The organism is Streptomyces sp. NPDC002935, from assembly GCF_040611295.1.
Taxonomy (GTDB): Bacteria; Actinomycetota; Actinomycetes; order Streptomycetales; family Streptomycetaceae; genus Streptomyces.
Map to the genome: position 1 here is coordinate 1 of NZ_JBEXNW010000049.1, position 57,671 is coordinate 57,671.

The window sequence follows — 57,671 nt, forward strand, 5'->3', positions numbered from 1 at the left end:
CGCCCCCACCCCACCACAACAACCCCCACCCACCAACACCCCACAAAACACCAACCCAGACACCCGACCGACCCCCAACCAACCCAGACCCCACCACCCAGACCCCACCCCACCCCACCCCACCCCACCCCACCCCACCAACGACCCAACAGGCCGACTTCACCGAGCCGAAACCTCACCGGCCAGCCCCTCCCGATCTGATCGACGACGGTGCCGGGGGCGAGACTGCGGTCGCGGACGGCCGCTTCCGTTGGCTGGATCGTGGCTGGAGCCGCGCCGGATTCTCGGTGTTAACGCAGGTCGAAGATCTGGTTCGGATGCTCCGCTTCAACATGCGATTGATGCCGCCCCCTGATTCCGGACGGCCCCCGAGCCCTCGCGGAGAGCCACCCGTACCGGTCCGGTGACCCACCTCACAGCCGGCTCCTGTCAGGAATCACTGCGCTGTCCCGCTCAAGGGGCAAGCGATTCAGACAGGAGCCACACCATGAAGCACCGCATCCTCGTCCTCGGCGCCGGTTACGCCGGGGCCTTCGCCGCCGGGAGTCTGGCCCGCCGCCTCTCACCCGCCGACACCGAGATCACCGTCGTCAACGCCGAGCCGGTCTTCGTCGAGCGGATGCGCATGCACCAGCTCGCGGCGGGCCGGGAACTGGCGACCCGGCGGCTCGCCGACGTGTTCGCGGGCACCGGGACACGTCTGCGCGTGGCGCGCGTCACCGCGGTGGACCCGGAGCGCAGGACCATCGCCGTGACCGGCGAGGACGGTGACGACGAGCTCAGGTACGACACACTGCTGTACACGCTCGGCAGCCGGGTCGCCCACCACAGTGTCCCTGGTGTGGCCGAGCACGCCTTCGACGTCGCGGGACGGCCGTCAGCGCTGCGGCTGCGCCAACGCCTGGACAGTCTGGGCGAAGTCGGCACCGTCCTGGTCGTCGGCGAGGGCCTGACCGGCATCGAGACCGCCACCGAGATCGCCGAGTCGCGTCCCTGTCTTTCCGTGGCGCTCGCCGCCCGTGGTGAGCTGGGAGCCTGGCTCTCCCCGGGGGCCCGGCTCCACCTGCGGGCGGCCTTCGACCGGCTGGGCATCACCGTCCACGAGCACACCGGCATCGAAGCCGTCGGGGCGACGTACGCGGTCGGTGCGGACGGCACCTCCTTCCCGGCCGACGCGACCGTGTGGACGGCCGGGTTCGCCGTCGAACCCATCGCGGCCGCCGCCGGTCTCGAGGTCACCGAGGACGGCCGGATCGTCGTCGACGACACCATGCGATCGGTCTCGCACCCGGACGTCTACGCCGCGGGCGACAGCGCGTACGCGATCGGCGCGAACGGACGGCCACTGCCGATGTCCTGCGCCTCCGCGGGACATACCAACATGCAGGCGACCGACGCGATCGTGGGACGGCTGACGGGACGCCGGGTTCCGAGCGTCAAGAAGTCCTACATCGGCAACCACATCAGCCTCGGGCGTTACGACGCGATCTTTCAGAACGTCGATGGCGACGTACGGGCGAAGTCCTGGTTCGTGGGCGGCCGGAAGGCCGCCCGGTTGAAGGCGGGCGTCCTCAGGGGCAGCCTGTGGGGCGTCTCGCACCCGACCTTCGGCATGCCGAAGCGCAAGCGCCGCCTGACCGCCACCGCGACAGCCGCAGGCACCACGGCAGTTGCCACCGCACCCGAGAATGCTGCCGCATAAGGTCGTCACCATGGAGAGCACCGTCGCCGATCGCTTCGAGGCCGGCCGGGCTCGGCTGGCCTCGCTCGCGTACCGCCTGCTCGGCTCGGCAGTCGACGCCGAGGACATCGTGCAGGACGCGTACCTACGCTGGCACGCCGCCGACCGGGAGCGGATCGAGGTGCCGGAGGCATGGCTGACCAAAGTCGTCACCAACCTGTGCCTGGACCGGCTCCGCTCGGCACCGGTGCGCCGCGAACGCGCGGCCGGTGCCTGGATGCCCGAGCCGCTTCTCGACGGCGACCCGATGCTCGGCCCGGCCGACACCTTCGAGCAGCGCGAATCGGTGTCGCTCGCCGTCCTGACCCTGATGGAGCGCCTCTCATCGGTCGAACGGGCCGTCTACGTCCTGCGCGAGGCATTCTCCTACCCCCACTCCGAGATCGCCGGGATCCTCGACATCTCGGAATCCGCGAGCCAGCAGCACATCCACCGGGCCCGGCGCCGGGTCGCAGCCGCGCGCCGCAGCGGCGGTGAGGTCGACCCGGCATCCGCACGCAAGGTCCTCGAGGAGTTCCTCGCCGCCGCGTCCTCGGGTCGCACCGAACGTCTGGTGGCGCTCCTCACCGACGACGCGACGGCGATCTCCGACGGCGCGGGCCTCTCCAGGACGCTGCGACGCTACGAGACCCCCGAGCGCGTCGCCACCATGATGCGGATCGCCTTCAAACCGACTCCCGCGAAGCGGCGCCTGGTTGGCGGCTCGCCCACGATTCACATCGGGCAGGTCAACGGCTGGCCCGCCGTGCTCCTCGTGCTCGAGGACCGGATCGTGGGCGCCGCGGCGTTCGAGATCAGCGACGGCAAGGTGGCGGCGCTGCACGGCTTCGCGGCCGCGGAACGCCTCGCCCGCCTCACCGGGATGTGGCGGAAGCACGAACCCGACGCGCCGGCGATCGGCCAGTGGTGACCGGCGTCTCCGCCGCACAACGCGCAGTTCTCGCGGATGCGTAGACCGATCTCTCCCGAGGCCGATCTGCTCGGTGACCGATCTGTACGGAGGCCTTCCCGCCGTGGTCGGTTCCGGCGTGGTCGATGATCCGGCCGGGCGCAGCCGGACCGGGATCGATACTCGGCGATGACGCCTGCTTCCTGAGCCGCAAACACGACCAATTGCCAGCCATCACTGGAGTGGAACGCCACCTGACACAGCCACTCACGGTACGGAGAGACACCGCTCCCCACATCAGGCGAACATGTTCGAACGAAGGGTCGGTGCGTCGGGAGTTGCTCGCCCCGCCTCCGCAGCCCTCAATCGCTATTCGCACCGGGTGGCCGAGGGCTAGGGTTCGGGCGCAGCGAGTGCCCCATGAGGTGCTGAGAGATGGTCGGTTTTCCGAGCGCGCGTTGACGTTGTATGCCGTGACGGCCTGTCATCGCGTGCTGCCTTTGATGTTGCGGCATAGCGAGCCTTCCCCTGCCTGAACCGTCGGTACACCTTTCGTGTGCTCGGTGGCGGGCTTCGTTGTCGGCAACACAAGGGATTTCCGTGCCGTCCGCTTCCTCTGCTGTTTCTGATTCCGGTCAACCTGTTCCGTCAAGCCTGTGGCGGGACGCCGACTTCCGCAGACTCTGGCTGGGTCACACAGCCTCCCAACTCGGCGAACACGCAAGTTTGGTGGTTCTGCCGCTCTTCGCCGTCCTGACGCTCCACGCCGGTGCCGGCTAGCTGGGTGTCCTCCGCGCGGTGGGGCAGGCGCCGATCCTGTTGCTCTCGCTCTTCGTCGGCGCGTGGGTGGACAGGTGGCGGACCCGCACGACGATGGTGCTCACGGACGTCGGTCGGGCCTGTGCCCTGGGCGCCGCCGCCGTGGCCGGCCTTTTCGGCTGGCTCGGCCTGCCCGCGCTGCTTGCGCTTGCCTTCGCCGTCGGGGCCCTTTCCGTGTACTTCGACGTGGCATACCAGGCGTCTCTCGTACGGCTGGTGAAACGTGATCAGCTGGTGTGGTGCAACAGCGCACTTGAGGGCAGCCGGGCCGCGGCGCAGATCGGCGGCCCCGCTCTCGGCGGTGCGTTGGTGTCCCTGCTGTCGGGAACAATCGCTGCGACCTGCTGCGCCTTGTTTTCACTCTGTCGTTTCTGTCGATCCGGCGGATCCGCCGGATCCTTGAGGAGACTCCGCCGGGACGGGCGGTTTCTACCGACCCGGTCAACCCGGGACCGAGCAGTCCAGGATCCGCCCGTCCACCGTCCCCACGAGCAGCCGCTGTTGCTCCGCCCGATACGCGACGGACACAGGCGTGACCGGGTGGCCGTGCGCGCGCAGGGTGTGCCGGGCTCGCACCTCGCCCGTCGCCGTGTCCAGGGTCTCCACCTCACCGGTGAGATAGACGACGTACACCCTTCGCTCGTCGCCGTCGAGATCGGCGAGCGGCTTGTCGGTGCCGTACACCCAGCGTGCCTCTCCGTCCGGCAGCCGACGGCTCACAACGTACGTGCCCTCGCGGGCTTCCACGTAGGTGGCGCCCGGTTCGTACGACCGGCCCGCGTGGACGAGGGTGTGTGTCAGCTCGAAGGCGGGGCCGTACCAGGGCTGGAGTGCGGACGCCGGGTCCCAGCGCAAGGGGAAGAGGGCGCGCAGAGTGGCGGGGCCGTGGGCGCCTGGAGGATCGATCGCGTGGATCCACGGCGCGTCGTCGGCCGAGCCGGGACCGCCCACATACAGCAGACGGGCGCTGTGTCTGACGCGTAGCGCCGGGGAGTTGGAGCGGCTGGGGACGAGGCCGAGGCGTGCCGCTTCCTGGTGCGTGGGGGCGAGCAGCAGCGCGGCGTGTGCCTCGCGCCCTTGCGGGCGCAGGGCGAGCCAGCCTTCGTCCGCGGCGCACAGTGCGGGGACCGACGGCACGTCCACGCAGTCCAGCGCACCGCCGTCCGCCGTCGATATCCGGCGAACAGTGGTCGCTCGGTCAACCGGGCGACCCGTCGCCTCGTCGCGCCGGTAGCCGCGGTACGTCACCCACGCCGACTCGTCGTCAGGGGCCGCCTCGACCCGGACGCTCCCCTCCCCGTCCGCAGGAAGAGACCACGTCAGCGCGCCCGACGGATCCCAGCATTCGAGATCCGTGTGCCGGCCGGTGGCGAGCACCCGGCCGTCGGCCAGCACCGCCAGGTCCCGCACCTCCGCCCGCCGCCGCCACCGGCCCTCCGTCAGGCGCGCGAGGGTGTCCTCCACACGCGGGTCGTAAAGGAGCCCGCTCTCGACCATCGGATGGCGTGTGTCGTCGGGGTCGACCAGACCGGCCGGAGCAGACAGCCAGTCGTCCACCGCGACGGCCAGCTCGAAGCCCTTGCGGAAGCCGCCGTCCTTGTCCTCGGGGGAGATCAGCATCGCGAGCCTGCCGTCCTCCAGCCAGCGTAGATGGCGCACCTGGCGGCTCTTGCTCAGCAGGTTCGTCACGCGCCCGGTCTCCAGGTGCAGCAGGAGCAACTGTCCCTGAAAGTCCCACGAGCCGTCGTAGCGGCCGGTGCCGACGGCGACGAGCGGCAACTCGGGGTGAGGCTCGATGGCACATACGGAGTAGCGGGAGGCAACGACGTGGCGCGGACGGAGGGTGCCGGCCTCGTACACGCCGATCCGGTGGCCGAGCCAGTGGCCCGTACCGCGCCACATGACGTGCCCGAGGTCACCGGCGACGATGACACAGCCATGACGCGCGTCGGTCACCGCCCACACGGGCCGGCCAATCTCGGCGAACGGCTGGTCCCCGAGTATCCGGCGGACGGTCAGCTCATCCGGCACAACAATCTCCTCCCTGGTGGCGCACAGTCTGCCAAGCCCGGCGCTTTCCTGCGGTCTTCCGAGGGAATCGACTCATCCGTGTACGTGATCGGGAACGGATCTACGAGGCACGCGTGCCGAGGCGAGCCGGGTCGCAGACTCACCTTGTCGTCGGCAGCCAGCCACGGCCGCGTGCGGCTGACCACGGGGATGGCCATGGCTTTCGCTGCCGCGACCAGCGGACTTCGGCAGATGCGGCTCAAGCCGCACCCACTCGCCACTGGTCGGATCTCCCGACAATGGCCAGAACGACGATCCCATCTCCGGACGCTCACATGATCCGCCGGGCGACCCCTAACCCCGTCACGACGTACGGCGCCCGGGCAGGCTCAGATGCTCTCCGGCGCACAGCGTCTCTTCCGGGCGGGCTTGATTCGCAGCGCTTTCTTTGACGATCTGGTTCGCGGCGAGGATGCAGAGGAGTAGGTCGGCGGCTTGATGAGTCATCGGGTGTGACCGGCGGCCACCGCTGATCCTTTGGCGTCCTCGGATCCTTCCGGGATCACCGGTGGCCGCAGCCCAGGTGCTAGCCGGCCATATCCGTGGCCTCGACCGTGATAGTGGCCTTGTGCTGAGGGATCGCGCCCGCCGGCGGTGCCTGTCGCACGGCCCGGTTGGCTGTGGTGAGGACAGCCAGGGTGAGCAGCCATGCTCCGCAGAGCCAGACCAGAGCTTGGGCGCCCAGGGCGGTGATCAGCACACCCCCTGTCAGCGTGCCGACGGACAAAGCTCCCGTGGTGAGCGTCGAGGCCGCGCTCGTCGTCCGGCCTCGCAATTCATCGGGGGTGATGGCCAGTTGGTGCGTGGTCATGGCCACCGTGTACACCGGGGCGACGAGCGACTCAGCGGCCGCGATCGCGGCCAGTACCAGCGAGTTCGGCGCCAGCGCGTACAGCGGGAACATCAACGCCTCCAACCACAGCATGACGACGGCGATCCGTCCGAGCGGGAAGCGACGCGTGGCCATGTTCGACACCAGTGCCCCCACCATCGCGCCGACCGCCGCGCCGCTGAAGATGACGCCGATCCACAGCGGGGAGGCGCCGAGCCGGCGGGCGAGGGTGATGATCAGCAGGTACCCAGCTCCGTACCGCACCTTGTCAGCGGCCGATACCAGAGTGAGGAAGCGGATGACTGGCTGGTGCCAGAGCCAGTCGAGCCCCTCGCGGATCTCGGTGGTGAGCCGGGCCTTCGTCCGCGCTGCTTGTCCGTCCGTCTGGAACCGGGCGCGCATCAGGCGCAGTGACGCCGCGGACACCGCGAAGGAGACCGCGTTGACGGCGAACGGCACGGTCCGTCCGACGGCGTAGAGCGCACCGGCAAGTGGAGCCCCGATGATGCCCACCGCGCCTGCCGCGGACTGCGTGTAGCCGAGCGCAGCGGACAGATGCTGCGCAGCGACCACGTTGGGCAGTGCCGCGGTATTCGCCACCTGGAAGAGAGTGGCCAGGATTCCGGTGAGCACGGTTGTCACGTACAGCTGGGGCATGGTGAGCCTGTTCAGCCACAGCGCGACGGCGACGCCGACGGTGAGCAGGGTCCGGCCGAGCTCACACCAGATCATGGTGGTCCTACGGTCCCACCGATCGACGAGAGCGCCGGCGATCAGGCCGAACGCCAAGAAGGAAAGGGTGCCGAGGCCGAGTACGAGTCCGGCTTGGGTAGCCGAGCCGGTAAGGGCCAGCACGATCAGCGGTAGGGCCATGAAGTGAGCCTGGTCGCCGATGGCGGAGACCAACTGACCGCTCAGCAGCAGGGAGAAGTCCCGGTTCCGGAACAGGCCGGGACCGCGAAGAGAATTCATTGGAGTTACGCTCCGTAACAGCTCAAGACACATGGGTGACGTCGAAGCTGGTGTCCGAGCTAAGAAACACGGGGCGTAGCGGCCATGCGCGGACCGTACCGAGAGCGTGAACCAGACTGCAATCGGTTTTGTCGAGACAGCCGCACAACACCTGCGGCTTCACCCGAGTTCAGACACAGGCCAGGATTGCCCGCCGCGAGCACCGGCGCCGCCTCCGCGACATCAACGACAAACTCGCCTACGACGCTCCGCCCATTGCCAGCGCGGTTCGCGCCAGGCCGCGCAGCCAGGCGTGGGCGTGGTCGGTGTCGTAGCGCTGATGCCACGACAGGTATATCGGTGCCGACGGCAGTTCGAGCGGGAGGGGGAGCACGACCAGGCCGAGGTCAGCGACCGCGGACCGCGTGGTGGCTTCGGGGACGCTGATCAGGAGATCGGATCCGCGCGCGAACTCCAACGCGGCCGCTTCCGTGGGCGCGGTCGCCACCACGCGGCGGGTGAGGTTGAGCTGCGCGAGGGCGTCGTCGAGGGCATTGCTGAGGTTTCCACGTCGCGAGACGGTGACGTGCTCAGCGGCGGCGTACCGCTTTGCGGTGACGGTCCTGACGCGGGTGAGGGGGTGCCCCTGCCTCACGACGATAACGAGGCGGGTCTCGCCCACGTTCTCGGCACGGACGTCCGGTGCGCTCGGGCGGTTGGCGTTCGCCTCGAGGTCGACCTCGCCGCGCCGCAACTCGGGTGTGTCGATGCTTGATTCCGCGACGAAGCGCAATCGCACGCCGGGCGCCTGTCCGCGCACGGCCGCGAGCAGTGCGGGGCCGCTCAAGGCGATCAGGGAGTCGTGCCAGCGGAGTGTGAAAGTGCGTTCCAACGTTGCCAGGTCGAGTTCGCGGCTCGGTGCCAACACCCCCTGGACCTGGTGCAGCAGCTCGTGCACCTGTTCCCGGATGGCGATCGCATACGGCGTCGGGGTCATCGTGCGGCCTGTGCGCACCAGGATCTGATCCCCGGTCGTGCGCCGGATTCGGCCCAGACTCCGGCTCATCGCGGGGGCGGTGACGTGCAGGCGCGCGGCCGCCCCGGCCACACTTCCCTCCTCCAGCAGCGCGTCGAGCGCGGTGAGCAGGTTCAAATCCAATTGCATGTGAGTAATCCTAGCCGTGCTTGACATGCATTTGAAGTTAATGAAGGGGCTCTATACCTTCGAGACGAGAGAGCAAGACGGAACGCACAGCCTGGCCCGACCAGCCCAATCACCCCTCCTCATACGGGAGTTCCACCATGTCCGAAACGCTTCAGACCACTGACGTCGCCGCCTCCGACGCCGACCTGCTCGACCAGACGGCGATCGCCGTGCGTGAGGCGGGTTCGGCGCTACAAGAGCGTTTCGGCGAGGTGGTCCGCTACCAGACCCGCGAAGAACTGATGCACGCCCTCGCCGCCAACGACGACACGGCCCTTGACATCCTGCGCCCCCGCCTCACTCGCCTGCGCCCGGACGCCGGCTGGGTGGAGGACGAGCTGGACGGCGGGGCGCTGCCGCCCGGCGAATGGTGGGTCGTGGATCCGGCCGAAGGCAACGTCAATCACCTGCACGCCCTGCCGGAGTGGGCGGTGACCGCCACCCTCGTGCGCGAGAACCAGCCGGTGCTCACCGCGGTCCACCTGCCGCTGACCGGCGAGACCTACACCGCGCTCACCGGCGCGGGCGCCCACCTCGACGGCCGGCCGCTGCACATCTCCCAGACCGCGGACCTCGGCCTGAGCATCGTGGCCACCAGCCAGGCCCGGCCGGACGAGGACGAGAAGGTCGTGCGGCGCGTCGGCTCCTCGATCACCGCGATGCTCTTCGACGCGCTCGTCGTCCGCACCGCCGTGCCCGCGACCCTGCACCTGCTGAACGTTGCCGCCGGCCGGATCGACGCCTTCTGGCAGTTCGCCGGCGCCCGCGCGGACCTGCTGCCTGGGGCGCTGCTCGTCACCGAGGCCGGCGGACAGATCTCCGACGCCGCGGGGCGCCCCTGGTCCCCGCAGAGCGAGAGCTTCCTGGCCGCCGCGCCCGGCGTCCACGCCGAGGCCGTCGCCACGCTCTCACGCTGACCACGCACGACAATCTGCACGCACGGAAGGACCAGATCATCATGACCACGATCGCAGTTCTCGGAAACGGCCGCGTCGGCGGCAACCTGGCCACAGCCCTCACCCGGGCAGGGCATGAGGTGACCGTGGCGGACCGCGCTCCGGGCGCCGCCGCAGGCACTGCCCGGACAGCCCAGATCGTCATCAACGCCACCCCGGGCGCCGGTTCGCTGGACCGGCTCGTCGCCCTGCGCGAGGAACTGCGCGGCAAGATCCTCATCGACGTCTCCAACGCCACCGTCGACGGACCGGACGGACTGCCCGCCGACCTGATCTACCCCGGCTCAAGCCTCGCCGAGCAACTCCAGGAAGCGCTCCCCGAAACGCGCGTCGTCAAGACACTCAACACCATGCTCTTCCCGGTGATGACCGCGCCGGCCACGCTCAACCAGGCGCCCGACGCCTTCCTCTCGGGCGAGGACCCGCAGGCCAAGCAGACCGTCCGCGAACTGCTCATCAGCCTCGGTTGGCGCAAGGAGTGGATCACAGATCTCGGCGGCATCCAGACCGCCCGCGCCACGGAGGCCGCGATCCTCTTCGTCCCGCACGTCATCCGGTCCACCGGATTCGCACCCTTCGCGATCTCGATCGCCCGCTGACCCGCACACAGTGCACCGCCCCCGGCGGACCCGCATCCAGAACGGAAACGACAGCGCAGTCCGGGCCGGCGATTCAGCGCCGGACGGCAAACCCGGCGGACGCCCTGAAACCTCGGGTCTGATCCATCACAGCGACCGCGGCTCGCAGTACGTGTCAATTCGCTACGGTGAGCGGCTGATCGAGGCCGGCGCGACCGCCTCGGTCGGCTCCGTCGCCGACAGCTACGACAACGCGATGGCCGAGGCCCTCAACGGCTCCTTCAAGGCCGAGCTGATCGAGCACCAAGGTCCCTGGCGGGACGCTGACCAGGTCGAACACGCCGTCGTCCAATGGGTCGGCTGGTACAACACCGAGCGCCTGCACTCAGCACTCGACTACCTCCCACCCGAGGAATTCGAGACCCAGCACTACCGATCCGAGGCAGCCCTCACCCTCGCCTGAAACCATGAAAACCGGCCGCTACGAAACTCGGGGCAGCTCAATCCGCCGACAGCGGTGCAACCGCCCCACCAGGGCAGTTGCACCGCTGTCGGATCGGCAGGCCTTCGGCCCGGGTGCCGCAAGCACCGGCCTGTGCGCTGCGGGGCCGACCGGTCCGGGGGCTCGTACGACGGCGGGGCCGTGCCGTCCTCCGGACTATTCGTGGGCCGGCCTCCGGCGGGGGATGTCCGACGGAGGCCGTCACCCGCCCGGCGAACTTTCTTTCCAACAGCCCGTGCGCGCAGCCGACATCCAACGGGTCGCGACACCCCTCGGCGCTGGTAAAGCCCTGTCGGGGCCACCGCCCGCCGCCGGGGCACCGCACCGACCGCCGGAGTGTCCACAGCACTGGGGTCGCCTCGCTTTCGAGCCGGGCCTCGGTACTCCGGGCGGTCGTGCGGCGGTTCTCGCGGCGCGCTATTCGTGTGCCGAGGCCTGCTCCTGGAGGAGGGCGGTGATCTGGTTGACGTCGTTGAAGATGCTGATGAAACTGTCGAGGTTCGCGGTGGCGGCGCCGTTGACGCCGACGAAGAAGGTCAGCAGACGGCCGTCGTCGGTCCGCAGATAGCCCGCCTCGTTCTGCGCTGTGGCCGCGAGCTGCTGGTTCAGCTCGTCGTCACCGATGATCGTGCCGGGCTTGGCGAAGACCTTGCCCTTGGCCGGACAGTTGGTGGTGCAGGAGATCCCGTTCGAACCGTCGACGCCGAGGATCGGGAGCAACTTACGGAAGGCCTTGGCGTCCGGGGTGTGCAGCCAGTAGGTGAGGAGCTCGACGAGACCGTTCGGGGTGACCCGCTCGCCCGGCACGCCGCCACGCCCGTCGGCGAGCTGGAACTGTTTCGGGTCGATCTGCGCGACGTCGGTGAGGAAGTCGTGCTCGATCGGGAACGCGTCGAAGCAGTTCTTGCTGCCGCGTGCGACGGCCATGTTGCACAGGGCCAGGTTGGCGCCGAGGTTGTGGCTGACCTTGAGAATCAGCTTGGCGTACTGGCTGTACGGCGGGGAGACGTACGCGGCGACGCGGGGGTTGTTGCGGTAGGAGGCGGGCAGCTGGTTCTGCGGGTTGGGGCCGGTGGGCGGCGCGGTGACGGTGACACCGGCGCGGGCGAGGGCCTCGATCAGCGCGGTACGTCCGAAGGCGTTCGGGTCCTTGATGTTGGAGACCCGCAGCAGCGGCTGTGAACCGGCGGCGATGGTGCCGGAGAGGTGGATCTGGGTGCCGTCGGGCGAGGCGGTCACGTTGACGGAGGTGGCCTGGCCGCTGGAGACCGTCTTGACGGTGGAGGTGACGTGGTACGGCGAGACCTGCGGGCGCCAGAACAGCTTTGCCGGCCGTCCGGGTGTGGTCGGGGTCGTCAGCAGGTCGATCAGGTTGTCGTTGAGGATCAGCGGAGTGGGCTGCGGGTTCAGCGCCGGAGGGGTGAACAGGCGGGGGTCGATGATGACGTTGCCGTCGACCCTGGTGATGCCGGCCTTGCGGATCTGCCGGGCGATCTGGTCGATGCCGGCGAGCGGGTTCTCGGGCGTGAGGGTCGCGCCGGGGAGTTCGGCCTCGGTGTGGTCGATGTCGGTGTAGTCCACGGAGCCGTCGGGCTTGGTGCGCCCGCCCATGGTCAGGTCGCCCTGAGCGACCAGCGCCAGGTTCCCGTGCAGCGTCGACCCGGTGCGGGTGCCGGTCGCCATCACGGGAGTGGTGAAGCGGTGGTTCGGGCCGAGGGTGTGCCAGGCGGTCGAGATGGTGACCAGCTTGACCGTCGAGCCGGGGACGAAGAACTGGTTCGCGAACCGGGAGTGGATCACCCGGCCGCTCTCCGGGTCCGTCTCCAGCACGGCCCACTGCGCGTGCTTGTATTCGGGCTTGTGCATGATCGCCTCGATGGCGGGCCCGAGGCCGTCGTCGTGCGCCGCCGCCGGGGGGCCGGCGGCTGCCGCCCCCGCCAGAACCACAAGTGTCGCACCAGCAGCGGACCAGGTCCGGAGCCGGCCACCACAGATCATCGGTCTCATGCATTCCGCCATTTCTGGAGTTGAAGAAGCCGAGTCGAAGAAGCCCGCATCGCACGGGACCGACTCGCACGGGCCCTACTCGCCGGGCGCTCCTGGCGGCATCGTAAGAACACGAACCGCGCACGTTCCGCTGCTAGGCGCCGTGCCGACAGCGCGTGGGACAACTTCATCCGGTCGGCCGATCTCCGAAGCCGAGGACGCCGGGAGTCCGCACAAAGTGAGCCACTTGTGCAACAGACCCGAAGGGTTGCAGAAGGCTGCGGGCGGGCGCGGCGCTGCGTGGTTGCCGCCGGTGCTGGTCACCGCGCCTCGTCCAGGTTCTTCACCCGGTCAGTGCGAGTCGTTGCCTGGATGTCACGGGCCGTACTCGGCAGCGTCCGCCCACACAATCAGGTCGACTTCCCGGCCGTGGGCGGCGATCAGGTACGCCGTGGTCATCACCGAGCCGCCGTTCTCGTCTCGCCTTGGGACAGCGGCGTCAACGCCACGAAAGGCGGTACTGGGTCATGGAGCACTTCGCCAGGGCCGCGTGCACCGCGGGTGCGGCCCGGTCCCGTAGGAGATCGGGCCGAACCTGTAGCCTGCAGGATGCGCTCACACAGCACCCTGATCGTCTCAACTCCGTCGGCCGTACGTAGTGACTGAAGCAGCCGCATCAGGTCAGACTGGGACAAGGCCATCGTGCGCTCCTCTGGTTGAACTGCCCGTTCACCCGGGAGACTTGCGCGATGGCCTGCCCTTGTTTCAGGGAGCACTCATCGACGGCACTGCGGTTGCGACGTCCGTACCAGCGACGTGTGAGGCGCTGCCAGCAGGCTCCCCATGAGGGCCTGGTACCGCCTGAGATTCTCGGCCGCGTCGCGGTATCAGCCGGACCAGTTACCGCCTTGTCGCCGCCTTGTCGCCGCCTGCCAGGATCACGGCTCGGCGATCGGGCGCGAAGGCGAACAGCAACCGCACTTCCGTGGCCCCGGCCGAGCCGGGGCGGAGTTCCTTGAGGTAGGACAGCGTCGAGCCCTTGATGGCGTCGACCAGAGGCCGGCCCAGCGGGTTCAGTCTCACCAAGGCCGCGGAGGCCATCGGCTTGCGGTGCCCCAGTGACCGACGCTGCCGTGTAGACCTCCGCACGGTCGCGGCTGACGACCTCCCTCCCCACCTAGGACTTGCCCGGCTTCAGATCACCGATCACCCCGATCCTGATGCCCAGCCACGGATAGGTGTGGTTGTAGAACACGTTGTCCTGCGGCTGCAGCCCAACAGCGGAGGGCCACATCTGGAAGGCCGGTGCGTTGGAGATTCCGCCGTGGAGCCGCCGCCACACCCGCAGGGAACTCCGTCCGGAGGGGGGTGCCGTGATCGTGTCGGTCCACTCGACCGCGTTGCCACCCTGGTCGAGAGTGCCCCACGGCGAGGTGGTCCTCGCGCCTCCGACCGTGCTGAGGCTGCCCTGGTAGAGATCGGCATAGGTGCTGGGGTCGAGTCCGATTGGGTTGACGGTGGAGCAGGCCTCGGGCTGCAGCTGTCCCGGGCACCAGCTCGGTGCCGGCTTTCCGCTCGCGTGGTAGGAGGCCAGTGGCTGGGTCGCCGCGTTGGTGACATCACCGGTGGTCGGGTTGAGGACGGTGGGGTTGGGGGCGGTCGCGTCTCCGTCGCCGAAGACTCCCGGGTTGGTCGGGTACTTCCAGTAGGAGTAGGTGCCGCCGCCGCGCGGGTCGTAGTAGGCCGCCTTGATCCATTCGTCCTGGCTCGGCAGGACGAAGCCCGAGCGATGGGCTCGGGTCGTATTCGGCCGGGCCAAGTCGTACATCCCGCGCTCGGTCCGCGCCGACAGCCTGACCTGATAAGTGAAATAGTTGAAGCGGCCGCTGCTGCTGGACTGCTTGGAGATCAGTCGGCCGTTATAGAGCGAGTTGACGAAGCGTGCCGCCCTCAGGAAGTTTGCGAAGCCGTACGGCTTGTCCGCCCACTCCGGAAAGGCCACCGAGTAGTGGCTGCCGCTGTCGGCGCTTCGGGAGAAGTTGATTTGGCCGTACCTCGGCCACGGCGACGAGCTCTCGGTCTCGTCATAGAGACCGAGGCGGTTACGTCCATCGGGATCGGCCGTATTCAGGAACGCCACCCACTGCTTCACAGTGACTTCGAGCTCCCCGATCTCGTAGCGATGGCGCACGCCGCCGACTCTCAGACAAGTGCTCGGGGACGGAGCTTCGGCGCACGAGCGGTACAGGGCGTCCTTGAACGGGAGAATGCCCACCGAAGGATTACCAGGCGCGCCGACCTTGGCGGTCCTGAGTGTGACGACCGCGCCCCCGTGGGAGGGGCTGTCCCCGGAGGGATGCGGCTCGGCGGCAGCAGCACCGGAGCCGGCCGTCACGGAGGCGGCGAGCAACGCCGACAGCCCGCACGCCGCTACGACGGCCCGGCTGAGGCGAGTACCGCGGGAAACGAAGTGCATGAGCATTCTCTTTCGGCCATGGCAGCCCTCTCCGCGGCAACGGCCAGCGCGGATTGGACCGACGATCACTCAACGGTTGACGCCACGCTAACCTCATTCGCTACTCTCCGCTTTCGATCGCTGGCTGGTCGTAGCGGCGCAGGGTGAGCGGCCGGCCCGGACGGGCGCTCTGGATGCGTTGGTTGTGCTCGGTGATCTGCAGGCGCCCGGCCAGGCCCGGCTGAGCCGTACCGAAGCCGAGCAGGCCTGCAGTCCACGTCGTGAATGCGGTAGTGGATCGACTCGTTGTCAGTGGCGACGCGCTTTTGAGAACGGCTCGTCGTTCCAGGCGTCCGTCCTGGCCGTCTCCCTCTGCCAGGCGCCGGGCGGCACCGTGATGTTCAGGGCTTGCGCCGTTTCGGCTCTGTCAATCGACTGGTCAGCTGATCGCCGAGCGTGTGAAGACGACCGTGGCGCCGAAGGCGGCCCCGCCGGCGAGCACGGCGGTGGCCAGCGGGTTGCCGGCAGCGTGGGTGAGGATGCCGGCACCTGCGACGGCCTACAGACCGATCAGGAAGACCACCGCGGAGTGCAGGACAGCCTGCGGAGGGTTGGGGCCCCGGAGCAGGTCACCGCCCTAGCCGCACTACTCCCAGCCGTGGGGCGTTTCGACCGATTCCTCGAGTTCGGCGACAACCGTAAGCGGTTCCGGCTCGGACATGAGCCCAACGGGAACGCCGCTGCCGCAGCAGACCACCCTGGCCCGTCAGCTTGATCCCGTCGGCCTTGGCCCGGTCCACCAGCTGACTGATCAGCTGATCGTCCAGAACGTCCGGCACCAACCCGGACGGCTGAACGCGGTCAGCGCGATCCCGACGGCTGGGCGAGGCGGCGAACGGGCAAAGTGGCGGTGGGCATCGGGAGGCTGTCGGGAGCGGCGCGGCGTAGGTGTCGCACGTACTGCTCTCGCGGTACGAGAATGCCGCCCAGGCTGCGGACGTGCGGGCTGTCCCGCTGCGCGTCGAGCAGCACGCCGCCGGCCTGTGCGAAGCGCGCCGCGAGGTCGGTCACCGCGACCTTCGAGGCACCGGGACGGTGGAAGAACATCGAGTCCATGCTGAAGACCGATCCGACCTGGACGCCGAAGACGCCGCCGACCAGATTGCCGTCCTCCCACACCTCAACGCTGTGGGCATGACCCAGATCGTGCAGGCGGACCAAGCTTGCGATCAGCTCTTCGGTGAGCCACGGGGGGGTGCGGCCGGCGCGGCATTCGCGGACGACCCGCTCGAACCGGCGGTCCAGGCTGGTCGACCACGGCAGCCGGTTGCGCAGCCGCCGAGCGAGGCTCCGGCTGAGGTGCGGGCCCGAGACGGACAGCACCGGCCTGGGGTCGGGCGACCACCAGGAGACGGCGTAGGGATCGGCCGATTCCTCCCCCACGAGCCGAATGTGACCCTCCTGGACCTGATCGGCGAAGACCACCTCGTTGAGGGCGCGGGTGTACTCGTCGGATGCCGGGAACGGATAGACGCCGGCACGGTATGCCGCCAGCAGGCCGGCGGGACTGAGGTCGGCGCAGAAGGCCACCGGACCGTCTGGCGCTGTTTCCAGCACGTCCAGCGCCTCCCATCCAGGACATCGCCTCACCACTGCGCCGCTCCCTGCTCTCGGCTCTTCACCGGCCGGACATTGTCGGCCTGTTGGAGGAAGTCGATGTGACGGTCAATCATCTTCGCGTCCACCGGCGGAATGTCGATCCCGGCGTCCATCAGCGCCCGTTCAGCGTTGCCGCGGGTGAACTCCGGGAAAACGCCCTGGAAGTACATCTCGCTCACCGTGATGTCGGCGCGGGCGCATCGGTCGACGAAGAGCGGGACGAACGGGGTGATCGGGTCGGTGGGGTGCCCGGCCGCGTACTTCACCAGAGCGGCGGTCCACTCGGCGTACGGGATCTCCTGGATCGGGTAACCCCGCTGGCGTAGGCGCTCGCCGAGTGAATCCAGCAGCGTGGGACGGGGGTTGGCGAGGTGGTAGACCTCTCCGCGAGCGGGATGGCGAGTGGAGATGTGTCCGATGGCGCGGGCGAGGTGGTCGGCCGACAGGAAGTCCAGCGGCAGCGGGACGTCGGGACACAGCCCGGTCCGAGCGATGAAATTGATGAGGGCGGCCATCTCACTGCTGGGGTTCATCACCCCGGTTCCGCTGCTGCCCGTGATGTCCATCAGGCGGTAGACGGCGACCGGCAGGCCAGCGTCGGACGCCTTCTTCAGCAGCGCCTCGGCGACCCATTTGGTCTCCACGTATCCCACCGACAGATACTCGGGGAAGCGCAGCGGAGTGTTCTCCGTCACCTCGCGCACCCCGGCCGACCCGAATCCGGCGAGAACCGCCATGCTGGAGGTGAAGTGGACAGGGACGGCCCGGCCGGCGGCGAGGCGGATAATCTCGTATGTTCCGTCGACGTTTGCCGCACGCAACTCGTGGTACGGGTAGATGAAGTTGACCTGGCCGCCGAAGTGGTAGACGGCGTCGATAGTCGATCCCAGCTCCTCGAACCGGCTTGGGGACAGCCCCAGTCCGGGCTTGCCCAGGTTGCCGACGACCGGCTGGACGCGCTCGCTGGACAGATCGCTGAGGACGTACCGCTGGTGGCTCGCACGAATCCGCTCCATGCCGTGCTGGTCCTCGGAGGCTCTGACCAGGCAGAGGATCCGTCCCGTCGTCCTGCGCAGCAGCTCGTCGATCATGTGCGCGCCGCAGAACCCCGTCGCCCCGGTCAGGAGGACGTCGCCGGGGCGACGGGGGTCCGGAGCGGGTGCGCCACGGCCCACGGCCGGAACGCGCCGATCGGCCTCGGCGGCGAAGTCGACGCTCCCGCCGTCCGGGTGGGCCAGTGTGCCGGCACGTGCCTGGCGCACGGACTCGGCGAACGCGGCGAGCGTCGGATTCCGCAGCAGTGAACGGGTCAGGTCGCGGATCTGTGTGATGCCGATGCCGAAGATGACGCGGGTCCGGGCGAGCATCTCCATGGCCAGCAACGAGTTGCCGCCCAGCTCGAAGAAGTCGTCGTACGGACGGACGTAGTCCACATCCAGGATCTGGCCCCACAACTGGGCCATCCCCTGCGGCACCGGATGATCGTCGCCGCCGGTCGTCGGCACCGCGGTCACGGTTTCCGGTACGGCCCTGCGGTCGATCTTTCCGCCGGGCGTGAGGGGCAGCCGCTCCACCGCATGGAAGGCTACCGGGATCATGTAGCCCGGCAGGGCCTCGGCGAGTGCCGACCGCAGCCGTGCGCGCAGCACCGCCTCGCCGCCGGCAAGCGTCGAGGCCGGCGTGAAGTACGCGATGAGGTCCCGGCCGCCGGCGCGCGTCCGGGCCACCACCATCGCCTGGCCGATCTCCGGGTGGGAGACGAGCGCGGCCTCGACCTCGGCCGGGTCGACCCGGAACCCGCGGATCTTCATCTGGTCGTCGACCCGGCCCAGGACTTCCAGGCTGCCGTCCGACCGCAGGCGGCCCAGATCCCCGGTGCGATACATCCTGTCCCCCGGTGCCAAGCCGTGCGGGTCGGGCAGGAATTGCTGTGCAGTCAGGGCGGGTTGCCGCCAGATGCCGCGCGCCAGCCCCGTGCCGCCGATGTAGATCTCGCCGCGCTCGCCCGGCGGCACCGGGCGTAGTTCGGCGTCGAGCACGTAAACGTGATTCCCCTCCAGGGGCCTGCCGATCGGGGCGACGGCGGTGTCGGGCGCGGCGAGCACTTCCTCGTTCAGGTCGCAGAGCGTGGAGGTGATCGTGGTCTCGGTGAGCCCGTAGGCGTTGACGAGCCGCGCGCCGGGGACCCGGTGCAGAATGGCGCGGCAGTCCTTCGCGGTGACCATCTCGCCGCCGACGATGACGAGCCTCAGCGACGCGAGGTTCTCGTCGCGGTCCGGAACGGAGACGATCCGATGCCAGTAGGCGGGGGTCAGGTCGGCGACGGTGATCCCGTGCTCCGGGAGGCGGTGCAGTAGGTCGGTGGGCGCCCACGTATGTGTTCCCGCGAGGATGAGTGTCGCGCCGCTGATCAGCGTGGCGAAGATCTGCTCCAGTGACGTGTCGAAGCCGAGCGCCGCGGCGTGCAACACCCGGTCGCCGGGCCTCAGTTCGTATGCCCGGGCCACCGCGGAGAGGGAGTGTGCCAGCGACCGGTGGGTGATCATCACTCCCTTGGGGGGTCCGGTGGATCCGGAGGTGTAGATCACGTAGGCGAGGTCGTCCAGCCGGGGGCCGGGAGCCGGCCGCGGTCCCTCCGCCGGCGCCTGCGCGGCCGGTTCGTCGGCGTGGATGATACGGGCCTCGCACCCGGCGAACATCGGGGCGTGCTCGCGGCTCGAGACTATGATGCGTGAACCGATCTCCCCGACCAGTCCGGCCATCCGTTGCCGCGGAGTCGCGGGGTCGAGGGGCAGGAACGCGCCGCCGGAGCTCAGCACCGCCAGCAGCGCGACCACCAGCTCGGGCACGCGGTCAAGGCACACGGTGACTACGGACTCCGCGCCGACGCCCGCCTCCTGCAGCTCGTAAGCAAGCCGGTCGGCGCGGCCGGTCAGCTCGGCGTAGCTGAGCCGACCCTCGTCCGAGAGCACCGCGAGAGTGGACGGCTCACGCCGGGCCCGCTCCCGGACCAGCCCGGGCACGGTGCTCGGCCCGGATCCCGGGGGCCGCCGCTCGGCGCGGGCGCTTGCGGGCCGCAGGTCGGTCCACAGGCGGTCGACCAGGCTCCCGCACGACGCGGCGGACGCCGGTCTGCCGATCCGACGCCACCCGGCCGGAATCCGGTGATCGGCGGGCCAGATCGCGTACTGCTCCTCGTCGTTGCTCAGCACGACGCTCAGCGCAGCCGACTCTACCGACGGATGTTCACGTTCCGTCACCTTGGGTCTCCTGCCTCGCGTGGCGTCCTGCGGAGCATGGCCTGCACCCGTCGCGGGAGAGGGCCGCCGCCATCACCGCTTCCTTTCCGCGGCCGCCGCAGGCATACCGGCCGGGCGGCCGAGCGGCGGCGCGAGGACGAGGTGCGCCGTCTCCTCGGCGCTGACCGGCTCGGCGAAGAGGTACCCCTGGCCGAACCGGCAGCCCATGGAGATCAGCAGCTCCTGCTGCCGCACGTTCTCCACTCCTTCGGCGATCACCGTGAGGCCGAGGGTGTCCGCGAGATGGGTGATGCCCTCGACCAGGGCGTACTGTTCAGGCGAGCGCCCGAGTTCGTCGACGAACGACTTGTCGATCTTGAGTATCGAGATCGGGAACTCACGCAGATAACTCAGCGAGGAGTAGCCCGTTCCGAAATCGTCGATCGCGAAGCGGATCCCGAGGTCGGTGAGCGAACTCATCTCAGTCAGGATGCGTTCGTCGTTGTACATCAGCACGCTTTCGGTCAGTTCCAATACGAGAGACGACGGTTCTATGCCGGAGAGATCCAAGGCGCGCCGGACCACGTTGTAGAACTCCTCGTCCCGGAACTGACGAGGTGACACATTCACGCTGACGTAAGGTGCGTTGCGGTCCGCCGTCCCGTCGCGTGGCACGGAGCCCTGCCACCGGACAGCCTCGGCCGCGGCCTGATCAAGTACCCAGGCGCCGAGCGGGACGATCTGCCCGCTCTCCTCGGCCAGTGTGATGAACCGCTCCGGCAGCACCATGCCGCGCGAGGAGTGGGGCCAGCGAACGAGCGCCTCGAAGCCGTTGATCTGACCGCTGGCCAGTTCCACGATGGGCTGGTAAAGCACCAAGAACGAAGTCTCGATCGACGAACTGTCCAGGCCTTCCTGCAACTTGGCACGCTCCTCCATGCCGCTCTGCAGTTCCGGGTGGTAGCGGCGCCACTGGCGCTTACCCGCCGTCTTCGCCGCGTACAGCGCAAGATCGGCGTGTGTCAGTAGTTCGACCGAGTCGATGCTGTCCTCCGTTGTCGCGACGCCGACGCTGGCGTACGTGCTCACCGGTCCCACACGGAGCCGGAACGGCTCGGCGAACACGGTCATCACGTGTTCGGTGAACCGCTCCACGCCCTCCGGCGTGGCGGCGCCCTCCACCAGGAGTGCGAACTCGTCGCCGCCGATGCGCGCCGCGGTGTCGGAGGCACGAACAGTGGTCTGCAGCCGGAGTGACAGCGCGACCAGGAGTTCGTCGCCCACACCGTGGCCGTGTATGTCGTTGACGACCTTGAAGTCGTCCACGTCGAGGAAGAGCACACCGACCACCGTGCCGTCGCGCTGAGCCTGCACCAGGGCGTGGTTGACCCGGTCCTGGAAGAGCACGCGGTTGGCCAGGCCGGTGAGCGAGTCATGGAACGCCTGGTGGGTGAGTTCACGTTCGAGCTTGCGCTGTTCGGTCACGTCCCGCAGGGTGAGCACCAGCCCACCGACGGTCGCCTCCTGGCGCAGGTCGCTCCACCTCACCTCGACCTCGATGGACGACCGGTCGCCCCGGATCATGCGCCAGTGCTCGCGCCTGGTCTGGTACTCGTGGCTCCTTATCCGGCCGAGCGTCTCGACCACTCCGCGGCTGTCCTGCGGCGGCACCAGATCGATGAGGTGGGTGCCCTCAAGGTCCGGAACGCCGAGCACCTGGTCGGCGGAGGGGCTGGCGTAGCGGACCCGGTCCTCGTCGTCGAGGATCAGGATGACGTCGGAGGCGTTCTGCACCAGTGTGCGGAAGTACATCTCACTGTTGCGCCGGTTGACCTCCTCGGCGAGGGCAACCCGCGTCACGGTAAGTGCCGTCTGCGCGGCGAGAGTCGCCAGCGTTTCGCGGAGCACGAGCAGGTCCTGCTCGTCCCCGGCCACGATCAGCACCCCGATCAGCGGATCACCCGAGGGGTGATCCTGCGAGATGAGCGGGCAGACCAGCGCGTGGCCGGTGCGGGTCGGCTCCTCGTCCAGGCCCGTGAGGTGGGCGGCGAGATCGGGCCCCACACCGTCGAGGGTCACCAGGCGGTTCTCGCCGTACGCGGCCAGTTCCCGTACGGCTGCCGTCCCCTGCCCGGGCAGAGGCCCACGTACGCCGCCGTGCGCCCCGGTCACCCAGAGCGTGTTGTCCAGCACGGTGAGCAGCGCGAAACGCGGCGGGCCGTGCGACGTCAGCTCCATCACCGCGACGTCGACGGCGGAGGCCGCATCCCGCAGATCGCCCGCTCCGCCCAGTGACGACACAGCGACGCGCAGAGTCTCCTCCCGGCCGACCGCCCGCCGGTGGGTCGCCACGACGCCCGCCAGGCGGAAGAGCACGAGGAGGAAGAGCAGCGCGGAGAACACTCCGATGACGCCGATGTTGGAACTCTCGCCCCGCACCCCCTCCACCAGGAGGATGACCGGCGCAATCAGCGACGCGAGGGTGAGCAGGCTCAGCCGGCCCATGCCGGTCTCGGCGCGCCATGCCACCGGCTGGGTCAGCGACCGCATGGTCGGATCGAGCGCGGCGGCCGCCCAAGCACCGTAGAGGACGGCCCAGCCGAGATCGACCGCGGTGCCCGTGCGCCACGTTCCGTGCAGTTGTATCAGGCCGTAAGCGACGTCGGCGGTGAGCAGGCCAAGGGTGCCCGCGGTGAGAAGTATGAGGGACGGACTCTTGCCGCCACGGCCGGCGAGCAGGCGCAGCAGCATCGCCAGGACGAGGATGTCGCCGAGCGGGTAGGCGATAGAGAACGCTTTCTGCACCCAGGTGAGACCCTCGATTTGCGCGAACGGCCCGATGAGGAAGAGCCACGACAGCAGCGCCAGGCCGACTGTCAGCGTCAGCGCGTCGACGAGGCTCGCGCGGTCGCGCCAACTCGTGCGCCAGTGGACGAACCCCAGCAGCCCAGCAGCATAGAGCGGATATGCCGCGAGATAGAAGCCGTCGGCGATCGACGGAAACGGGATCTCCTCGTCGGGCATCCGCATGAGGATGATCTGGGTGCACTGACCCACGGCGAAGGCGAAGTTTCCCGCGGCAAGCAATAGCCAGGGGATTCGATGCTCCGGGTGGTTGAGAATGACACCCAGGACGATACCGATGACGCCGGCCGCTCCGATGGCGACGAAGATCAGCGACTGTTCAGGGAATATGTAGTAGAACGCGGTCAGCATGACGATGCAGACACTGACGGCGACCATCGCGGCCCGGTTTCGCAGTTGCGCGTTCACCCCAACTCACCTCCTGGGAGGGCTCTTTGTCGGGCTGACCCAGCTGCGCGAACGGCACCGGGCGACAGCGACGAAGCCCGGGGGGTCGGGCTGGCAAAGGGGAATTCATCAGGGCCGGGAATCGGCCCTTGTCCCCTGAGAACACGATCGCCGCTATACGCGATCGCCGGTATACGGGCTCCTTCTCGCCAAGACATCGACGTGTCTTCGATTCCAGCTTACTCGGATCGCCATTTCCCGCACGCGCACGGAGAGACAGCGCGTCGCGTCGCGAGACACCGCGCCATGCGTGAAAATGGAGTGCAAGAAGGACGCAGTAATCGGACCGGATCCGCCCAGCGACGATCGGCTCCTGACGGAGTGTGGAGTCCATGCTCCCGATTACCGCCGAATCCTCACTCCTGCAGGCAGTCTGCTCTTCTCCACCGCAAGCTTCGTTTCACCTCTACCGCAGCCGATGAGGGCGGTGATCGTCGCCACCGGGTCCGGCTACCACAAGCTCGGCCTGCCCAAGGAGGACGAACTCTCCGGCCGCGGGATGTCACCGCGGCCTTCCTCACCTGCTTCGCTCGCTCCGACCGTCGTGCGCCGCCCTCCTCCCTGGGCGCCCCCCAGGTCAAGCAGAGCCGCGCCTTCTCCGACGACAAGATCTCTTTCGCCTTCGTCAGCGAGATCGTGGAGATCAAGGAAGAGGACGGCGAGCTCGCCGGGGTCGTGCTCCGCAATGACTTCACCGGCCAGAACCGCGGCCTCGGGGTGACGGGCCTGTTCGAGCTGATGTACTGCTTCGCCAACGACCTCGCCCCCGACTTTCAACTCTTCGTCAGCGACGACGCCAACCTGCCCGACCAGTGGTATCAAGACTGCGTCCGCTAAAACTGGCGCAACGGCAGGGCCCTCATCCCCCAAAGCTGGATCGACGAGCACGCCGGCTAGCGCGGAGGCCACGATGGCCGGCGAGGACGGAGCACTGCGAGCAGTCGTGGTACGCCTCGCGTTGATCAAGCCGAAGACGCGGGCCGTCAGGCGGCGCCGCAGCCCAAGTCTCCGAGACGCAAGGACAGTTCCGTGTCGACATCGAGACCGGTGAATACCGCGTGCGCGGCGCCCGTGATCGGCGGCTAAGCGACCAACGACCCCCAGATAGGAGTCGTGGCGGTGCTGGCGCGCATCCTAGACGTCGCGGGGGCCGAGTGAAGGTGGCACCCGTCGAGTTCCCCGACGGGTCTGCATTGCGCCACTATCTACACGATGTCCTCGCCGAACGCGGTGACGACCTCGACGTCGTGCCACTGGTGCAAGCCGGAGAACTTCGACGCGAACGTCACCATCGCGGGCGAACTGACGAAGTTCGCCGAGAGTAAGGGGTACGGACAGGCATCCCGTTTTCCAACACTGAGCGTCAAAGATCGCCGGTTCTGACACGGCTTCTCACCGATGCTACGAATGACCGGTGTTGGCCCGCTCCAGGGCCTGTTGCGAAGGTCCCGTACGGATGGCTACCTGTCCGCAGCGGTCGCTCTCGACAACACACGGCGCCTGGGTGCCGGAGTGCGTCCTGGCACCGCCGGGCATCCCGCGTTAGAGGTCGGGACGTCTCGCCGTCAGTGCCGTCGAGTAAGTTTTGTTCGTTCGGCCCGACCGGCGGGCCGAACGAACCGGGGGACTCGTCGCGGTGAGCATCCACCTACACCTTCGCGCCGTCGCGGAGTCCGAGATCAGGGACGACCACACCTGGCTTGCGGCGTTCATGTCCGAGGCTTGGGACAACCACCCCGACGAGTACGCGGCAGGTATCGCCGACTCGATCGAGAAGGTCTTCAACTCCGTCAATGACCTCTACTCCGCGGCCGACGTCCTCGATGCAGGCGCCGACAAGCCCTGGACGCTGCCGATTTACGGCGGCCGCCCCGTGGCACACAGCGCTGACGCCGCCCCCTCCAACCCGCCCCTGATGATTCTGGAGCCGCCTGGGGTGTCACAGGCTGCAGACTTCCTCGCGACTGTCTCTTTCGACGAGCTGTGGAACGTTGCTGGTGCCAAGCTCGGCGGCCGCGCCCGGGAGCTGGCGCAGGCCAGGCAGGAGTTCCTCGACCATCACAGGGACCTCCAAGGGTTCTACGGACGGGCGGCTTCGGCGGGCCACGCCGTAGTCAAAGCGGTGTGGGCTTGAGACGTGGTCACGCGCCGGTTACAGCCATTCGTTGATGGCGGCGACCAGAACGGTCGCTTCGTAGCGGACAGCAAGTTTGTCGTGTCGCGTAACGACGGCCCGGTGCCGCTTCAGCCGGTTGATGCCGCACTCGACCGCATGTCTCGCCTTGTAGTCGGTCTTGTCGAACTTCGGTGGCCGGCCGCCGTGCGAGCCGCGCTTCCTGCGGTTCGCGGCCTGGTCGGCCTTGTCCGGAATGCTGCACCTGATGCCGCGTCGGCGCAGGTCGGCGCAGTTCTTGCGGGAGGCGTACGCCTTGTCTGCCCGTACCCGCCGCGGGCGCGCCCGGGGGCGGCCCGGCCCCAGCCGGGGTACTCGGATGCGCTCCAGAAATCAGGACGGCGCTGCCGGTCGCAGCCCTATGGGCGACACATTCAACGGGAACCCACATCCGGCGAGCGCAGCTCGTGCGCTCGCCGTCGAAGGCGTGCCACCCGGGTGCCGCGGCCTTCACGGCTCCGGCACGCGAGGAAGATCCGTGCGACGTTCTCGCGTCGTCAGGAATCGTCCTTGCTTCGTGCGGCCGCCCACAAAGCGATCCGGGTGCGTGAGCGCAGGCCCAGTTTGTCGCGGACCTTGTCCAGGTGCGTGGCGACGGTACGCGCCGAAAGACCCAGCTGCTCGGCGATCTGGCGGTTGGTCAGCCCCTCGGCGACGAGCTCGGCGACCATGAACTCCCGGCCCGTGAGCGGGAACTGGTCCACGACGGCCGCCGTGGCGTCAGACGTCGAGCGAGGGTTGCCGCTTCCCCTCCGCAGGGCGTATGCGACGAGCCGGTCCCCGCGCAGCCGGCGGCCACCACTGACGGCCGCGTCCTGCGCAGCTGCCGACAGCCCTGCCCGCGCACGAGCCGCCGTCAGTTCCACTCGCCGGCGCCACGGGTCCTCCGGCTCTGTGTCCAGCCGACGGCGTGCCTGCGCACTCGCCTCGCACAAGCGCAGGGCTCTCCGTAAGTCACCGCGCTCGGCGGCCACGAGGGCCAGGCCCTCGACCGGGTACAGCGCGTGGAAGCTTGCTTCGGGGACGATGCGGAGCACCTCGACGAACAGTTCCTCGGCGTTGTCCAGACGGCCCAGGGACAGCCGTACGGCACCGGCGGTGTGCAGGGCGGCGGCGGCCCGGCTCCAGTGAGCCTGCGCCCTGAGCACCGGAAGGCAGCGAGCCATGAGGAGGTCGGCCTCGGCCTCCGCGCCCGCCTGGAGCAGGGCCCAAGCCAGGTGATGGGTGCACCATGCGGTGTCCTCTCGTCGACCGAGCACGGAGACGACACGCAGGGAATCGCGCAGGTCCGCGACGGCGGCGGCGAATTCACCGCGGCACAGCCGTGCTGCCGCCCGGGCGTCCAGGGCATTGGCGAGACCGGCGGGGTGGTCGCGCGCGCGTTCCTGGCGTACCGCCTGCTCACCAAGGCTTAGCGCTCCGGCCAGGTCGGTCTGCTGACAGGCGACGCGGGTGGCGAGTGCCGCTACCGTACCGCCGAAGGCAGGCCCGGCGGGCAGCCGCAGAAGTCCGTCCAGTAGCGAGCGGGCAGCCGAAGGCTGTTCATGCTGGTAGTACACGCGGGCCAGTTCCAGGGCCAGCCGGTCGCGCGAGGCGCCACCGCCGCCGGTGCTGGCCAAGGCCGCCGCGAGATTGTCCCGTTCGCCGGTGAGCGGCCCAACGGCCTGGTCGGCGAACACCTCGCCACCGGCCCGTTCCGCGAGGCTGTTCAGCCAGTCGAGGGACCGCCGCCGTACGGCGTCCAGCTCGCCCGAGTCGATCAGATGCTCCATGGCGCAGGCGCGAACGGCGCTCAACTGCCGGAACCGCGCGGGATGTGCGTTGCCCGGCAGCCGTACGATCAGCGACTTGGCCTCAAGTGCGCACAGGATGCCGAGAATTTGGCGCGGGGCGACGGCGTCGCCGGCGCAGACTGCCTCGGCGGCCCCCGCGTCGAATCCTCCGACGAGCACCGCAAGGCGCCGGAAGACCGCCTGTTCCGCCGGCTCGAGCAGCCGATGGCTCCAGGCGATCGCGGCGGTCAGTCCGTTGTGACGACGGGGACCTGTCCGGCTTCCGTCGGTCAGTAGCGACAGCTGGAACAGCCGGTCGTTCAGTCCGGCGAGGATGTCGCCCAGTGGAAGCGTGCCGACGCGGCGCGCCGCGAGCTCGATGCCGAGCGTCAGACCGTCCAGCCGACGGCATATCTCGGCGACCGTCGCACCGTTGCCACGGCAGAGGGTGAAGCCAGGCGCACAGCCGGCGGCTCGTTCGACGAACAAGCGGACGGCATCCGAGCGCAGGAGGGCGTCAGGGTCATCCCCGGTGCTTGTCGGCGGCAGGGGCAGCTCGCCAACCCGGAACACGGTCTCTCCGGGAACCCGCAGCGCCTCCCGGCTGGTGGCCAGGATCCGCAACCGGGGGCAGTGGCTCAGCAGTGTCGCGGCCAGCCGAGCGCACGGCTCCGCCAGATGTTCGCAGTTGTCCAGGATCAGCAGCCGGGAGGTGTTGCCGATCGCAAGGACCAGAGCGTCGGTGTCGGGCCGCCCCGCTCGCTCGCCCACACCCAGCGCGGTGGCGACTGACTGCGCGAGCGGAGCGTCGTCGTGCAGCGACTCGAGCTCGATCAGGTCCACCCGCGCGTAGCGCTCAGGCAGCCCTTTGGCGAACTCCAGCGCCAGCCGCGTCTTGCCGACGCCGCCGGCACCGGTCAGCGTGAGCAGGCGTGACGTCCTCAACAGGGTGCGCAGGACGGAGAGTTCCTGCCGTCGCCCCACGAAGGAGTCGAGCGCTGGCGGCAGCCCGCGACCCGAATCCGGAGGGGAGGCATCTGGTGCGGTTGGTCGTTCCCTTCCGGAGCCTTTGTGCATCGAGCGTTGTCTGAACGCCCGTTGCCGGCACGCACTGGAGCAATAGCGAGCTGGCCGACCGCCGTGGGGTCCGACGGTCAGCACCGCTCCGCATAACTCACATGTCCTGTGCCGGGTCATCCCCGATTCCTGGCCGGGGACTTCCCGGGCGAAACCTTCCGGTCTCATCGGCTCGGCCGCCCTCGGGAGGGTGCGTCATGGCGTTGCGGCGGGATTGACACCGAGTATCACGGTGCCGGTTACCCCCTTGCCGAGGTCGCTGCTCGCCTGGGTGATGCTCAGCAGGGTCGAGGACCCGCCGTTGCGGTATATGCCGTCCCTTGCGTTGAGGGTGCGGGTGGCCGTGTTGTTCCGGTACGGGGTCAAGGCGGCGATCTTGGTGTTGTACGTCTCGGGGAAGTAGAGCTGGCCCGTGTGGGATACGTGGCCTCCGTGGTACGTCCCGTTGGACACGGTTCCGCCGGCATGCGTCTTGACGTGGATGTGGAGCGCGCGGCCGACGTACCAGCCGGGATAGACGGTGGTGAATTCCGCGACGCCGGCGGAGTCGGTCAGCTGCACGCCTCGCAGGAATGTGGTGTCCGGTGTTGAGCCGCCCGCGACGTAGCCGGAGTAGACACCGAGCGCGTCGCTGTGCCAGATATCGACCGCCGTGTTGGGCAACGGGAAGCAGGTCGCGATGTCGACGACCGTCACGCGGAGGGTGAGTGGGACGCCTGCCTTGCCCTCGGTGACGTTCTTGCGGACCGTCTCGAGGTCCAGATAGTAGGGGCCTTCGGTCTGCTCGGGCGTCAGGACACAGGCAGCGGCCGGTCCGGCGGCGGCTTTGGGTGTGTTGTCTGGGTCTGCGGCTGCTGCGCGCGAAGCCGGGATTCCGAGAGCGGCCACGCCGAGGGCTGCACCGCCCAGGGTGGCAAGGATGGCTCTGCGGCTGGCGTCGGCAGGCTCCGCGGGGTCGTGGTGGGGGGTTTCAGTCATGCCGCCACGATGGCCCGTGCAGCGGTTTGCTGGATCGGTCGGACGACCGATGAATCGGGCGCGTTACGAAACCCACCGCGTCGCCCTCCCCAGCGCAACGGGTGAGGAAGCTGGAGACCTGATAGGCCTCCAGCGGGTACTCGATCCCCCGCTGCTGGAGACTGGCAACGAGGTCAGCAAGGAAGCGGACCGCAGTCTCCGGCTCCGTCTCGTCGGACGCCTCCTTCTTGAACGCTTGGTGCTCGATGGTGGAGTCGGCCTCGCCCAGCACTCCCGCGAGTTGCCCCGCGGCGATTGCCGACTCGGTATAGCGCTGGAGCACTTCGTCGAGCGGCTCACCCGGTAGTCGGTCATCAGAAGACCCTTGACCTGAAGGCCCTCCACAAAGGTCCTGAGCAGAGTGAGAGCCGCCTTCATCTCCCCCGCACAGCGGCTGAGGAGGCTGTAGATGCGTTGGGCCGGCACCGGATACTCGATCCCCCGGTATTGAAGGTCGGAGACGAGCTCGGCGAGGGAGCGGGCCGTGTTCTCCGCGTTCCTGAAGACGTCTTCGGTGTTCTCGCTCATGTGGATCCGGCTCTCGTTGCTGGGGTGGCGGGTCACGGACGGCCGGTGAACGGGCAGCTGGGTCGGACCGACAGACGAAGTGGTGCCGGGCCCGGTGCTGTCCCGCTCGCGCCGAACGGCGGCCCGATCAGCCGACTCGGTCTCCGCCTGCGGGTGATCTGCAGCGACTCGGCCAACACCACCTTGATCAGTGCTGGGGACGGCGATGGAGGTCTCGGACCGGCTCGCCCTTCCGAGGTCCTGGCCGCGGATGAGGCCGGGGTGCAGCTGGCCGTAGGACGACCACAGGTCCAGCGCGTCATCGAGGAGTTCCGCACGGCCAGCCAGCGGCATCCGCTCGACGGCCTCCGTCAGCATCCGGAAGTCGCTCCCGAAGGCGCGGGCATTCTGGACGAGGAAGAAGAACACCTGGGTGGGCCCGGCAGCGAACCCATCCGCACCGCGTGACGCGTGCAGGCTGAAGACCGCTCCGGCCGTCACCGCGAGCACGATCGGGTCCACCTCAAGGAGTTTCGCCGTCCGAGAGCGCCGGCACGGTGTTCAGCGCTCGATGCAAGCACCGATCATCGCGGCCGCGGTCCGCATGTCCGGCGCGGACTCCACTCCCCACCGGCTGGGATCAGCGGGCTGGAGGTCCGGGCTGGACGGGCCGCTGTCGTGGACGTGGAGGGTTTCCGGCGTTGGCGGCGGCGTAGCTGGCGCCCTGTCGGCGGCTGGCGCTTCTTGCCCGGCTCTTACGACCGTGGCTCTTGGTCATACGGCTGTCGCTTTTCCAGCGCCCGGCCCCATGATCCGATGCGCGCGATGAAGAGCAGCATGCGGAAGGCTCAACGACCTGACGGCCGAATGACGTTGACATACACCTCACACTGATGCGCACAGTCCGGACCCTCGCTGGAGTCCGCGGGCACCTTCGCCTTGATGCGCCCCGGTCATGGGCCGGGGTGCGGGCTTGGGCCGATGCGCCGGCCGCTGCCCGCACCCTATCGCTGGGCGTTATGGACCGGGAGCCGGTCGGCGAAGCTGTTTCTGTGGTGCCGCTGGCAGCGGCACGGCTTCGGCGGTGTGCCGCTACGGGATGCAACGGGACCGGGGACTCGCGCACTGGCACAGAAGTGGTCGCCTCCGAGGGCCTGCCAACATCGGAGACGCTGGCGTGTTCGAGCGCGGTGTCTTCGGCGCCCACGGCGTCCTCGTTCTCGTCGTCCTCTTCCTTCCTGACGGCTTGGCGCCCTTGCGAAGTGCCTTGATGGCAAATCCGTATCTCGTCACGGTCGAAAAATGAGCATGCCTGACGGCTTGTGTCGCTCGGGAACCCCGGGACAGGATTCCGCGTCCCTTGGATACCCCGGGAGAATCGAGGTCAGGTGGCTGCAAGCCGTCCGAGGTTACGCGTCAGGCGAGTTCCGTCGCGCCCACCACAATCTCCGCACCGCCCAACCGTTCCCGTTCAGCGCACCCCGTCCATATGGGCCTGGCCGGGTCGGGCCGTGGGTTGGTATCGGCGGGCGGACATGGGCAAGCACACTGCCGTTTTGGCCGCGGTGGTGGCAGCGGTCAGCCTGGCGATTTCGGCCTGGGGCACATGGAAGGCGGCCCAGGTCTCTGATGACCAGCTCGCTCAGTCCCAGGCTCAGAGCCTGGAGGAGAACCGGGCTCAGGCGTCCCTCATCAGCTTCTGGCATACGCACGAGGGCGGGCTCGTCGTGGCGAATAGATCCTTCGACCCGGCCTCTGCATTGGTCTCGGGCGAGGGCGCTAGGGCCGTGAAGTGGATTGGCGTCATTCCTCCCTGCTCCAGGGTCTCCATGCCGAAAGACTTGACCGACACCCTCTTCGCCCCCTGGCCGAGTGGTGAACCCAAGGCCGCGACGAGGCTCAACATCATTGACGCCAACGGCTTCTTTTGGCAGCGCAACGACTTCGGATACCTCGGCCGCTACTCGCGACCGACCGACAGTTGGGAATTCGATGACCTGGACTACATGGCGCGCGGTGAAACGGCGCTGCTTGAGCGCCCCGAGGTGAAGGTCACCGACCTGGAACCTTGCGGCACTCGCTAGTACGGCAGTTGTAGATCGTGATCACGGTTGAGCTGCTGCTTGTCGCAGGTAGTGGCTGTCACGGGCTCGGGCCTGGTGGCGTCGTCGCCAGCGGGACCAGCGAAGTCGGTGCACTGCAGTGTCGCCAGGCTGTACGTCCACAGAGTTGAACAGGTGCGCGATCTCGATACTGGTCAACGGGATCAGTCCGTCCGAGGCGGGCCTGTGAGTGCGTTCGTCTCCAGTGGCGACGGCGAGGAAAGCGCGAGCGAGCATCGCGAGGGTGACCCAGCGGTGCCAGGACTGTGGGCTCGAGATTCGGGAGACGGCGCAGCAGAATGGTGGCGGGGTGGATCGCGGCGGGGCCGAACTTGGAGCGGATGCGGTCGCTGCCTTCTGCGGCGACGGCACGTTCTCCGACCACCCCAACTTGCTGCACCCACCGCCAGCAGGCAGGACGCTTGGGCCAGAACCGCCCACGCGGTCAGCGCAAGCATGACGACCAGAGCGTGCCGTACGCCGCGCGGATCGCGAGGTCGGGCACCTCGGCCTCGGCCAGCCGGTCCCGGGGTCTTCTCGGGCACGGCCCGGGATTCTCGCGGAGTTGGTCAAAGGCAAGTGGGATCGGCGATGACGCGTCGGCAGGCACGGTTCATTCGCCCGCGGTGTCTTCGGGCTCCCAGCGCAGCAGGTCGCCCGGCTGGCACTTGAGCGCCTCGCAGAGCGAGGCGAGCGTCGCGAAGCGCACCGCCTTGGCGCGGCCGTTCTTGAGTACTGCCAGGTTGGCGGGCGTGATCCCTACGCGATCTGCGAGGTCTCCCACGGACATTTTCCGCCTGGCTAGCATCACGTCGATGTCGACGGCGATCGGCATCAGATTACCTCGTCCAACTCGGCCTGCATCTGTGCCGCTTCGACGTCGCGTGTGACGGCCTGGGCGAGCAGCATCCGCAGCACGAGCACGATGAGCGCCACAGCCAGGATCCCGACACCAATCCCGCCCATGATGACGGTGACACCCGGGTCGTCCCGCTGGCCCGGCGCGTTGATGGCCGTGACCGCGAACCACACGAGGGCAGCCGCAACGATCGCGCCAATCACGCCGTCCACGTAGCGGAAGGCGGCATGGGAGAACACGGTTCCGCGTCGCACCATCGCCACCAGTCGCCATACGCAGACCAGGGCGACCTGGACCGAAACCATGCCCAGGATCGTGATCACGCGCAGCGGGGTCAGCGGGAGCGACCCGTCCTCCGGGTCGCTCCCGCTGACCAACGCCCACACCATCCCTGCCTGCACGAACACGGTGCCGATAAGAACCATCCCGAGCACCGCGCGCAGCGCACCCACGGTCAGCTTTCCCATGAGTCATCCCTCCATCGAGTTGCGATGGAAATCTATCGAATATCGATACATGAAGCAAGGCTGGGGCGACGGCGGTTCCGCACCGTGGCGGGAGGCCGCCGCCTCCGTGGCATGGCGTGCACGCGGAGGTTCTTGATCTTGTCGAAGTCGGCCTCGCTTGGCCACAAATCGGACGCCATCCGACGCCGAAGCCTTGCCTGTCGGGCCAGGAGAACAGAATGCGTGAGAGTGAAAGCGCACCGCAGCCGGTGCGGGTGCCCGGAACTGACCTTCGAGTCGTTCTTGCCCAATTAGGCAAGAACGATCTCGAAGGTTCATGTGGGCTTGCAGGGATCCAGCGCCTTGAGCTTGGCTTCCCGGATCGGATCCATGCCTGGCGCTGGTCTGCCGTGCTCGACTACGCGCTTGGAGAACTCCTTACCCGCACCCAGTTTCGAGAGCAGGCCGTCCCGGTTTCGCTGCCATGTCAGTCCCGAAGCGTCCAAGAAGACGATGCTCACCACGTCGAAACGCGTCGGGCTCGAGTTGTCGGCATCGAGGAGCGTCCAGTTTGTGTAGGTGGCGCGCGTACATGGAGGCAGCGAGCCGAGGTACAGAACGTGGTCCTTCATCTCCCCTTGGGGGTGACGCCATCTCCCCTCGGGGGTGACGCGGGAATTGGGCCTTGCCGAGCAGTCCGATCGGAGTCGGATCGAGTGACCGGTTGGCGATGACCAGCCTGCGGTCCGCAGCGTTCACGGCATTGCCGGTGCCGAAGTTCCATTCGACCCACATGGTCACACCGCTTGCCTGGGCCTTTTCTTCCTCCAACTGGCTTTCGCGGGAGTTCGCCAGTTGATCATCAGCGACCTCGGCTGATGTCAAGGTGCCCCAGGCAGACAGGACAAGCCCGACGGACGCCACAACAGCGGCGATCACTGCCGTGTGTTTGTCCCAGTTCACGGCCCGGTACCACGCGCCGAAGCGCTGCCAGTGCGTTGGTGGAGGCGCTGGTGACGGAGGCGGTGTCATGGAACCTCCCATGTCCGGCGGTGGAGACACAGACGCACCTGAGGCTTTCCCGGTCCCAACGCCTCGCAGAGACACAAGCCGGGATGACCTTCCATCCTCCGCCCGTGACCAGAGCGAACAGCCGAGGGGCCCCAGTCGTCTCTTCTGGCCCGACACCGCACTCATGGACGGGCGTTCTACAAGGAAGGCTGCGCGCCCGTTGGCTCCGACGTGCGGTGTCCTTGCGCGGGGGGGCACTCTGGAAGGGACGTGACCGGACGCAGACGGCCTGCAGCGCTGATCTGTCCGCGCGGAGGCGATGCATGGAGGATCGGGCCGTGGCATCGGACGACGTGCTGCTCGTCATCGACGCAGCGGGTGTCATCGTCGGGTGGAGCCAGGAGGCCAGGTCCCTGTTCGAGCGCGGTGCAGACCTCGCGGTCGGCCGTCCCGTCGTAGAGCTGCTGACCGCGGTATGGGACCCGGCCGACGCCGGACCGGACCGCCGTTCGGGCAGGACAGCGGCGGTTCCCGGCCTAGCGGTGAAACCTGTGACGTTGCGCGAGGGCCGCTCGGGCTGGGGCATCTACCTGTTGCGTCCGGAAGAGGGGCGGGGTGCCGACGCACGGGGGCAGGCGGTGTTGACGGCACTGTTCACCCAGTCGCCCATCGGGATGCAGGTGCTGGATCCCGATCTGCGCGTCCTGCGGGTGAACACAGCGGCAGCGGGGATGAGTGCAGTCGAGCCCGCAGACGTGCTCGGCGGCCGGCTCGGCGACGTGGTGCATCTGTCCGACCCTGAAGAGACCGTGGCGATGCTGCACGACGTGCTCGCCACCGGCGAACCTGCGCTGGACAGGCTCGTACGCGGCCGCCCGCCCAACGACCCCGCGCACGAGGACGTGTACTCCGTTTCCGTGTTCCGGCTCCAGGATGCGGACGGCCGGGTGCTGGGCGTGTCCACGGCGGTGGTGGACGTCACGGTCCGCGAGCGGGCCCTCGCTCACGCTCGAGTCCTCAACGACGTGCGAGAGCGTCTGGGGCACACGCTCGAGCTGGACACCACCTGCCGCGAACTCGTCGACGTCCTCGTGCCCGCTTTCGCCGACGCCGCAGAAGTCGACCTGCTGGACCCCGTCGTGCGGGGCGAGGCCCCTCCGCCCGGGCCCGTGGGGCCCGCCATGCCCCTGCGGCGGATGTCCTTCGCCACGGTGGACCCTCAACGGGACTCACTGGGCACCGGTACGGGTCCGTTCAGATTTCCTGGGGCGTGGCTTCAGGCCCTGACGGACCTATGCCCCCAGCTGATCACGTACTGGCCGGGCGAAACCCACGACCACCATTCGCAGGCGTCCCGCGCGCAGGGCCCGCACTCTGCCATCGTCACCCCGATGACGCTGAGGAACGGCGTACCGGGAATACTGAGTCTCTACCGTTCTCCCGGCCGCGACCGGTTCGTGGACCAGGATCTCGACCTCGCGCTGGGGTCGGGTCGCTGCACGGGCCTCGCTGCACGTTGACAACGCGCGCCGCTACGCCTGAGAACACACCATCGCCCTGACGCTGCAGCGCCACCTCCTGGCCCAGCTCCCGGCGCCTCAGGCAGCCGTGGAGAGCGCCCACTTCCATCACTCAGCCGATGCCGGCGGCGGCCGGTTCGACGTCTTTTCGCTGTCCGGTGCGCGGATCGCCTTCACCGTCGGTCGCGTCTCGGGTACAGGCATCCACGCCGCCATGGCGATGGGTCAGCTGCGTACCGCCATCCACACCCTGGCATCACTGGACCTGGAACCTGACGAACTACTCGCCCGCCTCAACGGGACCGTGGCCCGACTCGCCGCCGAACGCGCCGGCCTGCCGACCAGCGACCCTCTGCAAAACCAGACACTGACCGCCGACTGCCTCTACGGGATCTACGATCCCCTGGCCCTGAGCTGCACCCTCGCCCTCGCCGGTGGCCCGCAACCGGTACTCGCCCACCCCCACGGGGCCGTCGAGACAATCGATGTTCCCGTCGCTCCCCCGCTGAGCGGCGGCGAAGACACCTTCGCCAGCACCCGTCTGGACCTCCCTGAGGGAAGCATCATCGCTCTCTACACCGTCGCGTTCTTTCCCACGAGCGAGGCAGAAAGGAGGACCGGCCAGGACCAGCTGCGGCAGGTCCTCGCCCAAAGCACCCGCCCCCTGGGCAACCTGCGCGACGAGGTTATGCGCACCGTCCCCGCCCCTGCCCCCGGCACCGACGCGGTGCTGCTCCTCGTGCGGACCCCAGGCACTCGAATCCAGTCTCGTCGCCACCTGGGACATGCCCGCCGAACCCGCGGCCATCGCCACTGCCCGCACCCGCACGCGGCGTCAGCTGACCGAATGGAACCTCGACGAACTCTCGCTCACCACGGAACTCATCGTCAGCGAACTGGCCACCAACGCCGTCCGCTACGGCACCCCTTCCATCACCCTCCGCCTGATCAACAGCGGCCGCACGCTGACCTTCGAGGTCAGCGACTCCAGCCCCGTCTCACCACGCCTTCGCCACGCCCAGACCACCGACGAGGGCGGACGCGGCCTTTTCATCTGCGCCGAACTCGCACAGAACTGGGGCGTCCGCTTCAGTGACAGCAGCAAGACCATCTGGACGGAACAGGAAAGCCCCCACCCCGCATAGACTCCCCGCCCCCTGCCGTGGTCTCCCCGTCTTCACAGCGCCCTCCGGGAGCGGGCCGGGATGGGAAGAAGTCCGACGGTTGAGGTTGAGGTTGCGCTCGCGTGGCGGGACGATCCCCGGGCGTACCGGGGCAGGAGCCAGGCGGCTTTCTCCGTGTTGCTGTTGCCGGGACCATCCCCGCGCATGCTGGCTGCGGGACGTCCCCGTCGATGAGCGCTCGGGCGACGGCGGTGGCGGCACAGCCAGTGCGGCATTGCGTGGGGCAAGCGGCTCGGGAATCCGGGGGAGGGATGCTGCGCCGACGTCGGGCGGTCGCAGTCGCTCTGCGTGCAAATGATCGGTGGTAACGCGGGCCGTTCAGGGCTGGTGCTCGTACGAGGGTTCCCTTCTGGCGTTATCTGAGCTCGACGGAGTACGAGCTTCCGCTGAATTCCCAGCCATCGGTTGTCGGCGACGATGACGTCGTCGATGAAGCGGTCCTCGAAGTCGTCATCACGCAAGTCGCCGGCCAGCCACAGCGTCTCGATCTCGCTCCAGTCCCCACGGCTTCCGTCGATGCGCAGGGGTGCGGCGCGGCGGGTGCCGCGGTCGCGTTCGTCGTTGCCGGTTTTGACCTTGCCGCTGATCTCGAACTGGCCGTTCTTCACCGTGCCGGGGAGGGGTTCGGCGGGGACGATGGCGACGTTTTCGTAGGCGGTGTGGATGAGGTCGCGGTAGCTTCGGCGGACGTTGTACTCGGGATCCGACAGCCACTTGAACAGGGTGTCGGGCCGGACGTCGAGGCCGGCGCTTTCGAGGGCCTCGTAGCCGCGTCTGGCTCCGGTGAGCTGGCTGAGTTGGGCGTGCCAGTGCTTGGCGTTGTAGGTGGACAGCCTGTGGCGCGGGGTGACCTGGGCGCCCAGGAGGTCGTTGAGGGCGGCGCCGAGGGAGTTGCCGCGGCCTGTGGGTCCGGCCATCACTCGTCACCTTCCGGGATGAACTCTCCGGCCTGGAGGAACTTGGCCTTCACTTCGCCGAAGCCGGTCCCGGTCCGGTTTGTCGGGCGGGGTCTCGTTGGGGGTCCAGAAGATCGCGGCGTCGACCTTGCGCAGGGCGATCAGCGTGTGGCCTTCCTGGACGGCTTTGAAGGCCACCGTCCAGTGGCGGACGGAGGCTTCGGCGACCATGCTCATGCGCCAGTCCGGCCGCTCCTCTTCCTCATCGCCCGGCGCCAGGCCGTCATCGTCGTCCCGCGCCGCGTCCTCGTCGTCTTCGGCGTCGGCGTCGGCGTCGGCGTCGGCGTCGGCGTCGACCTTGGCCGAGGGGGGCCACTGACCGCAGCTTCGGCTGGCGGCTGGGTGAGCTGGCGCGCTGCTTGGCGGCGCGCGTCGTCGTGAAGGGAGGGAATGTGGTCCGGGCGCGTCGGCTACTGCACGGCGACGTAGTCCGTGGTCGACGACTTTGCCCCGGAGGTGGAGTTCCCGTAGTAGGTCCACCGCCACGTTCCTGGCTTGGTGGCCTTCACTGTGGTCTTGAGGGCCCCGCTGCTGTTCGACGTCGCCTTCTTGACCGTCGTGTACGAGGAGGCGCCCGCCGCCTTGAACTGCAGGCTCACCGTGCGGCCCGCGTACCCCTGGTACGTGTGCGTGTTCCAGTTCGCCCGTTCGACCCGCCCGGTGACGGTGATCGTCTTCCCCGCCGCGACCGGCTCCGGCGAGGCGTTGACGGTGACGCGTGTAGCCCGCTTGACCTGCAACGAGAGATTCTTGTCGTCGGTGTCGTAGGCGTCACCGGCGAGAAAGACCCGAGCGGCAGTCTTCCAGGTGCCGGCGTACTCGTTCCCGAAGTCGGAGTACCGCGGGTCGATGTACAGCCACTCCTTGAAGTCGCAGACGCCGTTGGCCTTGTCCACGACCTTGCAGTCGCTGGTGATGACGGAGCTGTGCAGCGTGTCCCCCGAATCGGGGTGCCCCCGGTAGGGGAACACGGTCGGCCCGTAGTCGTATTTGAGCCTGGTCGTCATCCGGAAGGACGCGGGCACGACGACCTCCTTGGTGGTCCCGATGACTATCGGCTTCCCGCTGTTCACCGTGACCCGGGTGAAGGAGACCCCGCCCTCCGCCGCCCCGGCCGGCACCGCCGCCACCCCGGTGAACACGAGGGCCGCTCCTGCGGTCACCACCGCGCTCCGCATCGTCCTGCCCATCTTTACCTTCTCCATCTACGAGCCCGTCCTCTCCCCCACAGCCCGAAACGGGCGTGTGGGTGCACCGGCCAAAGGATCATCCTCATTGGCCAACTGTCGGACAGGGGAAGGCTGTTCGCGGTTGTACGCGGCGCGGCAACGATTTGATCACCACCGCATCGCCCCGACTCGGCTCTCGGGCGGATTCCCGATGGCTTCACAGCGGATCCGGCTCCCGTGCTGGTACATCCGCCGCGGTTGTGACGGAGCACGACAGTTTGCGAGTGGTCGCGAGAAAGGACATGGTCGGGGGTTCGGTGGTGCGCGATGGTTTGCGAGTTTGGCAGGCCGAAGTGTGCAAGCCCAGACTCGTGTCGGTCACCTGCCGTGACGGCGAGGTGGCGCGGTAGGGCGTTCGGCCAGGGTGCCCTGCAACGCCAGGCGGAGTTGGGTCGAGCAGCGTTGGACTGTGGTCGTCTCCAAGGAGCCGCCCAACCGCATGGTCGACCTCAGCGGGTCGAGACCCCGTGCACGTGTGCCTCCATCACCACGGCGAACAGCGCCCGGTCGATCCGCCGACGCCGCTCCAGCAGCGAGGGGAAGAACGACCCGGTCCTCACCTTCGGGATCTTCAGATCGAGGCCGCCGGCCTGAGTGGTCAACAGCCGCTCGCGGTGGCCGTTGCGTCGGTCGCCTCGGCCTCAATGAGTTCCTGCAGGATGCGCTCACGCAGCACCCTGATCGTCTCAACTCCGTCGGCCGTACGTAGTGACTGAAGCAGTCGCATCAGGTCAGGCTGGGACAAGGCCATCGTGCGCTCCTCCGGTTGAACTGCCCGTTCACCAGGGCGACTTGCGCGATGGCCTGCCCTGGTTCAGGGAGCACTCATCGACAGCGGATGCACGCCCCCGGGCAGACACCCGCGCGTTCACGACCCTCGACCGCCTACACCACTCGGCGGGACACCATCGGCGGTGCAACTACGAGCCCGGCTCGGGGGCCGGGCGCAAGGCCACTACTGGGGCTCACTTAAGGCCCTATCACGCCGTCTGCTCCGGCTTCCTCGCCCAGCGGACGGAGTCGGGTCTATTGACGGTGGCCGGTGGCCAGTTCGAGAATGACACGTCATTCCGCGTTCCGCTGACGTGAGGGGAACTCCGTGCCCGGAGGTGTGGTCGACAAGCGGGACGCGATCCTGCGCGCCGCGGGAAAGGTATTCGCCGAACGCGGCTACCACGCGACCGGTATCTCCGACATCGCGCGGGAGCTCGGAGCCGGACACGGCACGTTCTACCGTTACTTCAAGAACAAGGAGGACATCGCGCGGAGCGTGGTGTCGCGGGCGCTCGGCCGGATAACCGACGCACTGTCCGACGAAGACCCCGGCTCTTCGGAGACCCTGTCGCAGTACCGGGAGCAGGTCAGGCGGATCGGCCAAAAGTTGTTCGAGCTCGTCGTTGCGGAACCGGAGTTGGGTCGCATTCTGTTCTACGACGCGATAGCCATCGACCGCGCCGAGCCCGACCTCGCAGGCCAGGCGATGGAGGCGGCAGCCGCGTACACCGCCGCGTTCATCCGCAACGGCCAGGACCGTGGCTTTCTGCGTCGCGATCTGGACGCCCATGTGGTCGGCCTCGCGGTGAACGGGATGATCGTGACCGGAGCCGTACGCCTGCTGCACGTGCAGGACCCGGCCGGCATGCGTCAGCCGTGGATCCACACGGTGGAAACCCTCATGTTCGACGGCCTCGGCTCCTCCTGAGCCGCAGGCCCGCAAGGACCGTTCATTTTTTTGCCTTCGAAGCGGAATGACGTGTCATTCCGGAAAGGAGAGCACGATGGTCCAGGTCGACGTCTTCTGGTCGTACGGCATCGGCGCAAGCTTCGCGACCGCCGCCGCGTACCGACTCGTCAGCAGGCCCGGTTCGCCCCGCCCCCGCGTCCTTCGGTGGTCGGACCCGTACCTGATGGGCACCGTCCTGTACTGCTCGGTGCTGTTCGCGCCCAGCGGCGTATGGCTGCTCTGGGGCTTCCCGGACTGGGAGACCATGCAGGTGGCGCGTGGGCACGAAGGGCTGCCCGCCTGGCTGGTCGCCCTGTTCGCCGCAACCAACGTGAGCCAGGGCCTACTCGGATACTGGGTCGCTGCGCGGCTGATCGCGGCCGGCCGCGCGTACGCCGCCTTCCTCCAGGCCGGAGTGGGCTACCTCGGGATGTTCTTCATCCTGGTCCACGGCTGGGACGGGCGCGGGTACCAGCGGTTCTTCTCGGCCGACCGGAACACCTTCGCGGCCTGGCCGGAGCACCCGGGCTTCGGGCAGGTCCTGTCGCGCGTCGGCGACTGGCTGTCTTCGCCGGTCGCGCTGACGCTGTACGGGATGGGAGCTGTCCTCGTACCCGTGATGCTGGGTGCGATGGTCTCCTGGCTCGGGTCGGGCGAGCGTGAGCCGGGCAGCGGTGCGGCACCCGGGCACGTCCGCATCGTGCTCGCGGTGCTGGGTGCCGTCTTCGGAGTGGCGCTCGGCAGCGCCGTAGCCTCAAGTGTTCTGATCCATCTGCTGGACTGGTGGCTCGGCGTGCCCGCCGCGGCGGCCCTCATCGCCCTGGCCGTCGTCCGGCGTGGGACGGGTGCGGCCCACCGCGCCTTCGGGCTGCTGGCCCTGCCCGACGTGCACAGCGGCCGCCCTCGGCACGTGCCGTCGGCTGGCTGACGGCGTCGGGAGGATCCCCCGTGTCACGACATACCAGACATCACCCCCAGCCGGCTCCTGGACGGCACCGAGCCCGGGGGCAGCGCAGCGTGCTGTACCCCGGCGCCCGCGCCGGCCACACCAGGCGACTGCCCTTTCCGTGCCGGACGTGCAGCTTGCCGAAGTCGCCCAGGTCCGGCCGCCAGTCACAGCTAAGCGGAGACCCACAGAACGCCCACTCATGGCCGGTCGGGCACCTCCAACTCGGTGGCTATGAGGCCGACGATTTCCCTCTGGTGATGGGCCACGAAGAAGTGGCCGCCGGGGAAGACCTTCAGCATGAACGGGCCGTCGGTGTGCTCGGACCAAGCGGCGGCCTCCTCCACGGTGACCTTCGGGTCGTCGTCGCCGACGAGGCAGGTCACGGGGCAGCGCAGGGGCGGCCCCGGTTCCCAGGTGTAGGTTTCGGCTGCGCGGTAGTCCGCCCGGATGGCCGGGAGGATCATGCGCAGGACCTCCTCGTCGCCCAGCAGTTGGGGGTTGGTGCCGCTGAGGCCGCGCATCTCGGCGACGAGGCCGTCGTCGTCGCGCAGGTGGACGGTCTCGTCGCGGTGCGTGGACGGGGCGCGGCGGCCGGAGGCGATGAGGGTGGCGGGCACAATGCCCCGCTCCTGCTCCAGCCGTCGGGCGATCTCGTAGGCGAGGGAGGCGCCCATACTGTGGCCGAACAGGGCGATGGGCCGGTCGGTCCAGGGCAGGAGGGCCTCGTAGACCTTGTCGGCGAGCGCCGGTACGGAGTCCAGGAGAGGTTCAGTGCGGCGGTCCTGGCGGCCGGGGTACTGCACGCACAGCACGTCGACGCTGTCGGGCATGGACCGGGACACGGGGAAGTAGAAGCTGGCGGAGCCGCCGGCGTGGGGCAGGCAGACCAGCCGGACGTGGCTGTCGGGGCGCGGGTGGAACCTGCGGATCCAGAGGCTGTTGTGCTCGGTGAGCGGGGAGTTCACGGAGTCGTTCCTTTTCGGTTTCGGTCCGACCGCCCACCGTGGCGGGGCGTTCGCCGGGAGGAGAAGGGGGGCGCGGGCGGGCCGCGCCTACCGCTCGTCAGGAATCCGCGATGTCCTGTTTGATGACGCGCTCGATGTTCCGCTCTGCCAGCGCCGTGATGGTCACGAACGGGTTGACGCCGATGCTTCCGGGGATGAGTGAGCCGTCGGTCACGTAGAGGTTCTTGTATCCGGCGACGCGGCCGTAGTTGTCAGTGGCCTTGCCGAGGACGCAGCCGCCGAGCGGGTGGTAGCAGAAGTCGTCGGCGAAGGCCTTGATCTGCTTGCCGAAGAGGTCGTACCGGTAGATGGTGGCGTTGGCCTTGTTGATGCGGTCGAAGAGCGACTTCGCGGCTGCGGTCGCGGGCGCGTTCTGGTCCCGGGTCCAGCGCAGATCCGCCCGGTCCTTGGCGGCGTCGTAGACGAAGGTGCCGCGCTCCGGGTTCTTGGTGATGGCCAGGTAGAGGCTGACCCAGGTCTCGACACCCGCCGGCAGGGGGGCGATCTCGGCGAAGACAGGGGTGTCCGGGTTGTCCCAGTCGTCGATACCGAGGGCGGGGATCGACGACTGCTTGGTGCCCGTGGGGTTCCACATGTGGTTGGCGCGGGCGGTCATGATGTTGCCGTTGGGGCCCCAGCCCCCGCCGACCTCAGGGCTGAGGTTCGGGAGAGTTCCGGTCTCGCGGGCACGCAGCAGCAGTTCGGTCGAGCCGAGGCTGCCGGCACCGAGGAAGAGGTGGCGGCAGGAAACCTCCTTGGTCCCGAGCAGCTTGCCGCCGGTGTCCCTCTGCTCGACGGTGAGCAGGTACGTGCCGTCGCTTTGCTGACGGATCGTCTTGACCTGGTGCAAGGTCTCGATGGTGACTTTGCCGGTGCCCAGCGCGGCCGCCAGGTAGCTCTTGTCGAGTGAGACCTTGCCGTGGTTGTTGCCGTAGATGACCTCGGCGGCCAGCGCGGACTTGGTCACCGCGCCGTCCGCCTCACGGCGCATGTAGTCCCAGTCGTAGACGTTGGGCACGAAGGTGGTGCTCAGGCCCGCATTCGAGGCCTGCCGGCGCGAGACACGCGCGAAGGTATACCATTCGTTCTGCTCGAACCAACTCTTGTCGATGTTGTTGACGCGCAGGGTGGAGTTCGCGCGCGGAAAGTACGTGGTGTACATCTCGTCGGCGTCGACCTGGGGCAGCACCTCCTCGAAGTACGAGCGCCGGGGCGTGACCGCCATGCCACCGTTGACGAGCGAACCGCCACCGACACCGCGTCCCACGTACACGGACATCTGGTCGAAGTTGACCCGGTCCAGTACACCCGCGTAGGGCTCGATGTCCCGGTTGGCGAGGTCGAGCCACAGGAAAGAGCCGAGCGGAGCCTCGGTACGGGTCTTGAACCAGCTCGAGCGCTTGTCGGGCTTGAGCATCCCGCTGAATACGTTGCCGTCAGGACCGGGCTGGTTCCACAGCCGGCCCATCTCCAGCATCAGGGTGGGGACCCCTGCCTCGCCGAGGCGCAGGGCGGTGACGGCCGCGCCGTAACCGGTGCCGACCACGACGGCGGGGACGAACGTGCCGCCGGAACCACTGGTTGCGGTGGCAGCGGCCGCCCGGGGGGCGGCGGCGGTGATCGTGGTCTGCCCCGCGAGTGCGGCGGCACCCAAGGCCGCCACGCCGAGCATGCGGCGCCGCGACAGAGGCTGGTGTGCAATCACGCTGTGTCTCCTGAGCTTGGGAGAGATGAAATTGGGAGAGATGAAAGATGAATCGGAAGGCCGGCCGGAGTGACACGGTCCGGGGCAGAACGGACCGTATGGAGACCGCGCACGGGCCGTCGACGAAATCCGGATCGGGCGGGCTGACCCTGTGGAGACCGGGCCCGGGGTTCGGTCACCCGAGGTACGGAAGCGGGCGTTGCGGTACGGCCCGCTCCTGGGCGCGGGAAGCGCTCAAGCGTGCCGTCAGGCGTCCGCCGGGCCGGGCAGCGCGGGGGAAGACGCGGCCGGTTCGGACCGTCCTGCGACCCGGAGCTTGTGGTACGCGCTGATGAGGTGCCTCTCCACTGCGCGCGACTCGAGCCGTTCCGCCAGGTGCTTGCCGGGCACTGCGTGAGCGGCGAGTCCGGCGACCCTGCACTCGACCCGGGTGAACGCTGCCACAGCCACCCGCGCGAGCGGGCGCCCGGAGGGCCCGTGCCCGCTCACTTCACGAAGTCGTCCACGACCTCGGGCGGCCAGGTGCCGACCTTGAACACGCCCAGGGAGTAGGCGCGGGAGACCAGCGCGGCGCGGTTGGACACCTTCAGCTTCCGCAGCAGGCAGGTCACGTGGTACTCGACGCCCTGCCGGCTGAGGTAGAGGCTTGCTGCCAAGGGGACGGTGGAGACGCCGGCGGCGATGCCTTCGAGGATGCGCGCGTCCATCGCGGAGAGGATCTTCTTGCGGTTGGTCACCACACGCGTCTGCTCGGCGTCCCCGGCCGTGGGCATCATGACCAGGATCGCGGTCGTGCCGGGCAGGCCACCGCGCACCGCGACCGCGGTGAGGGAAACGGTGAAGGCGGACTCCTCTCCGGGCCCCACGGCAATGACGGGCGTTACGAATCGATGGTTCTTCCCTTCAAGTAAATTGGAGAATTGACGCACCAGCGGCTGCTGCACGCTCGGGTGCACCACGTCACGGAAATTGCGACCGCATATGTCCTCGGACGAGCCGTTGAACTGCCTGAAGAACTCCTGGTTCGCCTGCTGGATGGTCAAGGATTTATCGAGGCTCGCCATGCACAGGGCCGGAGTTGCAGGTGCTGGACTCAGCAAGAGAGTGCTCCCTGTCAGGAAACTTGGGCGAAATAAACTCGGAGGCCGGTGAGCAGCCGTGAAGGCCGTCAGCAGGGGCGTCATCGGCCCTGGGACCAGCGGTGACTCCAGATGTTGAACATTGTGCGTCACCGCCCTTGCGGGGTCCTTGTCGAGCCGCTGGCGACCCCTTGCCGTCGCCCGCCATCGCTTTCCGGACCCCAGTCGAAATCCTTGCCGAACACCTGCCGCTTTCTTGCCAATCGATGGATCTCCAGCTTGGAAGGAGTCGTTCGCCATGCCAGGATCCGGAGAGGACGGTGTGAGACCAGCCAGTTCAAAACCGTCGGTCAGCCATATCCGCAAGCACGATGGGGACCGTTCATGCCTTTACCTCCGACCGCGAACGTGTCAGCCACGACGACCGGTCAGGCTGAGCTCCTACTGAGCGTTCTGGGGCCCATGTCGGCTCGACACAACGGGCATGACCTGCCGCTCGGCCCGCCACGCCGACGAACACTGCTCGCCCTGCTGCTCATCCGCCTCGGCCGCGTGGTGCCCACCGAACTGCTCGTCGAGGAACTGTGGGGTGACGAAGCGCCCCGTCATGCCGTCGCCACACTCCAAAGCCATGTCTCTCATCTGCGCCGGTCCCTGCACACAAAGGCGGGAACAGGCCAAATTTCGGTGCTACGTCATCGGACGCCCGGTTACGTCCTCGATCTCGATCCCGAACAAATCGATGCCTGCCGCTTCGAGCGTCTGGTCACCGACGGACGGCGGCTGCTGGAGCAGCGCGATCCGCGCACCGCGCATGCCCGGCTCACCGAGGCCCTGGGGCTGTGGCGCGGCTCTCCGTACGCGGAGTTCGACAGCCATCCGCCGCTCAGCGACGAGTGCACCCGACTCGAACAGATCCGGCTCACCGCCGTCGAGTCCCGCGCGGAGGCGCGGCTGGCCCTCGGCGCGGCCGAAGAGGTCGCCGCCGATCTGGACGGGGAGGCGCGCCGTCATCCCACGCGGGAGCGGCTGGTCGGCCACCTCATGACGGCGCTGTCCCGGCTCGGGCGGCAGGCCGAGGCGCTTGAGGTGTACGAGCGGACGCGTAGTCATCTGGTCGAGGAGTTCGGCGTGGACACCGCAGCCGAACTGCGCCGGGTCAGAAACGCGATCCTGCGCCCGGAGCCGGGAGCGAGCGCCCCCTCGAAGAAGTTGTCTCCCACACCACTTGAGTCCACCGGAGCGTCACCTGTCCCGCTCGTGTTGAGCGAGAGCGGTGACGACGGAGTACAGAACTCCGAGGGCTTCGTGGGCTCCTGGGACGGCAGGACTGCCGTCACGCCCCGGGGGCACGGCACGGCGGTGGAAACCAACGACGCCAACGGGACGGACGACGCCGGCGCGACCGCCGAACGCGAGGGGATCACGGGGACCGGCGCGCGCCCGGCGGCGCGAACCGATGTGCCGCCGGACGCGCAGGCGGATGCCGCCGGAACGCGAGCCGGGACAGCCCGGTGGCGGCCTGTACCCGGGCCGGAACACGAGCTCGCAGCCACCTCGGAAGCCGGGGAATACCCGGAGTCCGAGTCGGGGTGGACGGCTGCCCCTTCGCCGTTCACCGGCCGCAGCCAGGAGCTCGACCGCCTGACGACCGCCGCCGCGAGCGCGGTCGTGGGCCACGGCCACGTAGCCGGCGTCCTCGGCCCCCCAGGAGTCGGAAAGACCCGCCTGCTGCTCGAACTTGCGGCACGTCTGCAGAGCATGGAGGCGCCCGAGAAGGGCTCCAGGTTGGAGGTGGTCTGGAGCCACTGCTTCCCCGGCGAAGGCGTCCCCGCCTACTGGCTGTGGACTCAGATCCTGCGGCGGCTGTCCGCCACCCGGCCGGATGCCTTTCGCGACGCGACGGAACCGTTCGGCGCCCTGCTCGCCCCCCTGATGCCCGAGCGGTCGGCGGCCCGGGCCGAAGGCCCGAAAGGGGCCTCCGACTGGTTCCAGGCCCGCTTCCTCGCCCACGACGCGGTCTGCGAGGTGTTGCTCGCCCTCGCCGGGCAACACCCGCTCGTGCTGTTCCTTGAAGATCTGCAATGGGCGGACACCGCCTCCCTTGACCTGCTCAGGCTACTGAGCACCCGTTGCCAGGGCCATCCGCTCAGCATCGTGCTCACGACGCGGAAGTTCGAGGCCGAGTCGGACGCAACGCTGCGCCGGATGGTCTCCGACGTGTTACGCGGCCCCAGGACCGAGACGCTGCAGCTCTGTGGGCTTTCCCTGCAGGCCGTCGGCGCCCTCGTCGAGGCACACGCAGGGTCTGGTGTGGACCCGAAGGTTGTCGAGGTGCTGCACCGGCGCAGCGGAGGCAACCCCTACTTGGTGATGCAGCTTCTCTCTCTCGTGGGCGATGCGCGTAAACTCCGTCGCCCGGATGCGGTTGACGCGCTTCTGGCCCACATTCCCACCGGCGTACGCGAGGCGCTGCGCCAGCGGTTCGCCGCGCTACCCGAGCCGGTCCTGCGGGTGCTTCGACTGTGCGCCGTCATCGGCGCCGAGGTGGACACCGACCTGTTGCACCGCACCGCCACGCGGGACGAGCCGGTCATCGCCGGTCTTGAGTCGGCCATCCGTGCCGGCCTGCTCGGGGAGGACCCGCACCATCCGGGGCGACTGCACTTCGCTCACGCCCTGGTCCAGGAGACGCTCGTCGACGAGCTCCCCCGTGAGGACCGCCACCGCCTGCACGCCAGGGTCGCCGACGCACTGAGCGCACGCAGGCGAGGGCAAGTGCAGGACGAGGAGATCGAGCGGGTGGCGCATCACAGTTGGCACGCCAGGAGTGCACTGCCCGCGGCCGAGGTGCTGCCTCGGCTGCTGCTCGCCGCGGAACACGCCGAGCAGTCCATGGCGTACGAGCAGGTGGAGATCTGGCTGCGCCGCGCCGTGCACCTGGTCGGCTTCCTACCGCCGGACGATCCCGCCACAAAGAGGTTGGAACAGGACCTGCACATCCAACTCGGCCAGGTGCTCGCCACCACTCGCGGCTACGGCCATCCCGAGGCCGAGACGGCACTGACGCGCGGTCGCGCCCTCAGCACGGCCGCTCATGCCCCCGAGGACCCGTCGGTGCTCTGGGCGCTGTGCACGGCGTACCTGGTCACCGGCCGCTACGACGCCTCGCGGCAGTTCTCCGGCCTACTGCGGGACATCTCGCGGCAGACCTGGGAGCCCGTGGCGGCGCTCGGTGCGACGTACGGCGAAGGCATCGTGCTGCATGTGCGCGGAATGCTCCCGCAGGCCCTCGCCGAACTGGAGCGCGGCGTCGGCATAGCGGATCGTTTCGCCAACGAGGATCACGCGCTGTCGCGAACCTTCCAGCACGACCCACGCGTCTCCTGCCGGTCCTACAACACCTTCACCCACTGGCTCCTGGGACACCGGCAGACCGCCGGCGCGCGCCGACGTGAGTTGTTGAGCCTCACTCGGTACGAAAGCAGGCCGTCCGACCGCTCCTTCGCGCTGTACGTGGACGGGGTCGTGGCGGCTTGGGAGGGTGACACCCGCACCGCACTCGCCTCGAGCGACGAAGGCGCTCGCCTTGCGGGCGAACATGGACTTGTCTACTGGAAGGCGATGCTGGGCGTCGTCAAAGGGTGGGGCCTGGCGCACGCAGGAGATCACGAAGATGGCCTCGCCCTCATGCACACCTCACTGGCCGAATTGGGCCAGTCCAAGACGCACATACGCCACCCGCTCCACCTGGGCCTGTTGGGCCAGGCGCAACATCACGGCGGGCGGATCGAGGAGGCGAGGACCACCTTCCGGAAGCTGCTGGCCGCCGTCGAACAACGCCGCGAGCGCGTGTACCTCCACCCGGCACTGCCCGCGACCCCGCTGCTCCACGAACTGCTGGGCCACGGTGCCGACGAGGCGCTCGCGGACCGGGGCCCAGGACGGAACGGGCCCGACTCCGGCCGACGAGCGTGATGGATCCATGCTCTGCCTCGTCAGTCGACTCACCCGGTTCCACATCCCCGTGATGCGCCGCTGCGGATTCCGGCAGGCGGTGGTCCTGGCCGCTCGGCTCCCGGAGAGCCACCACGCTCACGGTTGCGGACCCACGCCTCACGGCCGATGCCGCTCAGTCCTCGAAGACCGCGACCGCCTGCACCGGACAGGCCATGGGGACGTCGCGCACGCGCGGGTCCCCCGCCCCGTCCTCATGTCCCGGGACCAGGGCGACCAGCGCGTCGTCGTCCTGAGTGAAGACGCCGGGTGCGGTCATGGCGCACTGGCCGGAGCCGATGCACCGGTCGCGGTCGATGGTGATGCGCATGCCGTGGCCTGCCTCTCTTCCTTCTGTTCCCTCCGCCCGGATCCTCACCAGACGACGGGGAGTTCGATCGGGCCCTGGGCGTCGTGGCCGGCCTTGATGGGCACCTCCTCCAGGGGTACGGCCAGCCGCAGGCCGGGGATACGGGCGAAGAGCCCGCCAAGGGCGATCTCGAGCTCGGCGCGGGCGAGATTCTGCCCCAGGCACTGATGGATGCCGTGGCCGAAGCCGACGTGGTGACGTGCGTTGCGCCGGGCGTCGAAGATGTCGGGGTTCTCGTACGCCTTGGCGTCGCGGTTCATCAGCGTGATGGAGACCAGCACCGCGTCCCCGGCCTTGATGGTCTCGCCGCCGACATCGATGTCTTCCTTCGCCATCCGGACGATGTAGTCGGAGACGGAGGTGAACCGCAGCAGCTCTTCAACCACTCCTGAGACCGCACCGGGGTCGCTCAGCAGCACGTCGATCTGCTCGGGGTGCTGGATGAGTGTGAGGGCTCCGAGGGCGATCGCGTTGACGGTGGTCTCGTGGCCGGCTACCAGCAGGACCAGCGCGATCATGACCACCTCGTTGTGGTCGAGGTCGCCCTCCTCCAACTGGCGTGCGATCAGCTCGTCCAGCAGACCGTCCTCAGGCTCGGCCTGCTTCTTGTCAACCAGGCCACGCAGATACGTGTACAGCTCGCCGAAGGCCGCATCGGCCTCCGCCGATGTCGCGGCGCCCACGAAGTTGCGGGAGCACTCCTCGAAGAAGTCGTGGTCGCCGTACGGGACGCCGAGGAGTTCACAGATCGCCATGGAGGGCACCGGCAGGGCGAAGGCCGACACCAGGTCTGCGCCCGGCCCCTTGGCCAGCATGTCGTCCAAGAGCCGGTCGACGAGGCTCTGCAGCCTGGGACGGATGGCGTTCATGCGCTTGACGCCGAAGCTGGGGATCAGCATGCGCCGCTGCCGGGCGTGCAGGGGGTCGTCGACGCCGATCAGCGGGAAGGCGAGCCCGCCGCGGTCCTCGGTGCGCCGGACGACGACAGGGAAGTCCGGGTGACCCCAGTCGGAAGACAGCCGGGGATCGACGAGCAGCGCCCGTCCCTCGGCGTGCCCGGTGATCAGCCAGGCCCGTCGGCCGTCGAACAGCGTGACCTGCGTCAGCGGGCTCTCGCCCCGCCACTCCGCGTAGGCCTTCGGCGGCTGGTACGGGCAGGTCCGGTCCTGAGGGAAGGACGGGACCTGTGACCCGGTGAGGCGGATTTCGGTCTCGGTCATGTCGTGCCTTTCGAACAATCGGCATAGCGGCGTTCATCGGTGCGTGATGGGCTACGGGGAACTGGTTTCGGTCCGCCGGCAAGGCCGTGCGCGGTCCGGTCGGCACCCGGCCGTCCGGCCCCGGCCCCTTCGACGGGCAAGGGGGCCGCGGGCCGCTGTCGCGGGCTCCTCGGCGCCGCCGTGGTCGACCGGTCGGCCATCGGAGTACTCGGTCACCGACCGGACGCCGGACGCGTTTCCGGGACACGGAATACGAACCGTCGCCGCGGTCGGTGACGGCGGCCTCGGTGAACGGGACCGCGCGCTGGGCCGCCCGGGGACACGACCGCCGTTGCGTCGGGCCGCGGCGTGCGGCAAGCGGCTTCGGGGGCAGTCAGCGCGAGGTCCGCGGCAGCGGCGGGAGAGCCACGGCGGCAAGAAGACCGACATGCGGAATCTCGATGTCCGGCGGCTGTGCGCCCCGAAGCACGTCAGCCGCTGGTGTCGGCGGCCGTGACCGCCCCCGACGCGAGGCGGCGACGGAAGGCGTGATCAGCGCACACGGTCCGCGGGCGCTGACTCTCCTGTGGGAGTGGGTCGTTGTGCGGAGGTCACCAGGTGACGGGAAGCTCGTGCACGCCGTAGAAAACCATGTCGTGGCGGAAGCGCAGTTCCTCGACGGGCTTGGCCAAGCGCAGACTCGGGAAGCGGCGGAACAGGGTCTCGAAGACGATCTGCAGCTCGATTCGGGCGAGTTGCTGGCCTATGCACTGGTGTGCGCCGAAGCCGAAGGCCAGATGCGGGGCGGGGCGGCGGGTGATGTCGAAACGCTCCGGCTCCTCCACGAAGGCGGGGTCGAAGTCGGCGGCGAGGACGTGCGCGACGACCTGCTCGCCCTTGGCGATGCGCACCCCACCGAGGTCCACGTCCCGGGTGGCCACGCGCTCGCCGCCGAACTGGCCGATGGTGAGGTAGCGCAGCAGCTCCTCGACCGCGTTGCCGACCAGCGACGGGTCCTCGCGAAGCAGGGCCAGCTGGTCGGGGCTGTCGAGGAGCAGCGCCGCACCGAGGCCGATCATGCAGGCGGTGGTGTCGTGGGCCGCTATCAGCAGGGTGCCGGCCGCGTTCATGAGGAACATGTCGTCGACGACGCCATCGGGGTCTTCGGTGGTGATCAGCGCCGAGATCAGGTCGTCACCGGGGTTGGCCCGGCGCTCCTGGACGAGCTGGTAGAGCAGACCGCCCAAGCGCATGCCGGCAGCCTCGGTGGCGGCGGCGTCCTGGTCGACCCGCATCATCGCCTCGGCGATGTCCTGGAACTCCGCCCGGCGCTCGACCGGGACACCGAACAGGTCGGAAATCACCATGGACGGCACCGCGTTGGCGAAGGTCTTCACCAGGTCGACGGGGCCGCCCTGCGCCTCGATGGCATCGAGGTGCTCGTCGACGATGCGCTGGATGTTCGGCCGCAGCGCCTGCATGCGCCGTACGGTGAACTCCTTGGCGAGCAGTTTGCGGTCCGAGGTGTGCTCCGGCTCGTCCTGCCACAGCAGGCTGCCGCGGCCGGGTTTCTGGGTGACGACGCCGTCCTGGGTGTGCAGTGCGTGGGGCACCTGGACGCTGAACGAGGGGTCGCGTAACAGGGCGCGCACCTCCTCGTAACCGGTCACCAGCCACGCCTCGTCGCCGCTGGTGAAGGTGGCCCGGGTCACCGGGGCGGCCGTCCGGATGCCGTCGATGCCGTCCGGCGGCAGGAACGGGCAACTGCGGGCTTTGGGGACGGCGGGCGCGGCGGCGGTGGGCTCGGGCATGACTCTCCTTGCGCTTGTGGAAAGGGGGTTCGTACGGCGGGACGGTCAGGCGGCGGCGAGTTCGAGCGCGATCTCGCCGCGCCGGGGCGCGTTCACGAGAACGGCCATGTTCCCGGAGGGGTGCACGTTGTCGTGCATCATCTGGTGCATGCGCCCGATGTCCTGGAAGCCGTCGCAGACGGACAGACAGGGGTCGAGCATGCCGGCGCCGACGAGGCTGATGACCTCGCGGCACTGGCGAGTGTCGGCGTAGTGCGAGCCCTGGAGGCGCTTGGAGCGCATCCACAGGTGGCGCAGGTCGACGTCTCCGTTGTAGCCGGAGGTGCCACCGCAGATCACCACCATGCCGGCGTTGTCGCACAGGTACATCGAGGTCGGCAGGGTGTCCTGGCCGCTGTGCTCCAGCACGATCCGCGGGGACTTGCGCTCACCGAGGATCTCCCAGACCTTCTTGCCGACCCCGCGAGCGCCGCGCAGGAACCGCGCCGACGCCTCGGCGTCCCCGGCGTCGGGCAGTCGGCCCCAATGATCGAAGTCGCGACGGTTGACGGTGCCCGCAGCCCCGAGACGGCGGCAGTACTCGGAGCGGTCCTCGCTGGAGACCACGGCTATCGGAATGCCGCCGGCCAGCCTGACGAGCTGGATGGCCATCGAGCCGAGGCCGCCCGCACCGCCCCAGATCAGCACGGGGTCGCCGGGGCGGACCGTGTTGCCCTGCCAGCCGAACAACTGCCGGTAGGCGGTGGGCCCGGTGAGCAGGAAGGCCGCCGACTCCTCCCACGACAGATGGGCGGGCTTGGGGTGGCACTGGTACTCGTCGACTCGGCAGAACTGCGCGAAGGAGCCGTAGTTGGTCTCGTACCCCCAGGCCTTGATGCTCTCCGAGACCAGAGGATCCGTGCCCATACGGATGTCCGCGGCGGCCTCGTCCCACTGGCCGCTGGTGAGCAGCACATGGTCCCCCACCTTGACGTTCCGGACACCTTCGCCGACGGCCCACACCACGCCGGAGGCCTCCGAGCCTCCGATGTGGAAGTCCTCGGGCTGGCCCTGGCGCTGCCGCATCCCGATGACGTCGACCGGCTCGCCCAGCGAGGACCACACGTTGTTGTAGTTGATGCCGGCGGCCATCACGTAGACCAGCACCTGGCCCCGACCCACCGCGGGGGTGTCGACGACCTCGGTGCGGAACGCCTGCTTCGGCTCTCCGAAGCGGTTCTGGCGGATCACCGAGGCATACATCTGCCGCGGGACCTCGCCGAGCGGCGGTGTCTCGCCTATCTCGTAGAGAGCTTTCGTCATGATTCCTCTCCCATCATCTGCTCTGTCCGGGTTTGGGGTACTCGCGGTGGTCGCGGGCCGGTCATGCGGTCGTTGCGTCCGGAGGTGCGACGGGGCCGGACGAATCGGTGACGGCGTCCGCCAGCCAGGAATCCACCGCCGCCGCGGTGGTGCCGGCGTGGTCCTCCAACATCGAGTAGTGGTTTCCGGTCACTTCGACGATCGTGTCCACGTGCTCGGGCGGTGCCGCGCGCCCGTCACCGTCCCCGGCGTCGGCCAGCATGGGCTCGCTCGCCCGTACGAGCAGGGTCGGCGCGGCGATCTGCGGCGCGGCCCAGTCGTCGAACAGGCGCATATAGCGGCCCATCGCGGTGAGCTGTTCGCCGCCGGACCTCATGAAGTCCAGGCGCTTCGACTGCGCCTGGGCCATCGCGTTGAGCACCTGGTGGTCGAAGGGGACCTCTCGGCTGAAGCTGTCGACCATCACCACGGCCGCCGGCGGCTCCCCCATGGCCTGCAGGTGTGCCGCCACGCCGTGCGCGATCCAGCCGCCCGAGGAGTAGCCGAGCAGGACGACCGGCTTTCCGCCGGCGCACTCCCGTACGGTCTGCGCGTGCAGCCGGAACACGACGTCCGGGTCGGACGGGACCGGCTCTCCCTTCTCGTAGCCGGGGTGGACCAGCGCCCACACGTCCAGCCGGTCGCGGAAGGGTGCGGCGAACCGCGCGTACTGGTGTGCCCCGGCCGGTACGACGTACGGCGAGAAGCACATCAGCGCGAGGGGACGGTCGCCTTGCGACAACCGCACCGGGGCGGGCCGCTGGGCCAGTTCCTCGGGCCGCTCGAACGAAGGCCGGAAGCGGGCCGCCTCCATCAGCATCCCCATGGCCTCGGCGGCCGTCCCGTTCTCGCTCGCGTGCCGGTAGAGCTGCACCAGCATGTCGGCGGACCGCTCCTCCGCCGCGCCGCTGCCGGCGCTCTGGAGCCGCGTCAACAGGTGCTTGGCGAGCCTGGCGGGCGTGGGATGGTCGAAGGCCAGTCCGGCGGGCAGGCGCAGACCGGTCGCCGCCGACAGTCGCCGACGCAGGTCGATCGCGGTGAGCGAGTCGAAGCCGAGCTCCAGGAAGTGCGCGGTGGGCAGCACGTCCTCGGCCGACGCGTGACCGAGGACCACGGCGCTCTGGGCGCGGACGTGCTCCAGCAGCCGCTCCTCCTGCTCGACCGGGGCGAGAGCGGCGAGCTCGGTCGCCAGCGCCGCTCCGGCGCCGGTCTCCTCGCCGACGGCCTGCTCGGCCTCCAGGAGCCGCTGTACGTCGGGCAGGTCGGCCAGCAGCGGGCTGGGCCGTCCCACGGTGAAGGCGGGCAGGAACTTCTCCCAGTCGATCGGGGCGACGGTGAGGGCCGCCTCGTCGTGCTCGACGGCCTGGCCCAGAGCGGAAAGGGCGAGCTCGGGGGCCATGACGCCCAGGCCCCGCCTCTCGCCGCGCTCTTGGACCGCGTCGTCGACCATGCCGCCGCCCGCCCAGCCGCCCCAGGCGACCGAGGTCGCGGTCAGGCCGCGGGCTCGCCGCCGCAGTGCCAGGGCGTCGAGGAAGGCGTTGGAGGAGGCGTAGGAGGCCTGGCCACCGCTGCCCCAGACGCCGGCACCGGAGGAGAAGAGGACGAACGCGTCCAGCTCACGGCCGTCGAGCAACTCGTCGAGGTGGATGGCGCCGGTGACCTTGGAGGCCGCGGCTTCGGCGAACTCGTCCAGACGGGCGTCGGCCAGCATGGACGACCGTGCCGTGCCTGCGGCGTGCAGCACCGCGGTGAGCGGGTGCCGGGACTCGATGCCGGCGAGTAGCCGCGCGACCGCAGCACGGTCGGCCATGTCGCAGGCGGCGATGGTCACTTCGGCGCCCAGGGCGGTCAGCTCCGCGTGCAATTCCTGCGCACCGGGGGCGTCAGGCCCGCTCCTGCTGGTGAGCACCAAGTGCTGCGCGCCCGCGCCGGCCAGCCAACGGGCCAGGTGCCGGCCCACGCCGCCGGTTCCGCCGGTGACCAGGACGGTGCCGCGAGGCTGCCACGGTGTAGCGGACTCCTCGTCGGCGGGCCGCGCCCGGACCATGCGCCGGCCGTACACGCCGTCGACACGCACGGCGAGCTGATCCTCGTCGTGCTGGGCCAGCACTCCGGCCAGGCGGCGCAGCGCGTGCTCGTCCAGCTCCTCGGGCAGGTCGACGAGACCGCCCCAACGCCGGGGCAGTTCCAGTGCGGCGACGACGCCCAGGCCCCAGAGCTGTGCCTGGCCGGCGTCGCGCAGCGGGTCGGTGACTCCGGTGGACACGGCTCCGCTGGTCGCACACCACAGCGGTGCCTGGACGTCCACGTCGCCCAGCGCCTGCAGCAGGGTGACGGTCGTGGCGAGGCTCGCGGACAACGTCGGGTGGGCCGGGTGGCAGCCGGGGGCGAGGCCGAGCATCGACAGGACACCGGCGGGCTGTTCGCCGCGGAGTTCCTCGGCGAGCCGCTTCGCGGCCTGCGATCGGTCGCAGTCGACAGGGAGTTCGACGACCCGCACCTTGGCGCCATGGGCGCCGAGCACGCCGACGACGCAGGGCGCCCACTGCTCGTCCGCCAGTCCGGCGGGGAGGACGGCGAGCCACAGACCGTTCAGGCCGGGGGCCGCGTGGTCGGTCAGTCGCCGGAAGGAGACGCGGTAGCGCCAGCCGTCCACCGTCGACTTCTCGCGGCTGCGCCGACGCCACGCGGACAGTACCGGCAGCGCCGGGCCGACGAGGGCGGCGTCGTCCGCCCCGAGTTCATCGGCGAGCCCGGAGAGGTCCGTGTTCTCGACCAGCTCCCAGAATCCGGCCTCGACCGGATCGGTGCCCGCAGGCACCGGGTCGGCGCTCTCCAGCCAGTACCGCTGCGGCTGGAACGCGTACGTCGGCAAGTCCACCCGCCGTACCGGACGCCCGGCAAAGGGGACCGTCAGGTCCACGTGTACGCCGCTCACGTGCAGTTCGGACACGGAGCGCAGGAAGCGGTCCATGCCGCCCTGGCCCCTGCGCAGCGAGGCGCCGGTCACGGCGTCGGCACCGGTCTCCTCCGCGATCTCCTGCACCGCGTCGGCCAGCAGCGGGTGCGGGCTGCACTCGACGAACACCCCGTGCCCGTCCGCCAGCAGCGTCCGTACGGTCCGTTCGAACTCCACCGTGTGCCGGGCGTTGCGGTACCAGTACTCGGCGTCGAGGGCGGTGGTGTCCAGCACGGTGCCGGTCACCGTGGAGTAGTACGGGACCTCCGCCGCGCCCGGCGCGACCGGGGCCAACAGTTGGAGCAGTTCGGGGCGCAGGCTCTCGACCTGGGCGGAGTGCCCGGCGCCGGTGGCGCCGCGGACCTTGCGCACGCGCACGCCCTCGGCTTCGAGTTCCGCAAGGAGTTCGTCGACCGCATCGGGCTCTCCGGAGACGGTCAGGGCGGCGGGCCCGTTCACGGCGGCGACCGACAGCCGGTCCCGGTACTT

Annotated in this window: 40 protein-coding genes and 6 pseudogenes (1 of these 46 running past the window's edge); 18 read left to right on the forward strand and 28 right to left on the reverse strand. The window is 68.9% G+C overall.

Annotated features, from left to right (window positions below; genetic code table 11):
- The first annotated feature begins 487 nt into the window (after positions 1–487).
- The 3 genes and pseudogenes from ABZX90_RS39715 to ABZX90_RS39725 all read left to right on the forward strand — a co-directional run.
- On the forward strand, positions 488–1,702 hold the full coding sequence (locus ABZX90_RS39715; protein WP_355213229.1) for an FAD-dependent oxidoreductase: 1,215 nt from the start codon (positions 488–490) through the stop codon (positions 1,700–1,702).
- A 10-nt stretch (positions 1,703–1,712) separates the two neighbouring features.
- A complete protein-coding gene (locus tag ABZX90_RS39720; RefSeq protein ID WP_355213231.1) occupies positions 1,713–2,651 on the forward strand; it encodes a sigma-70 family RNA polymerase sigma factor in 939 nt (312 codons plus the stop codon).
- A gap of 579 nt (positions 2,652–3,230) precedes the next feature.
- Positions 3,231–3,773: pseudogene (locus ABZX90_RS39725) on the forward strand (MFS transporter); the annotation flags it as partial.
- 117 nt (positions 3,774–3,890) lie between these two features.
- On the opposite strand, the gene ABZX90_RS39730 reads toward ABZX90_RS39725, so the two are convergent.
- From ABZX90_RS39730 to ABZX90_RS39740, 3 genes are all read right to left on the reverse strand, one after another.
- Positions 3,891–5,480, reverse strand: coding sequence for a hypothetical protein (locus tag ABZX90_RS39730; protein WP_355213233.1), 1,590 nt, complete (start codon positions 5,478–5,480; stop codon positions 3,891–3,893).
- A 565-nt stretch (positions 5,481–6,045) separates the two neighbouring features.
- Complete coding sequence (locus ABZX90_RS39735; protein WP_351135071.1) at positions 6,046–7,323, reverse strand: MFS transporter; 1,278 nt, start codon at positions 7,321–7,323, stop codon at positions 6,046–6,048.
- Positions 7,324–7,561: 238 nt separating this feature from the next.
- Positions 7,562–8,467: a LysR family transcriptional regulator gene (locus ABZX90_RS39740; protein ID WP_355213235.1), complete on the reverse strand. Its 906-nt coding sequence runs from the start codon at positions 8,465–8,467 to the stop codon at positions 7,562–7,564.
- A 137-nt stretch (positions 8,468–8,604) separates the two neighbouring features.
- Between ABZX90_RS39740 and ABZX90_RS39745 the strand changes: the two genes are divergently transcribed.
- The 3 genes and pseudogenes from ABZX90_RS39745 to ABZX90_RS39755 all read left to right on the forward strand — a co-directional run.
- On the forward strand, positions 8,605–9,423 hold the full coding sequence (locus tag ABZX90_RS39745; RefSeq protein WP_351131975.1) for a 3'(2'),5'-bisphosphate nucleotidase CysQ: 819 nt from the start codon (positions 8,605–8,607) through the stop codon (positions 9,421–9,423).
- A 41-nt stretch (positions 9,424–9,464) separates the two neighbouring features.
- Positions 9,465–10,061 carry an NAD(P)-binding domain-containing protein gene (locus tag ABZX90_RS39750; protein WP_355213238.1) on the forward strand — a complete coding sequence of 199 codons (597 nt, stop codon included), beginning with the start codon at positions 9,465–9,467 and terminating at the stop codon, positions 10,059–10,061.
- 112 nt (positions 10,062–10,173) lie between these two features.
- Positions 10,174–10,503: pseudogene (locus tag ABZX90_RS39755) on the forward strand (integrase core domain-containing protein); the annotation flags it as partial.
- A 456-nt stretch (positions 10,504–10,959) separates the two neighbouring features.
- On the opposite strand, the gene dacB reads toward ABZX90_RS39755, so the two are convergent.
- The 6 genes and pseudogenes from dacB to ABZX90_RS39785 form a co-directional block, all read right to left on the reverse strand.
- The gene (dacB, locus tag ABZX90_RS39760; RefSeq protein WP_351131977.1) at positions 10,960–12,561 is read right to left on the reverse strand and encodes a D-alanyl-D-alanine carboxypeptidase/D-alanyl-D-alanine-endopeptidase; all 1,602 of its coding nucleotides are present in this window, start codon (positions 12,559–12,561) and stop codon (positions 10,960–10,962) included.
- An 854-nt stretch (positions 12,562–13,415) separates the two neighbouring features.
- Positions 13,416–13,599, reverse strand: a pseudogene (locus ABZX90_RS39765) (type II toxin-antitoxin system RelE/ParE family toxin); the annotation flags it as partial.
- Between the two features lie 106 nt (positions 13,600–13,705).
- A complete protein-coding gene (locus tag ABZX90_RS39770; RefSeq protein ID WP_355213240.1) occupies positions 13,706–15,004 on the reverse strand; it encodes a hypothetical protein in 1,299 nt (432 codons plus the stop codon).
- Between the two features lie 840 nt (positions 15,005–15,844).
- The gene (locus ABZX90_RS39775) at positions 15,845–16,600 is read right to left on the reverse strand and encodes a leucyl/phenylalanyl-tRNA--protein transferase (RefSeq protein WP_355213242.1); all 756 of its coding nucleotides are present in this window, start codon (positions 16,598–16,600) and stop codon (positions 15,845–15,847) included.
- A gap of 29 nt (positions 16,601–16,629) precedes the next feature.
- Complete coding sequence (locus ABZX90_RS39780; protein ID WP_355213244.1) at positions 16,630–19,902, reverse strand: amino acid adenylation domain-containing protein; 3,273 nt, start codon at positions 19,900–19,902, stop codon at positions 16,630–16,632.
- A gap of 72 nt (positions 19,903–19,974) precedes the next feature.
- Positions 19,975–23,154, reverse strand: a complete 3,180-nt coding sequence (locus tag ABZX90_RS39785) for an EAL domain-containing protein (RefSeq protein WP_355213246.1) — start codon at positions 23,152–23,154, stop codon at positions 19,975–19,977.
- A 460-nt stretch (positions 23,155–23,614) separates the two neighbouring features.
- On the opposite strand from ABZX90_RS39785, the pseudogene ABZX90_RS39790 reads away from it, so the two are divergent.
- The 3 genes and pseudogenes from ABZX90_RS39790 to ABZX90_RS39800 form a co-directional block, all read left to right on the forward strand.
- Positions 23,615–23,925 (forward strand): annotated as a pseudogene (locus tag ABZX90_RS39790) (thioredoxin-disulfide reductase); the annotation flags it as partial.
- Between the two features lie 480 nt (positions 23,926–24,405).
- Complete coding sequence (locus tag ABZX90_RS39795; RefSeq protein ID WP_355213248.1) at positions 24,406–24,576, forward strand: hypothetical protein; 171 nt, start codon at positions 24,406–24,408, stop codon at positions 24,574–24,576.
- A gap of 253 nt (positions 24,577–24,829) precedes the next feature.
- The gene (locus ABZX90_RS39800) at positions 24,830–25,327 is read left to right on the forward strand and encodes a DUF1877 family protein (RefSeq protein WP_355213250.1); all 498 of its coding nucleotides are present in this window, start codon (positions 24,830–24,832) and stop codon (positions 25,325–25,327) included.
- Positions 25,328–25,345: 18 nt separating this feature from the next.
- Here ABZX90_RS39800 and ABZX90_RS39805 read toward each other — a convergent pair whose 3' ends face one another.
- From ABZX90_RS39805 to ABZX90_RS39820, 4 genes are all read right to left on the reverse strand, one after another.
- The gene (locus ABZX90_RS39805) at positions 25,346–25,696 is read right to left on the reverse strand and encodes a transposase (RefSeq protein WP_355213284.1); all 351 of its coding nucleotides are present in this window, start codon (positions 25,694–25,696) and stop codon (positions 25,346–25,348) included.
- 167 nt (positions 25,697–25,863) lie between these two features.
- Positions 25,864–28,122 (reverse strand): LuxR C-terminal-related transcriptional regulator, encoded by a 2,259-nt coding sequence (locus ABZX90_RS39810; protein ID WP_355213252.1) that lies wholly within the window; start codon positions 28,120–28,122, stop codon positions 25,864–25,866.
- Positions 28,123–28,410: 288 nt separating this feature from the next.
- A complete protein-coding gene (locus ABZX90_RS39815) occupies positions 28,411–29,193 on the reverse strand; it encodes an intradiol ring-cleavage dioxygenase (protein ID WP_355213254.1) in 783 nt (260 codons plus the stop codon).
- Complete coding sequence (locus ABZX90_RS39820) at positions 29,186–29,515, reverse strand: hypothetical protein (protein WP_355213256.1); 330 nt, start codon at positions 29,513–29,515, stop codon at positions 29,186–29,188. The genes ABZX90_RS39815 and ABZX90_RS39820 overlap by 8 nt, the downstream gene beginning before the upstream one ends.
- Positions 29,516–30,021: 506 nt before the next feature.
- Here ABZX90_RS39820 and ABZX90_RS39825 point away from each other — a divergent pair.
- A complete protein-coding gene (locus ABZX90_RS39825; RefSeq protein ID WP_355213258.1) occupies positions 30,022–30,207 on the forward strand; it encodes a hypothetical protein in 186 nt (61 codons plus the stop codon).
- 1,067 nt (positions 30,208–31,274) lie between these two features.
- Positions 31,275–31,823: a hypothetical protein gene (locus ABZX90_RS39830; protein WP_355213260.1), complete on the forward strand. Its 549-nt coding sequence runs from the start codon at positions 31,275–31,277 to the stop codon at positions 31,821–31,823.
- A 631-nt stretch (positions 31,824–32,454) separates the two neighbouring features.
- Here ABZX90_RS39830 and ABZX90_RS39835 read toward each other — a convergent pair.
- From ABZX90_RS39835 to ABZX90_RS39845, 3 genes are all read right to left on the reverse strand, one after another.
- Positions 32,455–32,676, reverse strand: coding sequence for a helix-turn-helix transcriptional regulator (locus tag ABZX90_RS39835; protein WP_351131990.1), 222 nt, complete (start codon positions 32,674–32,676; stop codon positions 32,455–32,457).
- Positions 32,676–33,167, reverse strand: a complete 492-nt coding sequence (locus ABZX90_RS39840) for a DUF2975 domain-containing protein (protein ID WP_351131991.1) — start codon at positions 33,165–33,167, stop codon at positions 32,676–32,678. Before ABZX90_RS39840 ends, ABZX90_RS39835 begins: the two co-directional genes overlap by 1 nt.
- Before the next feature lie 314 nt (positions 33,168–33,481).
- Positions 33,482–33,778: a hypothetical protein gene (locus tag ABZX90_RS39845; protein WP_355213263.1), complete on the reverse strand. Its 297-nt coding sequence runs from the start codon at positions 33,776–33,778 to the stop codon at positions 33,482–33,484.
- A 717-nt stretch (positions 33,779–34,495) separates the two neighbouring features.
- Here ABZX90_RS39845 and ABZX90_RS39850 point away from each other — a divergent pair.
- The 3 genes and pseudogenes from ABZX90_RS39850 (at position 34,496) to ABZX90_RS39860 (ending at position 36,822) form a co-directional block, all read left to right on the forward strand.
- Positions 34,496–35,677, forward strand: a complete 1,182-nt coding sequence (locus tag ABZX90_RS39850; protein ID WP_355213265.1) for a PAS domain-containing protein — start codon at positions 34,496–34,498, stop codon at positions 35,675–35,677.
- 88 nt (positions 35,678–35,765) lie between these two features.
- Positions 35,766–36,413, forward strand: a pseudogene (locus tag ABZX90_RS39855) (PP2C family protein-serine/threonine phosphatase); the annotation flags it as partial.
- A gap of 49 nt (positions 36,414–36,462) precedes the next feature.
- Positions 36,463–36,822 (forward strand): ATP-binding protein, encoded by a 360-nt coding sequence (locus ABZX90_RS39860; protein ID WP_355213267.1) that lies wholly within the window; start codon positions 36,463–36,465, stop codon positions 36,820–36,822.
- Between the two features lie 32 nt (positions 36,823–36,854).
- Here ABZX90_RS39860 and ABZX90_RS39865 read toward each other — a convergent pair whose 3' ends face one another.
- Positions 36,855–37,778, reverse strand: a complete 924-nt coding sequence (locus ABZX90_RS39865; protein WP_355213269.1) for a hypothetical protein — start codon at positions 37,776–37,778, stop codon at positions 36,855–36,857.
- A gap of 147 nt (positions 37,779–37,925) precedes the next feature.
- On the opposite strand from ABZX90_RS39865, the gene ABZX90_RS39870 reads away from it, so the two are divergent.
- Positions 37,926–38,198, forward strand: coding sequence for a hypothetical protein (locus ABZX90_RS39870; protein ID WP_355213271.1), 273 nt, complete (start codon positions 37,926–37,928; stop codon positions 38,196–38,198).
- Positions 38,199–38,227: 29 nt separating this feature from the next.
- Here ABZX90_RS39870 and ABZX90_RS39875 read toward each other — a convergent pair whose 3' ends face one another.
- From ABZX90_RS39875 to ABZX90_RS39885, 3 genes and pseudogenes are all read right to left on the reverse strand, one after another.
- Positions 38,228–39,007 carry a hypothetical protein gene (locus ABZX90_RS39875; RefSeq protein ID WP_351132012.1) on the reverse strand — a complete coding sequence of 260 codons (780 nt, stop codon included), beginning with the start codon at positions 39,005–39,007 and terminating at the stop codon, positions 38,228–38,230.
- Between the two features lie 491 nt (positions 39,008–39,498).
- A pseudogene (locus tag ABZX90_RS39880) lies at positions 39,499–39,672 on the reverse strand (transposase); the annotation flags it as partial.
- Positions 39,645–39,797 (reverse strand): hypothetical protein, encoded by a 153-nt coding sequence (locus tag ABZX90_RS39885; RefSeq protein ID WP_351131997.1) that lies wholly within the window; start codon positions 39,795–39,797, stop codon positions 39,645–39,647. The gene ABZX90_RS39885 and the pseudogene ABZX90_RS39880, both read right to left, overlap by 28 nt.
- A gap of 348 nt (positions 39,798–40,145) precedes the next feature.
- On the opposite strand from ABZX90_RS39885, the gene ABZX90_RS39890 reads away from it, so the two are divergent.
- Positions 40,146–40,748, forward strand: a complete 603-nt coding sequence (locus tag ABZX90_RS39890) for a TetR/AcrR family transcriptional regulator (protein WP_351131998.1) — start codon at positions 40,146–40,148, stop codon at positions 40,746–40,748.
- A 76-nt stretch (positions 40,749–40,824) separates the two neighbouring features.
- Entirely contained in the window at positions 40,825–41,697 is an 873-nt protein-coding gene (locus ABZX90_RS39895; RefSeq protein ID WP_355213273.1) for a hypothetical protein, read from the forward strand.
- Positions 41,698–41,915: 218 nt separating this feature from the next.
- Here ABZX90_RS39895 and ABZX90_RS39900 read toward each other — a convergent pair whose 3' ends face one another.
- The 3 genes from ABZX90_RS39900 to ABZX90_RS39910 form a co-directional block, all read right to left on the reverse strand.
- Entirely contained in the window at positions 41,916–42,683 is a 768-nt protein-coding gene (locus ABZX90_RS39900) for an alpha/beta fold hydrolase (protein WP_355213275.1), read from the reverse strand.
- Positions 42,684–42,780: 97 nt separating this feature from the next.
- Positions 42,781–44,394: a GMC oxidoreductase gene (locus ABZX90_RS39905; RefSeq protein ID WP_355213285.1), complete on the reverse strand. Its 1,614-nt coding sequence runs from the start codon at positions 44,392–44,394 to the stop codon at positions 42,781–42,783.
- Positions 44,395–44,912: 518 nt separating this feature from the next.
- Entirely contained in the window at positions 44,913–45,491 is a 579-nt protein-coding gene (locus ABZX90_RS39910; RefSeq protein WP_351132002.1) for a LuxR C-terminal-related transcriptional regulator, read from the reverse strand.
- 477 nt (positions 45,492–45,968) lie between these two features.
- Here ABZX90_RS39910 and ABZX90_RS39915 point away from each other — a divergent pair, with 477 nt between their 5' ends.
- A complete protein-coding gene (locus tag ABZX90_RS39915) occupies positions 45,969–49,484 on the forward strand; it encodes a BTAD domain-containing putative transcriptional regulator (protein ID WP_355213277.1) in 3,516 nt (1,171 codons plus the stop codon).
- 154 nt (positions 49,485–49,638) lie between these two features.
- Here the strand turns inward: ABZX90_RS39915 and ABZX90_RS39920 are convergent, their stop codons facing one another.
- The 5 genes from ABZX90_RS39920 to ABZX90_RS39940 form a co-directional block, all read right to left on the reverse strand.
- A complete protein-coding gene (locus ABZX90_RS39920) occupies positions 49,639–49,833 on the reverse strand; it encodes a ferredoxin (RefSeq protein ID WP_351132004.1) in 195 nt (64 codons plus the stop codon).
- 44 nt (positions 49,834–49,877) lie between these two features.
- Positions 49,878–51,092, reverse strand: coding sequence for a cytochrome P450 (locus tag ABZX90_RS39925; protein WP_355213279.1), 1,215 nt, complete (start codon positions 51,090–51,092; stop codon positions 49,878–49,880).
- Between the two features lie 590 nt (positions 51,093–51,682).
- Entirely contained in the window at positions 51,683–52,882 is a 1,200-nt protein-coding gene (locus ABZX90_RS39930) for a cytochrome P450 (RefSeq protein ID WP_351132006.1), read from the reverse strand.
- A gap of 45 nt (positions 52,883–52,927) precedes the next feature.
- On the reverse strand, positions 52,928–54,184 hold the full coding sequence (ccrA, locus tag ABZX90_RS39935) for a crotonyl-CoA carboxylase/reductase (protein ID WP_351132007.1): 1,257 nt from the start codon (positions 54,182–54,184) through the stop codon (positions 52,928–52,930).
- Between the two features lie 61 nt (positions 54,185–54,245).
- A protein-coding gene (locus tag ABZX90_RS39940; protein ID WP_355213282.1) for a type I polyketide synthase crosses the window boundary here: on the reverse strand, positions 54,246–57,671 show its 3' portion. It continues 2,061 nt past the right edge of the window; the window shows 3,426 of its 5,487 coding nt (coding positions 2,062–5,487); the start codon falls outside the window, past its right edge; the stop codon is at positions 54,246–54,248.

Bases quoted from the DNA above. Each gene is read 5' to 3' on its own strand.
- ABZX90_RS39715 (WP_355213229.1), top strand. From the start codon at position 488: ATGAAGCACCGCATCCTCGTCCTCGGCGCCGGTTACGCCGGGGCCTTC.
- ABZX90_RS39720 (WP_355213231.1), top strand. From the start codon at position 1,713: ATGGAGAGCACCGTCGCCGATCGCTTCGAGGCCGGCCGGGCTCGGCTG.
- ABZX90_RS39735 (WP_351135071.1), bottom strand. From the start codon at position 7,323: ATGAATTCTCTTCGCGGTCCCGGCCTGTTCCGGAACCGGGACTTCTCC.
- ABZX90_RS39740 (WP_355213235.1), bottom strand. From the start codon at position 8,467: ATGCAATTGGATTTGAACCTGCTCACCGCGCTCGACGCGCTGCTGGAG.
- ABZX90_RS39745 (WP_351131975.1), top strand. From the start codon at position 8,605: ATGTCCGAAACGCTTCAGACCACTGACGTCGCCGCCTCCGACGCCGAC.
- ABZX90_RS39750 (WP_355213238.1), top strand. From the start codon at position 9,465: ATGACCACGATCGCAGTTCTCGGAAACGGCCGCGTCGGCGGCAACCTG.
- dacB (WP_351131977.1), bottom strand. From the start codon at position 12,561: ATGGCGGAATGCATGAGACCGATGATCTGTGGTGGCCGGCTCCGGACC.
- ABZX90_RS39770 (WP_355213240.1), bottom strand. From the start codon at position 15,004: ATGCACTTCGTTTCCCGCGGTACTCGCCTCAGCCGGGCCGTCGTAGCG.
- ABZX90_RS39795 (WP_355213248.1), top strand. From the start codon at position 24,406: ATGTCCTCGCCGAACGCGGTGACGACCTCGACGTCGTGCCACTGGTGC.
- ABZX90_RS39815 (WP_355213254.1), bottom strand. From the start codon at position 29,193: ATGACTGAAACCCCCCACCACGACCCCGCGGAGCCTGCCGACGCCAGC.
- ABZX90_RS39830 (WP_355213260.1), top strand. From the start codon at position 31,275: ATGGGCAAGCACACTGCCGTTTTGGCCGCGGTGGTGGCAGCGGTCAGC.
- ABZX90_RS39835 (WP_351131990.1), bottom strand. From the start codon at position 32,676: ATGCCGATCGCCGTCGACATCGACGTGATGCTAGCCAGGCGGAAAATG.
- ABZX90_RS39840 (WP_351131991.1), bottom strand. From the start codon at position 33,167: ATGGGAAAGCTGACCGTGGGTGCGCTGCGCGCGGTGCTCGGGATGGTT.
- ABZX90_RS39845 (WP_355213263.1), bottom strand. From the start codon at position 33,778: ATGAAGGACCACGTTCTGTACCTCGGCTCGCTGCCTCCATGTACGCGC.
- ABZX90_RS39860 (WP_355213267.1), top strand. From the start codon at position 36,463: ATGCCCGCCGAACCCGCGGCCATCGCCACTGCCCGCACCCGCACGCGG.
- ABZX90_RS39865 (WP_355213269.1), bottom strand. From the start codon at position 37,778: ATGGCCGGACCCACAGGCCGCGGCAACTCCCTCGGCGCCGCCCTCAAC.
- ABZX90_RS39875 (WP_351132012.1), bottom strand. From the start codon at position 39,007: ATGGGCAGGACGATGCGGAGCGCGGTGGTGACCGCAGGAGCGGCCCTC.
- ABZX90_RS39885 (WP_351131997.1), bottom strand. From the start codon at position 39,797: ATGGCCTTGTCCCAGCCTGACCTGATGCGACTGCTTCAGTCACTACGT.
- ABZX90_RS39895 (WP_355213273.1), top strand. From the start codon at position 40,825: ATGGTCCAGGTCGACGTCTTCTGGTCGTACGGCATCGGCGCAAGCTTC.
- ABZX90_RS39905 (WP_355213285.1), bottom strand. From the start codon at position 44,394: ATGCTCGGCGTGGCGGCCTTGGGTGCCGCCGCACTCGCGGGGCAGACC.
- ABZX90_RS39910 (WP_351132002.1), bottom strand. From the start codon at position 45,491: ATGGCGAGCCTCGATAAATCCTTGACCATCCAGCAGGCGAACCAGGAG.
- ABZX90_RS39915 (WP_355213277.1), top strand. From the start codon at position 45,969: ATGTCGGCTCGACACAACGGGCATGACCTGCCGCTCGGCCCGCCACGC.
- ABZX90_RS39920 (WP_351132004.1), bottom strand. From the start codon at position 49,833: ATGCGCATCACCATCGACCGCGACCGGTGCATCGGCTCCGGCCAGTGC.
- ABZX90_RS39925 (WP_355213279.1), bottom strand. From the start codon at position 51,092: ATGACCGAGACCGAAATCCGCCTCACCGGGTCACAGGTCCCGTCCTTC.
- ABZX90_RS39930 (WP_351132006.1), bottom strand. From the start codon at position 52,882: ATGCCCGAGCCCACCGCCGCCGCGCCCGCCGTCCCCAAAGCCCGCAGT.
- ccrA (WP_351132007.1), bottom strand. From the start codon at position 54,184: ATGACGAAAGCTCTCTACGAGATAGGCGAGACACCGCCGCTCGGCGAG.